General features: G+C 62.0%; 50 protein-coding genes and 6 pseudogenes (1 of these 56 running past the window's edge). 37 read left to right on the plus strand and 19 right to left on the minus strand.

Annotated features, from left to right (window positions below; all coding sequences use genetic code 11):
• Positions 1–30 precede the first annotated feature (30 nt).
• Positions 31–480, minus strand: coding sequence for a hypothetical protein (locus FXB38_RS31855; protein ID WP_148754938.1), 450 nt, complete (start codon positions 478–480; stop codon positions 31–33).
• A gap of 46 nt (positions 481–526) precedes the next feature.
• A pseudogene (locus FXB38_RS31860) lies at positions 527–921 on the minus strand (hypothetical protein).
• Positions 922–1,065: 144 nt separating this feature from the next.
• On the opposite strand from FXB38_RS31860, the gene ku reads away from it, so the two are divergent.
• Positions 1,066–1,995, plus strand: a complete 930-nt coding sequence (ku, locus tag FXB38_RS31865) for a non-homologous end joining protein Ku (RefSeq protein WP_148754939.1) — start codon at positions 1,066–1,068, stop codon at positions 1,993–1,995.
• A 90-nt stretch (positions 1,996–2,085) separates the two neighbouring features.
• Here ku and FXB38_RS31870 read toward each other — a convergent pair whose 3' ends face one another.
• The 6 genes from FXB38_RS31870 to FXB38_RS31895 form a co-directional block, all read right to left on the minus strand.
• Entirely contained in the window at positions 2,086–3,270 is a 1,185-nt protein-coding gene (locus tag FXB38_RS31870; protein WP_148754940.1) for a serine hydrolase domain-containing protein, read from the minus strand.
• 24 nt (positions 3,271–3,294) lie between these two features.
• The gene (gene glnQ, locus FXB38_RS31875; RefSeq protein WP_148754941.1) at positions 3,295–4,023 is read right to left on the minus strand and encodes a glutamine ABC transporter ATP-binding protein GlnQ; all 729 of its coding nucleotides are present in this window, start codon (positions 4,021–4,023) and stop codon (positions 3,295–3,297) included.
• Positions 4,020–4,676 carry a glutamine ABC transporter permease GlnP gene (gene glnP, locus FXB38_RS31880; RefSeq protein ID WP_148754942.1) on the minus strand — a complete coding sequence of 219 codons (657 nt, stop codon included), beginning with the start codon at positions 4,674–4,676 and terminating at the stop codon, positions 4,020–4,022. The genes glnQ and glnP overlap by 4 nt, the downstream gene beginning before the upstream one ends.
• A 13-nt stretch (positions 4,677–4,689) precedes the next feature.
• Positions 4,690–5,442, minus strand: a complete 753-nt coding sequence (locus FXB38_RS31885; protein WP_148754943.1) for a transporter substrate-binding domain-containing protein — start codon at positions 5,440–5,442, stop codon at positions 4,690–4,692.
• A 40-nt stretch (positions 5,443–5,482) separates the two neighbouring features.
• The gene (locus FXB38_RS31890) at positions 5,483–6,385 is read right to left on the minus strand and encodes a PhzF family phenazine biosynthesis protein (RefSeq protein ID WP_148754944.1); all 903 of its coding nucleotides are present in this window, start codon (positions 6,383–6,385) and stop codon (positions 5,483–5,485) included.
• Positions 6,386–6,483: 98 nt separating this feature from the next.
• Complete coding sequence (locus tag FXB38_RS31895) at positions 6,484–7,359, minus strand: AraC family transcriptional regulator (RefSeq protein ID WP_148754945.1); 876 nt, start codon at positions 7,357–7,359, stop codon at positions 6,484–6,486.
• Between the two features lie 494 nt (positions 7,360–7,853).
• Between FXB38_RS31895 and FXB38_RS31900 the strand changes: the two genes are divergently transcribed.
• Positions 7,854–8,039 (plus strand): DUF3606 domain-containing protein, encoded by a 186-nt coding sequence (locus FXB38_RS31900; protein WP_148754946.1) that lies wholly within the window; start codon positions 7,854–7,856, stop codon positions 8,037–8,039.
• Between the two features lie 33 nt (positions 8,040–8,072).
• On the opposite strand, the gene FXB38_RS31905 is transcribed toward FXB38_RS31900, so the two are convergent.
• Complete coding sequence (locus tag FXB38_RS31905; RefSeq protein ID WP_148754984.1) at positions 8,073–8,339, minus strand: hypothetical protein; 267 nt, start codon at positions 8,337–8,339, stop codon at positions 8,073–8,075.
• A gap of 350 nt (positions 8,340–8,689) precedes the next feature.
• Here FXB38_RS31905 and FXB38_RS31910 point away from each other — a divergent pair, with 350 nt between their 5' ends.
• The 6 genes and pseudogenes from FXB38_RS31910 to FXB38_RS31940 all read left to right on the plus strand — a co-directional run bounded on the left by FXB38_RS31910 (position 8,690) and on the right by FXB38_RS31940 (position 12,846).
• On the plus strand, positions 8,690–9,211 hold the full coding sequence (locus tag FXB38_RS31910) for a thermonuclease family protein (RefSeq protein WP_148754985.1): 522 nt from the start codon (positions 8,690–8,692) through the stop codon (positions 9,209–9,211).
• A gap of 133 nt (positions 9,212–9,344) precedes the next feature.
• Complete coding sequence (locus FXB38_RS31915; protein ID WP_148754947.1) at positions 9,345–9,527, plus strand: hypothetical protein; 183 nt, start codon at positions 9,345–9,347, stop codon at positions 9,525–9,527.
• 369 nt (positions 9,528–9,896) lie between these two features.
• On the plus strand, positions 9,897–10,796 hold the full coding sequence (gene trbF / locus FXB38_RS44115) for a conjugal transfer protein TrbF (RefSeq protein ID WP_246230276.1): 900 nt from the start codon (positions 9,897–9,899) through the stop codon (positions 10,794–10,796).
• Positions 10,793–11,827, plus strand: a complete 1,035-nt coding sequence (gene trbG, locus FXB38_RS31930; protein ID WP_187435287.1) for a P-type conjugative transfer protein TrbG — start codon at positions 10,793–10,795, stop codon at positions 11,825–11,827. Before trbF ends, trbG begins: the two co-directional genes overlap by 4 nt.
• Positions 11,824–12,647, plus strand: a pseudogene (locus tag FXB38_RS31935) (TraB/TrbI/VirB10 family type IV secretion system protein); the annotation flags it as partial. The gene trbG and the pseudogene FXB38_RS31935, both read left to right, overlap by 4 nt.
• Positions 12,622–12,846 (plus strand): DUF2274 domain-containing protein, encoded by a 225-nt coding sequence (locus tag FXB38_RS31940; protein ID WP_148754948.1) that lies wholly within the window; start codon positions 12,622–12,624, stop codon positions 12,844–12,846. The pseudogene FXB38_RS31935 and the gene FXB38_RS31940, both read left to right, overlap by 26 nt.
• On the opposite strand, the gene FXB38_RS31945 is transcribed toward FXB38_RS31940, so the two are convergent.
• Entirely contained in the window at positions 12,813–13,754 is a 942-nt protein-coding gene (locus tag FXB38_RS31945; protein WP_148754949.1) for a LysR family transcriptional regulator, read from the minus strand. The genes FXB38_RS31940 and FXB38_RS31945 overlap by 34 nt on opposite strands.
• Complete coding sequence (locus tag FXB38_RS31950) at positions 13,720–14,151, minus strand: autoinducer binding domain-containing protein (protein WP_347340248.1); 432 nt, start codon at positions 14,149–14,151, stop codon at positions 13,720–13,722. Before FXB38_RS31950 ends, FXB38_RS31945 begins: the two co-directional genes overlap by 35 nt.
• A gap of 311 nt (positions 14,152–14,462) precedes the next feature.
• Between FXB38_RS31950 and FXB38_RS31955 the strand changes: the two are divergent.
• Positions 14,463–14,683 (plus strand): annotated as a pseudogene (locus FXB38_RS31955) (dihydrolipoyl dehydrogenase); the annotation flags it as partial.
• A 1,072-nt stretch (positions 14,684–15,755) separates the two neighbouring features.
• Here FXB38_RS31955 and FXB38_RS31965 read toward each other — a convergent pair.
• Genes FXB38_RS31965 through FXB38_RS31975 form a run of 3 tightly spaced genes read right to left on the minus strand, consistent with a single transcriptional unit; the run spans position 15,756 to position 19,263 of the window.
• On the minus strand, positions 15,756–16,658 hold the full coding sequence (locus tag FXB38_RS31965; RefSeq protein ID WP_148754950.1) for an efflux RND transporter periplasmic adaptor subunit: 903 nt from the start codon (positions 16,656–16,658) through the stop codon (positions 15,756–15,758).
• A complete protein-coding gene (locus FXB38_RS31970) occupies positions 16,655–16,873 on the minus strand; it encodes a DUF1656 domain-containing protein (RefSeq protein ID WP_148754951.1) in 219 nt (72 codons plus the stop codon). The genes FXB38_RS31965 and FXB38_RS31970 overlap by 4 nt, the downstream gene beginning before the upstream one ends.
• Entirely contained in the window at positions 16,870–19,263 is a 2,394-nt protein-coding gene (locus FXB38_RS31975) for an FUSC family protein (protein WP_148754952.1), read from the minus strand. The genes FXB38_RS31970 and FXB38_RS31975 overlap by 4 nt, the downstream gene beginning before the upstream one ends.
• Here FXB38_RS31975 and FXB38_RS31980 point away from each other — a divergent pair.
• Positions 19,255–19,968 (plus strand): AraC family transcriptional regulator, encoded by a 714-nt coding sequence (locus FXB38_RS31980; RefSeq protein ID WP_347340247.1) that lies wholly within the window; start codon positions 19,255–19,257, stop codon positions 19,966–19,968. The genes FXB38_RS31975 and FXB38_RS31980 overlap by 9 nt on opposite strands.
• On the opposite strand, the gene ribB is transcribed toward FXB38_RS31980, so the two are convergent.
• On the minus strand, positions 19,927–21,003 hold the full coding sequence (gene ribB, locus FXB38_RS31985; RefSeq protein WP_148754954.1) for a 3,4-dihydroxy-2-butanone-4-phosphate synthase: 1,077 nt from the start codon (positions 21,001–21,003) through the stop codon (positions 19,927–19,929). The genes FXB38_RS31980 and ribB overlap by 42 nt on opposite strands.
• A gap of 142 nt (positions 21,004–21,145) precedes the next feature.
• Entirely contained in the window at positions 21,146–21,703 is a 558-nt protein-coding gene (locus FXB38_RS31990) for an Lrp/AsnC family transcriptional regulator (protein ID WP_245285907.1), read from the minus strand.
• 676 nt (positions 21,704–22,379) lie between these two features.
• Here FXB38_RS31990 and FXB38_RS31995 point away from each other — a divergent pair.
• From FXB38_RS31995 to FXB38_RS32050, 12 genes are all read left to right on the plus strand, one after another.
• Positions 22,380–22,733 (plus strand): VOC family protein, encoded by a 354-nt coding sequence (locus FXB38_RS31995; protein ID WP_007594462.1) that lies wholly within the window; start codon positions 22,380–22,382, stop codon positions 22,731–22,733.
• A 27-nt stretch (positions 22,734–22,760) separates the two neighbouring features.
• Positions 22,761–23,345 (plus strand): flavin reductase family protein, encoded by a 585-nt coding sequence (locus FXB38_RS32000; protein ID WP_246230278.1) that lies wholly within the window; start codon positions 22,761–22,763, stop codon positions 23,343–23,345.
• Positions 23,318–24,328, plus strand: a complete 1,011-nt coding sequence (locus FXB38_RS32005; protein ID WP_246230280.1) for a branched-chain amino acid ABC transporter permease — start codon at positions 23,318–23,320, stop codon at positions 24,326–24,328. Before FXB38_RS32000 ends, FXB38_RS32005 begins: the two co-directional genes overlap by 28 nt.
• Positions 24,312–25,343: a branched-chain amino acid ABC transporter permease gene (locus FXB38_RS32010; protein ID WP_007594458.1), complete on the plus strand. Its 1,032-nt coding sequence runs from the start codon at positions 24,312–24,314 to the stop codon at positions 25,341–25,343. Before FXB38_RS32005 ends, FXB38_RS32010 begins: the two co-directional genes overlap by 17 nt.
• The gene (locus FXB38_RS32015) at positions 25,340–26,065 is read left to right on the plus strand and encodes an ABC transporter ATP-binding protein (RefSeq protein ID WP_148754955.1); all 726 of its coding nucleotides are present in this window, start codon (positions 25,340–25,342) and stop codon (positions 26,063–26,065) included. The genes FXB38_RS32010 and FXB38_RS32015 overlap by 4 nt, the downstream gene beginning before the upstream one ends.
• Positions 26,058–26,777 (plus strand): ABC transporter ATP-binding protein, encoded by a 720-nt coding sequence (locus FXB38_RS32020; protein ID WP_148754956.1) that lies wholly within the window; start codon positions 26,058–26,060, stop codon positions 26,775–26,777. The genes FXB38_RS32015 and FXB38_RS32020 overlap by 8 nt, the downstream gene beginning before the upstream one ends.
• Before the next feature lie 105 nt (positions 26,778–26,882).
• Positions 26,883–27,647, plus strand: coding sequence for an enoyl-CoA hydratase/isomerase family protein (locus FXB38_RS32025; protein WP_148754957.1), 765 nt, complete (start codon positions 26,883–26,885; stop codon positions 27,645–27,647).
• A 4-nt stretch (positions 27,648–27,651) separates the two neighbouring features.
• Positions 27,652–28,443 (plus strand): creatininase family protein, encoded by a 792-nt coding sequence (locus FXB38_RS32030; protein ID WP_148754958.1) that lies wholly within the window; start codon positions 27,652–27,654, stop codon positions 28,441–28,443.
• A 167-nt stretch (positions 28,444–28,610) separates the two neighbouring features.
• Positions 28,611–29,744, plus strand: a complete 1,134-nt coding sequence (locus FXB38_RS32035; RefSeq protein ID WP_148754959.1) for an LLM class flavin-dependent oxidoreductase — start codon at positions 28,611–28,613, stop codon at positions 29,742–29,744.
• A gap of 16 nt (positions 29,745–29,760) precedes the next feature.
• Positions 29,761–30,540, plus strand: a complete 780-nt coding sequence (locus FXB38_RS32040; protein ID WP_007594449.1) for an enoyl-CoA hydratase/isomerase family protein — start codon at positions 29,761–29,763, stop codon at positions 30,538–30,540.
• A gap of 1 nt (position 30,541) precedes the next feature.
• Positions 30,542–32,407, plus strand: a complete 1,866-nt coding sequence (locus FXB38_RS32045; RefSeq protein ID WP_148754960.1) for an AMP-dependent synthetase/ligase — start codon at positions 30,542–30,544, stop codon at positions 32,405–32,407.
• 75 nt (positions 32,408–32,482) lie between these two features.
• Entirely contained in the window at positions 32,483–33,706 is a 1,224-nt protein-coding gene (locus tag FXB38_RS32050) for an ABC transporter substrate-binding protein (RefSeq protein ID WP_148754961.1), read from the plus strand.
• 72 nt (positions 33,707–33,778) lie between these two features.
• Here FXB38_RS32050 and FXB38_RS32055 read toward each other — a convergent pair whose 3' ends face one another.
• Positions 33,779–34,639 (minus strand): AraC family transcriptional regulator, encoded by an 861-nt coding sequence (locus FXB38_RS32055; protein WP_187435289.1) that lies wholly within the window; start codon positions 34,637–34,639, stop codon positions 33,779–33,781.
• Between the two features lie 371 nt (positions 34,640–35,010).
• Between FXB38_RS32055 and mdeB the strand changes: the two are divergent.
• From mdeB to FXB38_RS32125, 15 genes and pseudogenes are all read left to right on the plus strand, one after another.
• Positions 35,011–37,690: pseudogene (gene mdeB, locus FXB38_RS32060) on the plus strand (alpha-ketoglutarate dehydrogenase).
• A 17-nt stretch (positions 37,691–37,707) separates the two neighbouring features.
• Positions 37,708–38,988: a 2-oxo acid dehydrogenase subunit E2 gene (locus FXB38_RS32065; RefSeq protein ID WP_148754962.1), complete on the plus strand. Its 1,281-nt coding sequence runs from the start codon at positions 37,708–37,710 to the stop codon at positions 38,986–38,988.
• Between the two features lie 8 nt (positions 38,989–38,996).
• The gene (lpdA, locus tag FXB38_RS32070) at positions 38,997–40,709 is read left to right on the plus strand and encodes a dihydrolipoyl dehydrogenase (RefSeq protein ID WP_148754963.1); all 1,713 of its coding nucleotides are present in this window, start codon (positions 38,997–38,999) and stop codon (positions 40,707–40,709) included.
• A gap of 17 nt (positions 40,710–40,726) precedes the next feature.
• Positions 40,727–42,256 carry an acyl-CoA carboxylase subunit beta gene (locus FXB38_RS32075; RefSeq protein ID WP_148754964.1) on the plus strand — a complete coding sequence of 510 codons (1,530 nt, stop codon included), beginning with the start codon at positions 40,727–40,729 and terminating at the stop codon, positions 42,254–42,256.
• A gap of 8 nt (positions 42,257–42,264) precedes the next feature.
• Entirely contained in the window at positions 42,265–44,280 is a 2,016-nt protein-coding gene (locus FXB38_RS32080; RefSeq protein WP_148754965.1) for an acetyl-CoA carboxylase biotin carboxylase subunit, read from the plus strand.
• Between the two features lie 110 nt (positions 44,281–44,390).
• The gene (locus FXB38_RS32085) at positions 44,391–46,268 is read left to right on the plus strand and encodes a methylmalonyl-CoA mutase family protein (RefSeq protein WP_148754966.1); all 1,878 of its coding nucleotides are present in this window, start codon (positions 44,391–44,393) and stop codon (positions 46,266–46,268) included.
• A gap of 34 nt (positions 46,269–46,302) precedes the next feature.
• Positions 46,303–46,984, plus strand: a pseudogene (locus tag FXB38_RS45115) (methylmalonyl-CoA mutase family protein).
• Positions 46,985–47,156: 172 nt separating this feature from the next.
• Positions 47,157–47,867, plus strand: coding sequence for an SDR family NAD(P)-dependent oxidoreductase (locus tag FXB38_RS32095; protein ID WP_148754967.1), 711 nt, complete (start codon positions 47,157–47,159; stop codon positions 47,865–47,867).
• Between the two features lie 70 nt (positions 47,868–47,937).
• Entirely contained in the window at positions 47,938–49,575 is a 1,638-nt protein-coding gene (locus FXB38_RS32100) for a GMC family oxidoreductase (RefSeq protein WP_246230284.1), read from the plus strand.
• 231 nt (positions 49,576–49,806) lie between these two features.
• Positions 49,807–50,100 carry a ketopantoate reductase family protein gene (locus FXB38_RS45120; RefSeq protein ID WP_210250965.1) on the plus strand — a complete coding sequence of 98 codons (294 nt, stop codon included), beginning with the start codon at positions 49,807–49,809 and terminating at the stop codon, positions 50,098–50,100.
• Positions 49,998–50,753, plus strand: a pseudogene (locus FXB38_RS32105) (ketopantoate reductase family protein); the annotation flags it as partial. The gene FXB38_RS45120 and the pseudogene FXB38_RS32105, both read left to right, overlap by 103 nt.
• Positions 50,743–51,165 carry a VOC family protein gene (locus FXB38_RS32110; protein WP_148754969.1) on the plus strand — a complete coding sequence of 141 codons (423 nt, stop codon included), beginning with the start codon at positions 50,743–50,745 and terminating at the stop codon, positions 51,163–51,165. The pseudogene FXB38_RS32105 and the gene FXB38_RS32110, both read left to right, overlap by 11 nt.
• 45 nt (positions 51,166–51,210) lie before the next feature.
• Positions 51,211–52,047, plus strand: coding sequence for an oxidoreductase (locus FXB38_RS32115; RefSeq protein WP_148754970.1), 837 nt, complete (start codon positions 51,211–51,213; stop codon positions 52,045–52,047).
• A 73-nt stretch (positions 52,048–52,120) separates the two neighbouring features.
• On the plus strand, positions 52,121–52,537 hold the full coding sequence (locus FXB38_RS32120; protein WP_148754971.1) for an organic hydroperoxide resistance protein: 417 nt from the start codon (positions 52,121–52,123) through the stop codon (positions 52,535–52,537).
• 199 nt (positions 52,538–52,736) lie between these two features.
• Positions 52,737–53,936 carry an adenylate/guanylate cyclase domain-containing protein gene (locus FXB38_RS32125; RefSeq protein WP_187435293.1) on the plus strand — a complete coding sequence of 400 codons (1,200 nt, stop codon included), beginning with the start codon at positions 52,737–52,739 and terminating at the stop codon, positions 53,934–53,936.
• 1,137 nt (positions 53,937–55,073) lie between these two features.
• Here FXB38_RS32125 and FXB38_RS32130 read toward each other — a convergent pair.
• Both FXB38_RS32130 and FXB38_RS32135 read right to left on the minus strand, forming a co-directional pair.
• Positions 55,074–56,039 carry an HlyD family secretion protein gene (locus FXB38_RS32130; RefSeq protein ID WP_148754972.1) on the minus strand — a complete coding sequence of 322 codons (966 nt, stop codon included), beginning with the start codon at positions 56,037–56,039 and terminating at the stop codon, positions 55,074–55,076.
• Positions 56,026–57,503, minus strand: the 3' portion of a protein-coding gene (locus FXB38_RS32135) for an ABC transporter permease (protein WP_148754973.1). It continues 853 nt past the right edge of the window; 1,478 of the gene's 2,331 nt are visible here — the last part of the coding sequence; the start codon falls outside the window, past its right edge; the stop codon is at positions 56,026–56,028. The genes FXB38_RS32130 and FXB38_RS32135 overlap by 14 nt, the downstream gene beginning before the upstream one ends.

Genomic DNA, 57,503 nt, shown 5'->3' on the forward strand with positions numbered 1-57,503 from the left:
GAGGTCGGCATAGTAGAGATTGCACATCGGTCAGGCTTCGGTCCGAGGGTGGCGCGGCCGCCAAGCCAGTTGTAGCAGAGTCGCGGAAGGACGCCGGCCCGCCTTGGCGCATTTGCGGCAGCGCAGCCGGTTGGCGAGATCGTGCACGAAGGTGGTCGGCGGATGCTTCATCGCCGCGAGGTCAACGTCGCTCGGCGTCTTGCAGCGCGCGCACTGGATCTCCAGCCAAGGGAAGCCGCCATTCACCGTTTGGTCGATCGTCGGGGACGGATCAATCGGTTCTCCGTCTGACCACATGCGTTCGTTCCAACTCTCGCATAGCAGCTTGTCGGCCTGCTGGATGAGCGCTTTCCCCTTCGCTCGCGTCTCCGCCGATCGGGTCGCCAGGATGCTAGCCATTGCCCGCGCCTTGCCGAGCTCTTTCGCCAGAGCCTTGCGGTCGCCGCCCGACAGGGGCGTAGGGTGATACTTCGGGGCCATCCGGACATCCAGCCGCAAAGAGATCGTATCGGCAATCCAGAGCGGGCTACGGCATCTCGAACGCCAGCCAGCACCCGTCTTCGTCATGCCTGCCGGTGCGCTGCTGGCAGGTGTTGTCGAGCAGCCGCTGCGCGACGTCCTTCCAGACCGCGTTGCCGCCATATAATCGGACTGCATCGGCGGTCTGGATTTCCACGGTTCGCTCGCAGCGGCGGCACGAGATGCGCAGGACGTGACGTTGAATTTCCGAAAGACGTCGCTGCCGCATCTGGGCCCCGGTCGCGCCGGCGCGAGGGTCTTTGAGAACCGAGTCCCAGTATTCTGCCGGGAGGGGCGCATCTGGAGCTGCAGCGGAGGGGGGCCGCCTTCGGCCGCGTCGGCGACCAGTTTTTCCATCTGCTTCGGGGTCGGCATGCGCCAGCTCGCGGGTCGATCGGTCATGCCGAATTAGAACATAACAAGAACAAATGTCGAGTCCGGCCGGGCAGCGGTTGAAGAAAATCCTCCTGTGGGACGGGCCGCGATGTCGGAACCAAGCCAGGTCGTTCGTCTTGAATCCGGCATCAGTATGGAGTTCCACCCGCCATGGCCCCCCGCGCTAACTGGAAAGGCTTCCTGCGTCTTTCACTCGTCACCTGTCCGGTTGCGCTCTATCCGGCCACATCGGAATCCGAAAAGGTCTCGTTCAACCAGCTCAATCGAAAGACCGGGCACCGGATCAAGTACGCCAAGGTGGATGCAGATACCGGCGAGGAGGTCGACAACGAGGACATCGTCAAGGGTTACAAAGTCGACACCGATACCTTCATCGAGGTGACCAAGGAGGAGCTCGAGAACGTCGCGCTGGAATCGACGCGAACCATCGAGATCGACGAGTTCGTTGACCGCAGCGAGATCGATCCGCGATATCTGATCCGCCCCTACTATCTGCGTCCAGACGGTAAGGTCGGTCACGATGCCTTCGCCGTCATCCGCGAAACCATCCGAGAGATGAACAAGGTCGCCATCGGACGGGTGGTACTGACCAACCGTGAGCACATCATCGCCCTCGAGCCTATGGACAAGGGCTTGATGGGGACGCTGCTGCGCTATCCCTATGAGGTGCGCGATCCGCAGGAGTATTTCGACGACATCCAGGACGTCAAAGTCACCAAGGACATGCTCGATCTCGCCAGGCATATCGTCAACCAGAAGGCGGGCCACTTCGAGCCAGAAAAGTTCGAAGACCAGTACGAAACCGCTCTCATCGAGCTCATCAACCAGAAGCGCGCCGGCAAACCCATCACCGCGAAAGCGCGACCCCGCGGCGAGAACGTGGTCGATCTGATAGACGCACTGCGCAAGAGCATCGGAAGAGACACGTTGGCAGCGACAGAGGCGCCGAAGAAGCCGGCCAAGAAGGCGCGCAAGGCGGCGGCCGGGCAGAAGGAAATGCTGATGCCGATCGCCGGCAAGAAACCGGCCAAGGAGGCTACGAAGAAGGCAGCGGCCAGACCGCAGCGGAAGTCGGGATAGGTTCGGGAGCTTGGACGTGTGCTGCGGCCTGGTTCACGGCGGTAGCGGCCTCAGACACTTAGAACATCCGCATCCCGGAGATCGCAGCCCTCACACCATCTTTGCAAGCGCGTCGAAGAGCGCAAGGTTGAGGCGCTTGGTGTCGTTGCAGACGGGCACTGGTTGCGACGAGAATTTGGCAACGACCATCTCCGCGCGGGGATCGACGTAGAGCCATTGGCCGTGACTGCCGAGAGCAAAGAAGGCGTCGCCGTCGCCGCGCCTTTGATACCATTTGTTTCGATAGGCTCCGCCTGGCAGCCATTCGGCGAGCTTACCCGCGCCCCAATTCCCCAGAGGCGTACCCTCGGCGGTGTCGCGCACCCACTCCGGCGAGACGATCCGTCGCCCGTTTGCGGCGCCGCCCAATCGCATCATCTCGCCAACGCGCGCAAGATCGCGCGGGCTCATGCAGATGCCGCCGCCGGACCGGGCCGCGCCGGCTGCATCGACCGTGACATAGGCATCCTGCCTTGCTCCGAGTGGCTGCCAGAGGCGCGTGGTGACGAGATCCGCAAATCGCTCGCCGGATGCGCGCTCGACGACCTGGCCGAGAACGTCGGAGTTCGGGGACGCGTAGTGGAAGGAGCAATTGTGATCACCCGCGCCCTTCTTCAATGACGACAAGAATTCCACGAGGGTTTCAGCAGCATGTCCGGGCTCGACGGGCTCCAGCAAGCCGGCGCGGCGATAGCGCGCGAAGTCGCCGCGCGCGTCCTGATAGGTCTCCTGGAAATCGAGGCTGACCCGCATGTCGAGGACATCTCGGATGCGCGCATCCGCATAGGCGGACGATTTCAGCTCCGGCACATAATGCGGCACGAGTTCATCAAGATCGAGCAGGCCGTCGCCGTGCAGGATGCCGGCGATGATCGCGGTCACCGACTTGCTTGCGGAGAACAGGATATGGCGCGATTTTAGCGTGAAGTTCGCCGCATGGACATCAGCCACGACGCGGCCCGACTTCATCACGACAAGCGCATCGGTCGAGGTTCCCCGGAGAATATCTGCAACAGTCGTTCTCTCGCCGCCGACCGAGAATTCCTCGCGGACCAGACCTTCGGAACTGACGGGCGGCTCCTCGGTCACCCCGGGCATTGCCGGAATCCGAGCGGTCGGAATGAGTTCAGTGACATGACGAAACGACCAGACGTTCCAGGGCGCCTGACGCCAGTTGGATAGTCGGACATCGCTGCGGGGAAAGCCGTAGCTGGTCTCGAAGGCAGATAATGACATGGTGTGTGAAAGCTCCGTCGCGGGTCAGTCAATATGCTGGAGGAAGTCGCGAAATCGCTCGCTCGGAGGCGCCGACAGCAGATCAACGGGGTTACCGTCGTGAACGACATGCCCTGCATCCAGGAAAAGCAGCCGCGAGCCGACCTTTTTGGCGAAGCTCATCTCGTGGGTCACGACCACCATGGTCATGCCCTCTGTCGCCAGCGTCTGCATGACCTTGAGCACTTCCTGCCGCAATTCGGGGTCGAGCGCCGAGGTCGGCTCGTCGAACAGCATCACCTTCGGCTCGACGGCGAGCGCGCGGGCGATCGCCACGCGCTGCTGCTGGCCTCCCGAAAGCTGCGACGGATAATGGTTCATACGCTCGGCGAGCCCGACCTTTTGCAGCAAGGCCGCGGCGATCTCGCGGGCCTCGGCTTTCGACCGGCCGCGCGCACGGATTGGCCCGAACATGACGTTCTGTATCGCCGTCAGATTGGGAAACAGGTTGAACTGCTGGAACACCATGCCGGCTTCGAGCCGGATGCGCCGGACATCGCGAGACGCCCCCAGCACGCTGATATCATCGACGCGGAGATCGCCGTCGCTGATCGTCTCCAGCACGTTGATGCACCGGAGCATGGTCGATTTGCCGGAGCCGGAAGGTCCGATGATGACCGCGACCTCGCCGCTTTCGATACCGAGATCGAGCGGATGCAGAACGGTGTGGGCGCCAAATCGCTTCGTCGTCTGCCTGAATTCGATCATACTCATGGCAGCCGCGATCTCCGTTCGATGACGCGGAGGCTGAAGGCCAGCAGGCTGATCACGACGAGGTAGATCAGCGCCACCGCGGTCCAGATCTCCACGGCCCGAAAATTCTCAGACATGATCTCTTGGCCGCGGCGGGTCAGTTCGCCGACGCCGATGACCAGGAAGATCGAGGTATCCTTGACCACGGCCACGACCTGATTGCCCATCGCTGGCAGAGCACGTCGAAACGCAATCGGCGCGATCACGTACGCGAGGACCTTTCGGAAACTCAGGCCCATGGCGAGACCGGCCTCGCGGAGGCCGACGGGCACGCTGTCGAGTGCGCCGCGGACGATCTCCGCGGTGTAGGCGCCCGAATTCACGATGAGCGTGATAATCGCCGCGCTTGTCGAACTGAGGCGGATGCCCAGCATGATCGGCAGGGCGAAATAGACAAACATCACCTGCACGACAATGGGTGTGCCTCGAATGAAGGCGACGTAGGCTTGCGCCGGCGCCGCCACCAGCCAATTCCCGTAGTTGAGACCGATCGCGGTCAGAACGCCGACGATCGTCCCGCCGATCAGGCCCGCGATCGCGATCAGGATGGTGAGCTCCAGGCCCTCCAGCAATTCCGGCAGGGCGGCGGTGATCGCGGTCCAATCGAACGACATGGCGGGGTCAGTCCTAGGTCGCCTCCGGCCCGAACCATTTCTCGCGCAGCGCTTTTAGGCGTCCGTCCACCTTCATGGCGGCGAGGGTCGCATTCGCCGTCGCAACGAGCGGGCTGCCCTTCTGGAAACCAATGCCGACGTCGCGGCCCTCCAGCTTCGGCTGGAGCACCCTGACTTTACCCTTGCCCGCGTTGTTGGCGTAGTACATCAGCGCCGGCGCGTCGTAGACGACGGCGTCCGTTCGGCCTGCTTCGAGCGCAAGCAGTGCGTTGTTGATAGTCGGCATCTGCTCGACACTCGCGCCCTTGATGTGCTCGCGGATGAAATCGACCGCGATCGTTCCTGTTTCGGTGCCGATCGCCTTCCCGGCGAGATCGTCGGGCGTCTTGATCGTCGTGTTACTCGCGCCGGTGATGGCAACGAGCCCGCTCTGGTAGTAGGGATCCGAGAAATCGATCACCTTCTGGCGTTCCGGCTTGATGAACAGCTGAGAGACGATCGCGTCGATGTTCTTCGTCTGCAACGCCGGGATCAACGCGCCGAACTGCATCGGCTGCACATGCCATTTGCGGTTCAGGCCTTTCGCCACCTGGGCCCAGACCTCGATGTCGAAGCCCGAATAGCCGTCGCCATCCTTGAACGCAAAGGGCGGGCTGCCGACATTGGAGCCGACGATGAGCTCGGCATCCTCGGCACTGGCCGACCAGGACATCGAGATTGCGGGAGCGGCAATCAAACCAAGCTTGATAAAGTCGCGACGTTTCACCTTGATCTCCATGGCACGGGTGGGCTTTGGGGTCGGCGTGTCAGATCGAAATTTTCTCGCAATCGGTCGGTTGCACGACCCCGGAGAGCCAGCAGCCATCGATGCGGCCGTCCTCGAGATTGAAGCGGACCCGGATCTCGGACGGACGCTTCATCGCGCGGCCCTGACGGACAGTGATCAAGCGCTCGGAGGCTTCCACTAAACCGTTCGACAGCAGGCCGAACGACAAGGCGGATGCCGCGATGCCGGTGGCGGCGTCTTCTGGATAACCTGAGGAGCGCGGAAACTGGCGGGCGTCGACGACCTGCCTCTGCCGATCGGAGATGGCGTAGGGATAGAGTCCGGTCGACCCGATGCGGACGCACAATTGCTCGAGATTGCTGAAGTCGGGGCTGAGGCCGTCAAGCGCGGAAACCGATCTCATTGGAATGAGCGTCTTGACCCGGCTCGTCCGCGCATTCTGGATCGGCAGCGGCGCGAGATCGTCGGAGCGGATGCCGAGGACTTCGACAATGTCGGCTCTGGCCTGATCAGCGTCGGGAAGCGGCTCGACATGGCCCGCGGGCTGCGAGACTTCGACCAGGACGTCCTGTCCTGCCGGCCGTCGGATCCGCGCCTCCACTCGGCCGCTCTTGGTCCAGATCTTCAGGCGATCGTCCGACAACCGGCCGAGCTGCTCCAGCAACCAGACGGCGCCAACGGTGGCATGTCCGCACATCGACATTTCATGATTGGGGACCCAGAAGCGAAATTCGAAATCGCAATCCGATCCGGACGGCGGCGGCAACACGAATCCGCTTTCGTGGCCATAGGAGCTGGCCAACTCCTGCATCTGCGCATCCAACATGCCGGCCGCATCGACGACGATAGGCGCCGGATTGCCGCCGTCAGGACCCGCAGCGAACACGCGGACAAATCGAACCTGCTGCTTGAGACTGTTCATCACCCATCCCGGAACGCGTGGCTCTTTCGAGCCGTCGCGCGGAAGTCACGCCGGTCAAACTATGACCGTCGCTGCCGGGATGCGTGTCCGAACGGGACTTAAAGCTTGATTGATCGGGCCATGCGCTTGCGGATTTCGCTCGGCGAGCGGCCGTCGGCTCGGCGCATCGCATGGGCGAGCGCGGCACCGCTGTCGAAGCCGACCCGAAACGCGATCTCGCCGATTGGTAGGTCCGTCGCGCCGAGAAGCTCGCACGCCTTGTCGAGGCGCGCCCTCTGCTGGAATTCGCCGATCGACAGACCGGTAAACTCCCGGAACAGCCGGCTCATATGCCGCCGCGACACACCAAAACGTTCCTCGAGCGCATCGAGCGGAACGGTCTGATCGATATGCCGGATCAGATATTGCTTCACGTCCTCGATCAGCATCATGCCGTGCTCGCGATGCGAGGTGCCGGACACGGTCTCGCCGGCCATGACTTCAGCGATGCATTGCACCAGCAGCGCGGAAGACAGGCCGTGGCGAATACGCGACTGGCCGTATGCCTCGCCCTCGCCCCTGGCCGACAATTCGTGCAAGGCGCGCAGCTTTGAGGTGCAACGAAAGAAGCTGGTCGTGCGGGTCCGTCGCCGGAATTCACTCAGTGAGCCGATTTCGCTCTCGAACTTGTCAAGGATCGGTCCGGTGACATAGAGGGCAATGTGGCTATGCGCGCCGATGCCGGCCTTCGTTTCGTGAGCCCGGTCGGGTGGCACGACCGCAAACCGATCCTGGGACAACCACGTTCCCGCCCGCTGGCCCTCGTGCTTGAGCTCCATCGTGCCGCGGCTTGGCAGGATGAACATCAGACAATCATGCCAGTGCCAGGGCATGGCGTATTCGCCGCTGCCAGCCAGGGCCGCGTACTCGCTGTCAGCGGCTATCAGGCGATCCGGATTTGCGGTGTCGCGCAGCCGTTCAAATGACCTCAGCATCTCGATGCCCGATGTGACGAACGGAGGATGCCTGCAAAATACCCTTTCCCGGAGGCCTGGCAACCGCAAATGGCGTTCAACGCCTGCCCCAGATGGAAGCAAGCGGACCTGTGGCAATCCGCGGCATGCGGTTTAGGCGCGGCCTTTTGATTCCAGGAGGCCGGAAATCCCGAATTAGAGTGCCCTGCCGGTGACGACTTTCCTTCCGAGGCCGAGGTCATCTGATGGCGGAAAAACGACATCCGAAACTTCATCGCGGAGGTGAAGCAAGGTACGCTCTCGCGGCCCTCGTTCATCCGGACCATGGCTTCGGTCGGGATCGCATCGCCGGTCGCAAGCCAGATCCTGCTCTGGAACGACGTGGCGATGGCGGGCGCCACGCTTGACTACAAGCCAACCAAGGCCGGTGGTCAAACTGACACAGTTCGATCGGTCCGGAACCCGTGAATCCCTTGCTGCGTTGGGTTTGTCATCAAGTCCGATAGGAGGAGCCGATGGCGGCAGCGAAGAAGAAGACGGCCCGCGGGCGCAAGCAGGACCGGGCCCGTGTGGCCGGCGGGCAAAAGTACGAAGTGGGGGACGAGTCAAAAAAGACAGGGCGGTCGGCGTCAGCCGTCAAGAAAGCTGTCAAGAAGGTCGGCAACAGCCGGAAGCGAGTCGAGAAGCGTCTCGCGCGCTAGGTCTTTGCTCGCGCCGATTGTCCGGCGCGTTGCCTAGACCTCGGGCGGGCATTCGGGGCAGGTATCGCCGATCGAGTCCAGGACCTCGGTCATCGCGCCGGCGGCCGCTCCGCGCGAAAGGCCCAGTGGCGGATCCTGGCGGGCGATTTCGAACGCCCGCTCACGGGCGTGCGGATCTGCTCGGTCCTGCATCCAGCCGTGGTACTCACACTCGCGGATGGCGCCTGCCTCCTCCAGCACGGCTATCGCCCACCCCCGTACCGTGCGGATCGCCGGCCGCCGCTCCTTGGTCACTAGCATCAAGATCGCTCCTCCGCGAGGGACGAATCCTTGCGGCCCTCGATTCGTTCCGGCTGCTAACACAGAGCAGGGATTCCAAATCGTCGGAGGCAGGTGCTTTTCCCCGTGTTCCGCCGCCCTGTGCAAAACCAGCCACGCAGCAATCTCGTCTTCCTTGTCCGCATCGCGCATGACGACTTTCAGCGCCTCGTCTGGCAGAGGGCGCTGCAGCCTCCCTTTGCCTCAACCCAAGGGTCCGTGCATGAAGACTTCGCTCTTCCTCGGTGGTCAGGATCATTGGCACGGTCTTCCGCTGGATTAACTCAACGATTGCGGTCGGCGAGATTTGCAGTAACTTCAAGGTCATTCGAATGCGTCGAACCGCTGTCGCCTTGATTCTCGCAATTCTGCCGAGCGCAACGCTGGCCGATCAGTTTGTCGGACAGGCAAGCGTGATCGACGGCGACACGGTGGAAATGCATGGAGTTCGCATCCGGCTTTGGGGCATCGATGCGCCGGAAAGCAGCCAGCTGTGCCGCGGCGAAGACAGCTTGCAATATCCTTGCGGTGCACAGGCCGCGAACGACCTTGACGCTGTCATTGCCCGCCGGCCCGTCAATTGTGTTCCAGTCAGCTTCGACCCGTATGGCCGCACGGTTGCGACCTGCTCGGTTGCAGGAAGGGATCTCGGGGAATGGCTTGTGCGCAACGGCCTTGCGTTGGATTGGCCTCAATACTCGAAGGGCAGATATCGCGAAGCTCAGCGCGAGGCTGAGCGCACGGGCCAGGGACTCTGGAACGGCAGCTACGTCGAGCCGTGGCTCTATCGCGCATGCATCCGCGCACGTGGAAGGTCGTCCGCCTGTTCGGATGATGCAAATGCCCATCCTTGATGCGATTCCTGCGAGGCACCAGTCCACAACGTGCGTTGGCCGATCACCGCACTTGGGCAGGTGGCCCTGGCGCGGTTTGGGCGACTCACGCTACCCATCATTTCCAATAATCTCACTGTACAATGGAAATGAAATGGTTACTGCCACCCGTGAATTGCCGGCCTCTGGTTACGCGCTTGAAGTGGACGGCCGGCTCAAAGCTGAATTTGCAACCAGGGATGGCGCCAGGGCAGGTGGCGAAGAACTAAAGAAGCGTTTTCCCATGCTTCAGATCAGGATCTATGACGCGCAGACGAATGCGCGCGAGGAAATCTAGATCCGCTGATTCAAGTCATGGCGGAGTTGCTTGGCCTGCGCGCGTGCGGCTTTCACCGCACCGGGCTCTCGTGAACCGAGCCGCGTTGCGTCTCGGCCGTGCGGCGTCGATCCCTCGCGCAAAGGGATGCGGAGCTCCTCGCCGGGGGCACTCGGAAAAGGGGCTCGCCTCCGGCGATCGCTATCACTGCCCCGTTCCCGGGTGCCGCTATTGAACCGGTCTCGTCGCTGCACTCGGACCCGCGTGCCCCTTCGGGTCGCTATGCTCACGATCTCCGGGTGCCATTTCCCTTGAGGCGATGCGCCCCTGGCGCACACCTGATCGGGCCTGCGGCCCTCGATAGCTCAACGCAATTCCCATGAAGATCCGATGGAAGGCGGGCTGCGTCGCAGATCTCGCATTCTCTCAGGTAGAGGCGAGAGTCAGAGTGTCGCGCGGTTTTGCCGTGACGGGTTACAGGCTGCGAGAGAGGCTCGCGGCGCCCGTCGCGGAGAACCTGCGCTGCTTCTGCTTTCGCAACGCCTTTTCGCGTTTGTCCCGGCAGCGCTCGCGGCGCAATTCCGTCTGATATTTCTCGAGCTTAAGCGCAGTCTCGTCGCCGGCGAGCCGCTTCAGCCAGCGCCGAAACGTGTTCTCGGTGAGGCGTTGCTGAAGGCAATATTTACGGATTGCGAGATCGCTTCGGCGCCATGCCTCGATGTGCAGCGACCACCATTCACGTCGCGCTTTGTTCTGGAAGTGTTTCGGTCCCACCGGAGAATCTCCACAGCAGCAGAGAACCCGAAATGGAACGACATCGCACGAGGAGGAAGATGTGCAGAAACCGGACGCTTAGCGCCGGCCAACTTCGACTATCAGCCGACTGACGCACAGATCGCTTATCATCTTGCGCGCTTTATCGAGGATGTCAGAGGCCTGCCCGCTGACGGCATCGTGCTGCGCCAAAACTGGCTTCGGGCCTACGACTTCACGACCGACCGCGGCGCGGCCGCGCTCAACGACTATGCACGTAACAGTGACCCCTTTGCCAAGCTGGGCAAGGCGCAAATCTCCGTCGATGTCTCGAGCGTCATCCGGGCCTCTTCAGAAAGTTTTCGGGTCGCGTGGACCCAGCGCACCTACGACAACGGTTCGCTGAGTTCGACCGAGCGTTGGACCGCGATTCTCACAGTGGTGATCGAGGCGCCGCGCGATGCCGAGCGTCTGCGCAAGAATCCCCTTGGCGTCTACGTCCGCGCCATCAACTGGTCAAAGGAGTTGGGTCAGTGACCAAGACGACGCCACACGCTTATTCGAAGCGTCCTATCCTGTTCAGCAAGCTCAATTCGACTTGGTCCGAGTTCTTGACCTCGAAGCGAGCATTTCTGTCCCTTCTTCTGTTTTGTTCGTCGGCGCTCGGCGGGTGCGCGACCTATATCCCGCCGGAGATCAGCTATGACGCGGAGGTCCCTCCGCTGCCGGCACTTCCAGCCCCTCTGGACGACAGGTCGCGGCCGCTTCACGTGCCGCCGCTCTGGAAGCCGACTCTTGGCGGCAAGTCGGCCACGAAGGAAGAGCCTGAACCCGTGAGCCGGGTTGAGACGGCAAACAGCGCAGCCCGCGTCGAACCGCGTAAACGGGGGTATTTCAACGCTGCGCAGATCTACACGTACAGTCCCGGAGCACTCTATCAGATCTACGCTGCGCCTGGACAGGTCACGGATATTGCACTCGAGGAAGGAGAACAGCTAACGGGGTCAGGACCAATCGCGGCCGGAGATACCGTACGCTGGGTCGTGGGCGATACCGAAAGTGGGAGCGGCGACGCGCGGCGCGTCCATATCCTGGTCAAGCCAACGCGGGCCTCAATCGAGACGAATCTCGTCGTCAACACCGACCGCCGTACCTATCTGATCGAGCTCCGCTCCCGCGAGCGGCCATACATGCCATCCGTTGCTTGGTACTATCCGGAGACCGTACGCCAGCGATCGCGTTCAGCTGCTCTGAAGCCCGTTCTTCCGGATCCGGAGCAGCGTATCGCTCGTTACGCGATTGAGGGGGACAGTCCACCTTGGCGGCCGCTTGTCGCCTATGACGATGGCCGCAAGGTCTATGTCGAATTCCCAGCCGGCATCGTGCAAGGTGAAATGCCCCCGCTGTTCGTGATCGGCTCTGAAGGTAAGACCGAACTGGTTAACTATCGCGCCTATGGCAACGTGCTGATCGTCGATCGGCTCTTCGCGGCCGCCGAGCTTCGCCTTGGCGGAGAGCACCAGCAGAAGGTCAGGATTGTCAGGACCGACGGGAGGCCCTCGTCATGAACACCCTGAACGCAAATGATGAGGGACATGCGGCTCCGGCCCCACCCTTGGGCGGGCCAACCGAGCGATTTCGGCTGAGGACTGAGCCTCCGAGCGTGACGCGCCTGTCGCGGAAGGTCCTAGCTGGCGGAACGACCTTCGCATTGCTTGTCATCAGCGGAGTCGTGTTTTGGTCGCTGCAGACCAACCATCCCCGATCCCAGACGGCGGACGAACTCTACAGCACCGACCATCACAACGTTGCCGATGGCATCACGACGCTGCCGAAGGACTACGCCGGCGCTGCACGGCAATTCGTCCCGCAGCTTGGTCCGCCGCTCCCTGGCGACCTTGGCCGGCCGATCCTTGCAGCTCAAGGCCAGCTGGCACCAAGCGGCGCCGATCCGGACCAACACGACGAGACCAAGAAAATGAAGCTGCCCGTGTCAGCCATCTGTTTGCTTCGGCCAACGGGCGAGATGCGCGCCCCCCTGCCACCACGGCTGTAGGGAGCGACCGCATCATGCCAGCGGGCCCAAGCAACAGCGACGATGGACTCACCCAGAACGGCCAGGACAGGAAGCTTGCCTTTGTGAACGCATCTGTGGACCGTCGCACGGTCAGCCCTGACCGCATCACCAGGCCGACTTCACCGTATATCGTGCAGGCCGGAACCGTAATTTCATGTGCGTTGCTGACGGGGATCAGATCAGATCTGCCCGGACAGATCACGGCGCAGGTGACGGAGAACATATACGATACTCCAACCGGCCGCTTCCTGCTTGTGCCCCAAGGAGCGAAGCTGATCGGCAGTTATGACAGCCAGGTTTCGTTCGGCCAAGGTCACCACTGAACTTCCGGCATCAGTGCATCGGGATCTTGTCGCCTATGCGGAGGCCATGGCGCGCGAAAGCGGGCAGCGGATCGATCCGGCAAAGCTTGTCGCGCCGATGCTGGCGCGCTTCATGGCCACGGACCGCGGATTTGCAAAAGCGAGACGGGCCGGTCACGCCCCGGGTGGTGGCGGAGGCGAGGGATAGCGTTCTGCCAACAGACTGAGGAAACGCTTCAGAGCCGGATTCTGATTGTCTTCGCGCCAATGCGCATGGAAGTCCACCCGGCTTGGTCCCGTTCCGTCCTGCAACTCTCGGTACACAACGCCAGCGAAGCTTGCGCCAATATCCGATTCCATAGCCAGACTGAGCCCCATGCCCATACTCGTAAGACTCTTGATAATGCCGCGGCTTACGTCATGGCGCTCTACCTTGGGCCGATCGTCGGGTAGTACGAGCTTCGAAATCAAAAGATCCTCGAGCTCTCGTCCTGGATCATACTCACTCAGAAGGATCTTTTCGTTACGCAAATCTGTCCAATAGACGATCTCGCGTGCCGCCAAGACATGATCCTGCGGCAGCAAGATCAGGATGCGTTCGCTCCAGAGCAATAGTGATCTTGTGTCCTTTGAAGCTGGACGTCCAGGGCTAACGACAACGTCGACGGTTCCGTTACCGAGGGCAGTCATCAAACGAAAGCGTGAGCGTTCCATCGTTGCCAGTTCAAGCCCTGGTAGCAGCTTCTTGAGCTCACCTATCGTCGCTCGCAAATTGCCGGTGGACATGGATGTGAAGAAACCGACGGAAAGATGGCCAGTATCGCCGCGGCCACCGGACCTCCCGGCGTCAACGAGCATGTCGACCTGCTCCAGGATTAGCCGTGCAATGCGCAAAATTGCGCATCCGGTCAACGTGGGTTTGATACCCCCGCTTGAGCGCTCAAACAGTGAAGTACCCACGAGGTGCTCGAGCTGACCGATAGCACGGCTGAACGCGGTGTGCTTGATTGAAAGCGCTTCCGCGGCTCGTCGAAAGCTACCGTAGTCACAAGCGGCGACCGCGAGTCGAAGCTGTTGTAGGTCAATAGCTCTCGCTGCGTTTCTGGTCAACGGCAAAGGTCAATGCAGCGATGGGGCCGTGGCCATCGTGAATGGGCACCGTAAAGCCAAACCGAATTCCGAATTCCGCGGCCTCTTCGAAGAGCCGATGCTGTGCTTTCGATGTGAACTTCGAGTTGAAATTACCCCCCCATCGAAAGGGCTCGGGGTTTCGAAGAGCTTCTCCGATGACGGGATCAAGCACTTGATAATTGTTTCGTAGATAGTGTGCTACCCACCGCGATGGATATGTAGAGATTAGGCGCGGTTTGCCTTTGCTTGAGTGCTGGAGGGCTAGATAGGCAAAACACGATAGGTCCAAAGCGGTCGCTGTGTCCGCCATGGCTTTGGCGAAGTCTTGGAGATCTTCTGCGGTCGCTAGGAGATCAATGAAATTTTGAAAGATGCGGTGCATCGCTGCCAAGCAAGCCGTGCATGGTGCGAGAGCAGAGATCTCGCCCAATTCGTTGATTGTGCCCACAACAAGTGACCAAAGAGCCGCGCTTCGCGGCCGGTGAAGTCAAGGCAAAACCCTCTTGTACCAAACACCACAACGTCGTGCCTCGTACAGTTTGTCTTTGCCTATTCTCATAACGCCCCCGGCATTTTGTGCCGAAATCGCAGCCGTCACCCCCAAAACGCCGAATGTGATGCGGCTATGCAACTGGCCAGTGGCCTGCATGTGCCGGGACACTGCGTTGACCGGCCAGAAAGGCCAGTTTGCCGACCAAGCTGATCATCGACCAAGAGACTAATCGGATCATCGGCGGTGTGATCGTTGGCCCGCAGGCTGGCGACATGATCGGAGAACCTGTCCGGCGATCGAGATGGGCGCCGATGCCTTGATATCAGCAAAACCATTCATCCGCATCCGACGTTCGGAGAAACAATAGGCTTGGCTGCCGAAGTACGAAGGTGTTTGCACGGACGTGTGCCAGGTGCGAAGAGGTCGACCAAGCGCGCGAGCCACTAGAAATTCAAAACATGAGCCTGCATCAGGTGTCTCGCTGCCGATCGTTCATATGGGACCCGAATATGGCGGGAACTTCTCGGAGGGAGGTTAAGGTACCTTTGAGCGTTCAGGAGAAGGAATTTGCCGCGGCATGTCGATACGGCGTTCTGGAGAGAAGACCTGATCTAGCAGCATTCATCGTCATTGTAGACAGCCAGCTCAGGATTGGAAATGATCCGCATGTTCGGTCGCATTTGTAGAACTCGGTCTTGCCAGATTGGTGCGAGTTCTACATCTCGCAATCGAAGGCAAGGCGATGGCGCTGGAAAAAGTGCCTAGGCTCCTGTTCGACCTGTCGAGCTTCAGAAGAAAGACGCTCCGCGCGCTAGGTAGAGACGATCGAGGACAGCACCTCGGGAAATAGGCGCGATTTCGTCAGCGCGCGATTTAAAGGAATGGACACTCGTCATCGCAACGCGAACCTAGGCAGTCATCCTCGGCAGAACCCTCGGCGATTGGGAGCTCTGAATTGCAAAAGCAGGTATGGCGGCGCGGGCATTGCGAGATCTGCGCCGGGCGATGAAATGACCTGTTCTGGACGTGCGGAGCCTGGTGATCGGGACCCTTTAAGTTTCGCGCGCGCTTTTTGGTGCAGTCGAAATCGTACCTCGCGTCAAATGCCGAAAATGGCGCTGAGAGCTGCGGACTTCAGCACAAAATGCGGTCTGATGTGCACGACAGTATTGCTGCTGGATGTCGTTCGTTAGATTTCCGCGATCGAATTCCGCGTTCGGCGTTTGCGAAAGATATCCGATCTTTCGTTTCCTCCCTCTACTTGGCCCAGCGCGATCGGCGGGCCCTTTCTCAAGGTCTGGCTACATCTGGTGCCGCGGCGAAACGGCGCTATTTCGCGATTCTTGCTTGCGCTTACGGTAACAAACGCTAGTTGTTTCAATGCTCCGGACCAGACTACGAATTGAGGGTCGGACTTTCGAATCGTTCCGGGCGCGCCATTCGGCTTTGTTTTCATTAGATTTTCTTGGCGCCGGCTGAGCGCGTTACGAGCGTTACCGTAAAACGCCCATGGTGTTTGGCGGTGCGTTGCGGTTTCCAACATTGACTTGCACCGTCGCAGTCGTTCCGACGATCAGGCGATCGACATCTTTGCGCGGGATGCGGACCCGAACCGGAATGCGCTGGGCGAGCCTGACCCAGGAGAACGATGGATTGACGCTGGCGAGCAGGCTGGACCCCAAACTTCGATCGCGGTCCTCGATTCCGCCAGCGATACTCTCGACCTGACCGCTCAGCGTCGCTCCGCTCATCAGCTTCACGTCAACGGCGTCACCGAGGTGGATCCGCGGGATCTTGGTCTCCTCGAAATAGCCTTCGACACGCACGGTGTCGATGTCGATCAGCGCCATGATGCCACGCCCCGCGGCGAGATAGGTGCCGGGCCGTAAATCGAAATTGGTCACGCGGCCGTTCGCGGGTGCCCGGATTTCGGATCGATCGAGATCGAGCCGCGCGATCTGAAGGTCGGCCACGGCCTGACCATAAAGCGCCTTGGCTTGCAAATCCGTAGCGCGGATCGTCTCGCGCTGTTGCTGCGACACGACACCTTCGCTCAGCTTCTCGTATCGTGCGCGGTCGCTCGCTGCCTTCTCCGCGGCGGCTTCGCGGTTGGCCAGAGACGCCTCTGCTTGTTGGACGGCGAGGCGGAAACGGTCGGGATTCAGCCGCAGCAAAATATCGCCCTTGCGGACGACCTGATTGTCCCGGACCAGCACCTCGTCGACCAGCCCGGAGACATCGGCGGCAACGGCGATGATGTCGGCGCGGACGCGGCCGTCCCGTGTCCATGGCGCCGCCTCATAATGCTCCCACATGCCGATGCCGACCGGTGCCGCGACGCTCACCATCAGGACAGTGAGCATCATGCGGGGAAACATCGAACTCATCGTTGTCATAGCGGCAGCTTTCCCAGAACAGCGTAGAAGATCTTGGTCAGAATGACGAAGACGGCGAAGTCGAACAGCGCGGGGTGCCACGCATACCTTCGAATATCGACGCCGATGAATTTGCGGTTGGCCGCGGAGGCGATAAAGCAGGCCGCGAGCGCACAAGCACAGGCCAGCGCAAACGTCGGAACGTAGACGCCGGCAATGGCGATTTCCTCGTTCATGGCATGGCCTTGCTGGACAAAGCATGAGCATCCGGAAACATCGTCCGACGCAGGCCGATCAGCGCGAGCGTTCGCTGCTGGCAGGCGGTCGTGTCTTTGCGCGTGTCGCACAGCGCGTTGTCGATCGCGGCCAGAAGAGCGCGCGCATCGTCAGGCTTCAGTTTCGCGTTGCCGCGGGCCAGCCAGCGGAATGCCTGCGACAGCATCGGCAGAAGCTGCTGGAGGTCAGGGTCGCTGCGCGCGTCCTCGTGCACCGCGGCTTGCCTGAGCGCGAGTAGATCGAGGCCGATTTGCAGCGCGGCCAAAGGACGGGCTTCCACCGCGATGTCCGTCGTCGCGTCAGCCAGCCGAGGGATCACCAGGCCGAATCGATCAAGCATGATGCTGGTCCATCCGGCGCGGCTCATCAGCCGCCGTGCAGCAGCCAGCCTCGCCAGATCGGACCAGCCGTGGCGCAGCAGACGCTGCGCCGCTCCCGATGCTGACAGTGAACGCAGCAATCGAATTGCGATGAACGCTGTGAGAAGTCCGATCATCGCAGCCGCATTGCTATTGATGAATAGAGCGAAGTCGGCGCTGAATTTGTTCTGGAGGTCGAGCGCGCTGATCAGTCCGAGACCGAGCGCCAGCGCCTTGATGAAATGCCGGGGATTGGCCTGCAGATAGCCGATCACCAGAAAGGTCGGCGCCAGCGAGAAGACCAGCATCGGAAAGCCGGTGATGGCCGGGAAGATCACGAACAGGTAGATCGCGGCGATCGGCAGGCAGGCCAGCGTCCAGAGCGCGTAGGAAATCAGCGTTGGCGCGGGATCGTCGAGGCTGCTGTAGAGCGCCGCGGCGATGGCGGCGATTTGCGTGGCGACGCCGCCTTCCGGCCAGGCCGTCGTGATCCAGACCGTGCAGCAGCCGAGCACGGCGACGCCAAGAGCCACGACCGACAGAACGGAAAGGCCGGGATCGCTGTGCAGGCGTCGCCTCACGGGTCTATCCCGCAGGCCAGCTTGGCTCCAAATGGCAGGGTGAGCACCGCTGTGCAATTCGCGCGACAGGTTTCGCGCGGCAGCCAGCGCTTCGATCAGCGTGGCCAATCTGGCCGCGGTTCCGGCCTCGATCAGCCGATCCCATTCGCTGCGATCGTCGCAACAGGTCGCTTCGAACGATGTGCACTTTCTGATCAGTTCGTCGGAAGTGGCCGGTGATCGCTCCGGCGCACGTGTCCAGTCGGCGAGTTCAGACAGCAGGTGGTTCAACTCGGCCGAGCGCCGCTCTCCCAGGGCGGCGAGTCCGTCCTCCACCGACAGCAGCATCGGCAAGACCAATGCGAGCTGGTCCTGCACGGCACCGATGGCGCGCAGGTCCGGCTTGCTCGCGGCGGTGTCGTAGCGCAGGTGCGTCGACAGGATCTCGATTTGCGTGATGTCCGCAGCGAGCTTCCAGCGCCCCGTATTCGGTGCCTTGTCGACGCGCGCGCAGAGCACATCGGTGGTCCGGGCGAAGGCGTCCGACAATGCGGCGCAGAGGGATTTCAGCACAGGAGTAGTGACGTCGCGCGGGAACAGCAGGGTGTGCACCAGGGTCGCACAGCCGATGCCGAGCAGGATCTCCTCGACACGCGACAGCGCGGTCACAAATACCATCGCCGGAACGTTGACGCTCGAGAACGCGATTGTCGTCGCGGTGTAGCCTGCCAGCAGGAAAGCATAGCTGCGCGGCGTGCGGTCCTGCAAGGAGATATAGAGGCAGAGTCCGGCCCATGCGGTAACGGCAACCGACAATAACGCGGGTTGATCGACCAGGATCGGGACCAGCGCCAGCGCCGCGCAGGCGCCCAGCAATGTCCCGACAAAGCGGTAGACGGCGCGTGACCGAACCGCGCCGGCGAACGGCTGTGCGGTCAGATAGACCGTGAGCATCGCCCAATACGGCCGCTCCAATCCGAGCCGGAAGGCAAAATAGATCGCGAGCATTGCCGCGATGAAGGAGTTCGCCGAGAACAGCGCCCATTTCGGATCGAGCCGGCCGGGCGCTGCTGCTGCGAGAAGCCGAGACAGAAATGGTGAAGGCATGATGTGATCGTCCGTGAAGCACGGAGACCATAGGCGTTGCTGCGTCGAGAGAATTTCGTTATTCTGCCAATTAATTGCTAAAGGATGACAATGCGCGGCACGCTCTATCAGCACTATCGGCGGTTCGATCCTGACATTTTGGACCGTCCGATCGTGGCCGGCATGGTGGATACCCGGGAGCAGGAGGACGAACTGCCGGTTCATATCCATCGCAAGGGACAGCTCGTCCTCGCCCAGCGCGGCGGTGTGACGTGCGAAGTGCCGAGCGGCCTGTGGATGGTCCCGCCGCGCTGCGGCGTCTGGATTCCCGGCGGTATGCCCCACAGCAATCGCGTCAGCGGCAACGCCAGCCTGCTGTTTCTCTATGTGGACATGGATGCGGCGAGCGTGCCGCAGGAATGCTGCACGCTGTCGATCTCACCGCTGTTGCACGAGCTGATCCATCGGATGGCGACGCTGCCCCCGCTCTACGATCCCGACGGCCCGCCCGCGCAGATCGCCGCGGTGCTCCTCAACGAGTTGATCGCCATGCCGACCGAACGGCTGCATCTTCCGATCACGCGGAGTTCGAAACTGCGTATGATCGCCGATGCCTTGATGGACAATCCGGCCGACCGTAGGACCGTGGCGGAGTGGGCGCAAGCCGTCGCGCTCGGCGAGCGGACGCTGATGCGCATTGTGCTCGCCGAGACCGGCATGACCTTCAGTCGCTGGCGTCAGCAGCTTCAGATCATCGTCGCCATCCAGAAATTGTCTGCTGGCAACACGGTTCAGTCCGTGTCCGAGGCGCTCGGCTACGAGTCGGTGAGTGCGTTCATCACCATGTTCAAGAAGGCGCTTGGCAAATCGCCGGCGCGCTACTTCTCCGAGCGCGAGGCCGGCCAGGCTGGCCCGGGGGAGACCTGCCGCGAGACGAACTGCAAGCTTCGCCGGATGCCTGAGGTGCGGGACGCGCTCAATGGACTTTCGCAACGCGGATGGCTGGAGTTAGAGCGCTTCGTTTCGGACGATCTCGATGCCGAAGCCTGACAGTCCCTTGAAGTGATGCGTCGACGACGTGAGGTGACGGATGGAGCTGATCTTGAGATCCCGCAGGATCTGGGCGCCGACGCCGATCTCGCGCCATTGCCGATTACGGTCGTCTTCGCGCGAACTGATCGGGCCTAGCGGCGCAGGCGGAACGCCCGCCGCGCCGTCGCGCAGATAGACGAGCACGCCGCTGCCATTATCCTTGAAGCGTTGCAGAATGACGTTCATCTTGGCCTGTTCCTGACCAGAGAACAAATCGCGCAGGATGTTGGGTTTGTAGAAGCGCGTAAGGACGTTGGTGCCGTCGCCCAGTTCTCCGTAGATATAGGCGACGTGATGAATGGGGTCGAACGGCGAGCGATACGAATAGCCCTGGAGCGGGCCGATCGGGCTCTCCGCCGTGACGCTCGAGACGCGCTCGATCAGCGTCTCGCGGGCCTGCCGGAAGCTGATGAGGTCTGCGATGGTGACCTGTTTCAGCTTGTGCTTGTCGGCGAACGCCGCGACTTGCGGCCCCTTCATCACCGAGCCATCGTCGTTCATCAGTTCGCTGATGACGCCGACCGGCTCGAGACCTGCCAGTCTGCACAGGTCGACGGCGGCCTCGGTGTGACCCGAGCGCATGAGTACGCCCCCTTCTTTTGCGATCAGCGGGAAGACGTGTCCCGGCCGGCAAAAATCGCCGGCGCCAGCGTTGGGGTTGGCGAGTGCACGGCAGCACGAGGCCCGCTCTTCGGCCGAGATGCCCGTACCGTTATCCGGCCGGTAGTCCACTGACGCGGTAAACGCCGTGGTGTGAGCCGAGTCGTTGTTGACAACCATCGGGTCAAGCCGCAGGCGTCTCGCGTCTTCGAGGGTAATCGGAGCGCAGACGATTCCCGATGTATGGCGAATGATGAAGGCCATCTTCTCAGCGGTACACCGCGAGGCGGCAACGATGAGGTCCCCTTCGCCCTCGCGATCGTCGTCGTCGGTGACCACGACGATTTCGCCGTCGGCGAGCGCCTGCAGGGCCGCTTCGATCACACCCGTCATCTCGGTCGCTCTGCTCGCTGGAACCGACGGGTGGTCGCGTTGGGTCTTGTGCGGATTGTCAGGCTCGCAGCGCCGCTCGAGCACTCTGCCGATCTTAACTTCACCATTATTGTGAACTGGCCCGAGCGCATGGCGGGGCGCCTCATAGTCTTTCCACGCTGTAGCTGGGACGATTGGTGTCCAGCCCGATCGGCGCATCGGACAGCAAAGGACCAGTTGGGTCGTATCGGGGTCTTGGTGAGCGCTCCAGAGGGCGCGAGGGGTTGGCGCAAGCCTTGACGGTGACCGGCCGATTGGTGTCGATCGGCAGCACGGTCTTGTACGAAATGCGCTTGAGGGCCAGATTTGATCGAATGCTGCTGACGCCGGGGATGCGGGATAGTTTGTTGACAATCAGGTCTTCGAGATCTTCGATGTCGGCCGCCATGACGCGGAGCATGTAGTCGCTCTCACCGGTCATGAGATAGCATTCCATTACCTGGGCCAGCCGGTCGATGGATCGTGTGAAATTCTCGAGGGACGTCTGGACCTGCTTTTCCAGCTTGATCTGGATGAAAGCCGTTACACCAATGCCGAGCACGGCGGGATCGAGAAGGGCGATCCGTCGATCGATCACACCGAGCTTTTCGAGTGTTCTGACGCGTGCCAGACACGGCGACGGCGAGAGATTCACGCGTGATGCGAGCTCGACATTGGTCAAGCTCGCATTCTGCTGGAGCTCGTTGAGGATCTTGATATCTATTCTGTCGAGAGAGGTCGTTGACATCGCGTATCTCCCAATTATGGCAGTCTTCTGCGGCGCGTATCACCGTCGTTTGCGGGGTGATGACAATCGCGTGGTAAAAGCTAACCGCAATTGCGCTTGTGGGATTTCGACAAATCATCGACTTATATTGAAAAACCGTCAACCTTCGCATTGTGCATTGCGATCAGGAGGTTAGTTGCCTACTTCTGATACATTTTTTGCCTATGCGATATGCAGGCCGACGTTGATCCGCGGATTCGGTCAAGATGTAATGCCCGCCGCTCCATCGATTGGCTCCCCATGTCACTTGACGGGATGTGCAGCAGAGCTCGATGTCGAGAGCTGCCCTGTTTCGTACAACCGTCTGTCGTCGCGTGTGGCCTTGGTCCCACTTCGCTGACCACGCCGCGGGCGTTGCGTGAGACAAAAGGTTCGGCAGCAACGACGCCCACCCTCGTCAACCAGAAAATGGCAAAGATCGGCCGGATGCAGAGTTGGATCTAGCGACTCGACAAGTTGTTACAGCATAAAATGCTGATGAAGCTTCTGTGACAGGCGTTGTTCAAGCAGTAATGCTGAGAGGCTCGGGCGACTATCCACCCACGATCGCACTTGGGTAGCGACGGTTTGGATGTCGAGCGTGAAACTGAAGCAAGTCTATTTGACAGCGAACGATCCTGGACGCCTGGCCGAGTTCTACGAAGGCCTGGGTCTGAAGGTGCGCTTCGCTGACCCCGGCAAGTGGATCCAGTTCGTGAGCGATGCGGCTGCGTTCTGCGTCGCCGGACCGACGGAGTCGGTCTCGGACCAGCTGCAAGATGCCGTTCTTGTCTTCGATGTCGATGACCTCGAGGCCGCCATGGAGCGTGCCGCAGCCATGGGGGCGCAAGTCGGCGCAGTTCGGGACATGGCCAGTCACGGCCGTGCGGTGAAGGTGCGGGATCCGGGCGGCAACGTCATCCAGTTCTATCAAGCAGCCGGATAGCTCAGACGTTCACCGGGGCAGCGCTGCATGCCCGGACTCACAACCAGACAAAGAGGGCGCATCCATCCCATGAATCCAAGGGTCGTAGCCATGCCGTCCGCAACACCGCTGTCCGAAACGAGCCCACTCGATGCCGCAGCATTCCGCGCTGCAATGCGCAGCGTGCCGGGCACCGTGTCGATCGTCACGACAGGCCGGGCGCCGAACCGCCATGGTCTGACACTGACGGCGGGCTGCTCACTGTCGGCGGCTCCGCCCAGCGTGCTGGTTTGCGTCAATCGATCTGCCGGTGCGCACGACACCATTCTCAGCAGTCGGTCGTTCTGCTGGAATATTCTGGGGGTCGAGCATCGCGATCTGGCGCTCAAGTTTTCCGGGCAGGACGGCAGCAAGGGCGATATCCGCTTCGGCGACGGTTTGTGGTGCGATCTCAAAACCGGAGCACCGAGTCTGGTCGGCGCGGTCTGCAGCTTCGATTGCCGCGTGGTGAATGCTTACAGCGACAGTAGTCACACCATTTTCACCGGAGAGGTGGTGGCTCAGACCACGAGAGCCGGATGTGAGTCGCTCGTCTACATCGACGGATGTTTCGCCGCGCCAAAGGCGGTCTGAAGCACAGACGACGTCAGGCGCCGCTACGTTTCCGCTACAGCCAAGATGGAACCGATCAGCATGCAAGGAAGACGAAGACTTTCCATCGCGCATCCATCAGCGGTCGGTCGCTGATGCTGTCGCTCTGGCTCAATGTCATCGCCGGCGGGGTGCTCATCGGACTGGTTTACGGGCTCGTCGCGCTCGGTCTCACGATCATCTTCGGCGTCATGCGCGTGGTCAATTTCGCTCATGGCGAGATGGTCGTGTTCGGGATCTACATCGGATACTGGACCGTTCGAATTTGGGACGTCCCGATCTTTCTAGCCGCTGCGGTCGCCGCGGTCGTCATGTTCGTGTTCGGCTATCTGCTGGAGACGCTCGTCGTGAAGCGGTTCGTCAATCGGCCGCATCATTATCAGTTTATCGTCTTCATCGGCCTCTCACTGCTTTTCAGCGGCGTATTGCTGATGTCGTTCGGTCCGGATCCGCGGCCGACGGCGTCTCAGCTGTCCTTCCAGACCGTGAGCGTGGGACCGCTCACCTTGGATTGGGCCCGCATCCAGGCGGCCGCTACGGCCGGCCTGCTAATCGCCGCACTGGGAGCCTATCTGAAGTACTCCGCATTCGGCCGATCGCTGCGGGGCGCCGCCAATAATCGACTCGGCGGACTGGTGGTCGGGCTTAATATCCCTCGGGTCTATGCGGTGACCTTCGGCATCGGAGCCGCCTGCGCTGGCGTCGCCGGCGCATTGATCTCGCCGCTGTTCGATGCGCAACCCTATCTCGCCGTCGACTTCACGCTGCTGGCCTTCGTGACGGTGATCGTCGGCGGTCTCGGCAGCTTCGGCGGCGCTCTTCTGGGCGGCCTGACGATCGGAGTCGCCGAAGCGATCGCGGCCTTGATGTTCACGCCGTCGATGAAAACTGCACTCCCTTACGCGCTCCTGATAATCATCCTGATTTTACGTCCGAGGGGGTTTTTCGGTGCAAAGGACATCTGATCAAGCCAGCGACACCAAGCGTTGGGGCGCCGGCGCTCTGGTCTTCGCCGCCCTGGCCATGGTGGGTGGCATGTCCAACGCCTACGTCATCTCGCTTCTGACGATCGTCCTGTTGTTCACCTTCCTGGGACAATCGTGGAACCTGATGCTCGGGATCGGCGGGCAGCTATCCATCGGTCACGCGCTGTTCGTTGGAATCGGTGCGTATGCGGTGGCGATCCTGAACATCAAATACGGCGTCACCCCGTGGATCGGTCTGCTGCTGGGCGCGGTGATTGCGGGCTTCGTCGGCGCTGTGCTGGCGTGGCTGAGCTTCCGCTTCGAGGTCCGTGGCATCTATTTCGCGCTGCTCACGATCGCGGCCGCCGAATTCGCCCGGATCATGTTCGGCGGGTGGGACTATGTCGGCGGCATGCAGGGCCTGTTCTATCAGGCACCGAGCGGCACGATGGACCTCGGGATGCTGCGCGGTGACGCGCGGTTTTACTACTTCGTCGCGCTCGCGCTTGCGGCCATCGGCGTCGCGGGAACGGAGCTGATCTCGCGGTCCTATTGGGGCTATGTCTGGCGGGCGATGCGGGACGACGACGAGGCCGCCCGCGCGCTGGGGGTGCGGACGTTTCGCCACAAGGTGCTGGTGGTCTCGATATCGGCCGCGACGGCCGCGATCGGCGGCGGCGTCCTGGGCCTGGTGCAGGGCGCGATCTTTCCGGATTCGATCATGGGCATGGCGATCTCGGTCGATGTCCTGATCGGCCCCGTGGTTGGCGGATTGGGCACTGCATTCGGCCCGCTGGTCGGCTCGATGGCCGCGATCCCGCTGCATCACGCCATGGGGGCGCTCGGCGACAGCCTGGGGCTCCCCGGACTGAACAGCGTCGCCTACGGGGCGGTGCTGATCCTGGTCGTGTGGTTTCTGCCCGACGGCATCTGGCCGGCGATCGTCCGGCTCTACGGGGCGATCCAGCTGCCGGCGCGCGGCCGGATCTCACAACTGCGGAAGGCCGAGGAATGACCGCGCTGCTCGAAGTGAAGAACTTGACCAAAGCGTTCGTTGGATTGGTCGCGGTCAATGACGTCAGCTTCTCACTGCAGGCAGGCCGCATCACCGCCCTGATCGGGCCGAACGGCGCCGGCAAGACCACCTGCTTCAATCTCGTCGCCGGGGCGCTGAGACCGACCGCCGGGCAGGTGTTGTTCGAGGGGTGTTTGCTCGAGCGCGAGCCGCCCGAAGCGGTGTGCCGCATGGGCATTGCGCGCACCTTCCAGATCGTCCGGCCGATGAAAGATATGTCGGTGCTCGAGAATGCCATGGTGGGCGCCTTCAGTTGGACGACGAACGTCAAGGAGGCGCGGGACAAGGCGTATGAGTCGCTCGAAAATGTCGGGCTCGCCGGCAAGGCGAATGCCCGGACGGATCAGTTGACGTTGCCCGATCGCAAGATGCTCGAGATGGCGAAGGCGCTCTCGACTCGCCCTAAGTTGCTGCTGCTCGACGAAGTGATGGCGGGGCTGCGTCCGACCGAAGCGGCCGGCGTCGTCGGCGTGCTGCACCGGCTCGCCGAGAGTGGACTGACGATCCTACTGGTCGAGCACGTGATGCGGATCGTGATGGAAGTGGCGTCGACCGTGGTGGTGCTTCACCACGGCGCCAAGATCGCCGAGGGCAAGCCGTCAGAGGTGGTAGCGGATCCTGCGGTGCTGGAAAGTTATCTGGGAGCCGGTTTCCATGCCTGACGACGCGCTTCTCGAAATCGACGACCTGTGCGTGGCCTATGACGGCTCCAATGCGCTGAACGGCGTGTCGCTCCGCATCGGCAAGGGTGAACTGATCTGCGTGGTCGGCGCCAACGGCGCCGGCAAGACCTCTCTGATCCGATCAATCGCGGGGATCGTGCCGTCGTCGCGCGGTTCCGTCAGGATCAACGGAGTCGAAATCTCGCGGCGACCGCCGTGGGACATCTGCGAAATGGGCATCGCTCAGGTCGCCGAGGGCCGCCAGATCTTCAGTGCGCTTTCCGTCGAGGACAATCTGCTGATCGGCGGCTCGCTGAAGCGGGCCAGGCACGACCTGGCAAATACGCTTGATTCCGTCTATCAGCTGTTCGGGCGACTTCGCGAGCGCCGCGACCAGCTCGCCGGCACGCTGTCCGGCGGCGAGCAACAGATGCTGGCGATCGGTCGGGCGATCATGTCGAAGCCAGAAATCATGATGTTCGACGAGCCGTCGATCGGACTGTCGCCGGCGCTGACCGATGTGATGTTCGGCGTCGTCAAATCCCTTAACGAGCAGGGCATCACGGTCCTTCTCGTCGAGCAGAATGTCGCCAAGTCGCTCGCGATGAGCAGCCGCGGCTATGTGCTCGAGAACGGCTCCGTGGTGTTGCATGGATCTAGCCGCGATCTGCTCGAGAACCCCGATGTCCAGCGCGCCTATCTGGGATTGTGAGGCGCGCCGTCTCGGCGAGGCGTCGGGCGTTGCGGCTCTCGTCGCGCCGCCGTTCGGTCCACCGCTCCCCGGCTGTTGCAGCCGCCTCTCGCTTGGGTCTCATTGATGAACACTGCCACTTCTCTCCTGATCGAGCGTGATCAAGACCTGGTCACGATCACGATGAACCGGCCGCCGGCCAATGCGCTGAATGCGCAACTCATCGTCGAGTTGCTGGAGGCGATCCGGCGCCTTGCCGACGACGAGAATCCGCCCGGCATCGTGCTCACCGGAAGCGGCGACCGCTTCTTCAGCGCAGGCGGCGACATCAAGGAAGTCGTCGGGATCGACGTCGCGAGGCCGCGCATCCGGTTCTTCCACGAACTCCTCGTGGCGATGGAGAACTATCCGGGCCCGATCGTCTGCGCCGTCCGCGGCTATGCGGTCGGAGGCGCCCTGGAGTTTCTGCTGCATGCGGACTATGTTGTGGCCGATGCGGTGTGCAAGATTGGATTTCCGGAAATCAACCATGGCCTGCTGCCGGTGACCAAAGGCATGCGCCGGGCCGTCGAGAAGCTCGGCGTGCGGGCGGCGCAAGAGCTGCTCTACTGGGGCGAGCTCGTCGGCGCGGAGCGCGCCGTGGCGATCGGCGCCGTGAATGAGATCGTCCCGACCGAGGAGGTCGCGTCCCGTGCGCGAGACGTGTGCGGCGTGTTGCGGCAGAAAGACCGCAAGCTGTTCCATGCCATCAAGCGATCGCTCAACCTCACCGCGCAAATGAGCGATCAGGCGCTCGAAAAAATGACCGTGGCCGACCTCGATGCCTATGTCACAGCCGAGAGCTCAACCAACGCGCGTGCGAGATTTTTGTCGAAGAACAGTAAGGGCTGAGCCGATGACGCGCGGATATCCCGATCAGATCTATCTGGAGCAGATGAGCTACGAGGAAGTCGCCGCGGCGCTGGCCGATGGGTGCACGACGGTAGTGATCCCGCTGGGGGCCGTCGAGCAGCATGGGCCGCATTTGTCTTTGGGCATGGATGCGGATCATGCCGATGCTCTGGCCGAGCGGATCGCGCGCAGCCGCGGCAACACGCTGGTGGCGCCGACCATCACGGTCGGCTGCTCGTCTCACCATCTGCCATTCGCGGGTACGATCTCGCTACGGCCGGAGACGCTGGAAGCGATTTGTGTCGATTATTGCACAAGCCTGGCGCGGCACGGCTTCAAGCGTATCCTGATTCACTCGGGTCACATCGGCAATTTTCCGGTCCTGAAGGACATGCTCGGTCGCTTGCGCGAGGCCGTCCCCTCGGATGTCGAGATCCTGGCGTTCTTCGACTCGACGAAATGGATCGACACGTGGCGCGATGCGGTGCGCGAAGCCGGAGGAGACGTGTCGGCCGTCGGCGGGCACGCCGACATCGCCGAGACGTCGCTGATGATGGTCATTAGGCCCGACAGCGTCAGACCGGACCGCTTCGAGGTGGGCCATCTTGGCGGCTTGTCGGAGGCTGATCTCGAGCTGATGTGGAAGAACGGCATCCGATCGGTTTCGCAGAACGGCGTGATCGGAAGTCCGATCGGCTCGAGCTACGCCATCGGCGAAGCGTGCCTCGCGGCGGTCGCCGAGTTGCTGATCAAGACCTTCGATAGCGAGGCCGGAGCCGCTAGCGCCCGCCGTTGACGGTCAGCCCGTCCGCTGCGTGGCGAAGCTTCCCGGGGCGTCTGCCATGTTGCGAATGCTGACAGCATAAAATTCGGAAAGCGTTACTACGCAACGCGGCTTTCGGGCGAAAATATCGCCACGCCTATGAAACCCTGTGCCATCTCGCAAGCTAAAAGGATTGAGACATGGCACTTACGTTTGGGTTCTGGTCTGAACAGGAAACCCAGGTCGGCCACAGTTACTCGCGCAGGCTTCACGAACTGGTCGACGAGGTCCGTCTGGCCGAGAAGGTCGGCTTCGACTGCGTCGCGCTCTCCGAGCAGCACGTGGCACTGGGCGGGATCTCGAGCTCGGCGCCCGAAGTGGTGTTCGGCTATCTGGCCGCGGTGACGTCGCGCGTCAAGCTGCGCGCGGCGGTGACGCTGATGCCGCAGCGCATCAATCACGCTTTGCGTTCGGCCGAGCGGCTTGCCGTGACCGACATCCTGTCCAACGGCCGCATGGAATTCTACGGCGGCCGCGCCAACACCACCATCGCGATGCGGGCGTTCAACGTCGACCCGAACGAAACGCTGGCGCAGATGGAAGAAGGACTGGCGCTGCTGAAAACGGCGATGCGCCAGGACATTTTCACGTTTGACGGCAAGTACTACCAGATCCCTCCGCGCCAGCTGGTTCCGAAGCCGCTGCAGAAGCCGCATCCGGTGATCGGGATAGCGGCGACCAGCGAGCGCAGTCATCTCTGGGCGGCCTCGCAGGGCTTCGCCGTGATGAGCAGCAACATCTATCAGGGCTGGGAAGCTCAGCAGAAGCTGATCGACGCCTATCAAAAGAACTGGAAGTGCGACGCGGAGGGACCGCTGCAGCGTCCGCGTATCGGCATTCCGCTGTTCATCGGCATCGGGAAAACGGACGAGCAGGCCAAGGCAGATTATGCCGGCCCGCTAATGCACTATGCCAAGATCTCGACCGATGCCTATCCGCGTCTCGCGGCGATTGCCGACGACTACAAATACATGGGGGAGAGCGTGCCGTCGATGGAGCGCGCCGCCAACGACTGGGACTATCTGGTCAACGAGTCGGCCACGACGGTGTGCGGCAGCCCCGATACGGTCATTCGTCAGATCGAGAAGTTCGAGGCTATGGGTATCGACGAGGTGCTGCTGCACATGGACTCCGTCCCGCACGAACAGATCATGGAGGCGATCGACATGGTCGGTCGCTACGTCATCCCGCATTTCAACGACGGGAACAATGTCGTGCGGCCGACCGAGGAGATCCTCGGGCAGATCCGGCTGATGCGGACCCAGAAGCAGTAATCGAACGGTGAAATCAATGTCGCAATACGGCTACAAGTACCTGATCGTCGAGCAGCGCGCCACTGGCGTCGCGATCGTCACGATGAACCGCCCGGAGATCCTCAACGCGATCAACTGGGAGATGCACGAGGAGCTCGAAGACGTCTTCGTCAAGCTGGATCACGACAGTTCTGTCAACGCGATCGTTCTCACCGGTGCGGGCCGCGGATTTTGCTCTGGTGGCGATCAGAAGTCGCTGGATAAGGGAACGCTGCCGTCCCCGACGCGCAGCGGTCGCCACCTCATCCGCAACATGCTGGAAGTCGAAGTGCCGATCGTCGCGGCCGTCAACGGTGTCGCGGTCGGCCTGGGTGCCACGCTCGCGCTGTTCTGCGACGTGATCTATGCGAGCTCGACAGCCCGTTTCGCCGACACGCACGTCAATGCCGGCGTCGTCGCGGGCGATGGCGGCGCGGTGATCTGGCCGCTGCTGATGGGGCCGGTACGCGCGAAGCACTATCTGATGACCGGCGAATTCATCTCCGCCGAGAAAGCGGCTGCTATCGGCATGATCAACGAGGTGGTCGCAGACGGCAACGTTCTCGATGCCGCGATCGAATACGCCGAACTGCTGGCAAGCGGGCCGAAGGAATCGATCGTGTGGACCAAGTACAGCGTCAACAAGATCATCAAGCAGTACGCCCACCTGCTGCTCGACACCTCTGCGGCGCTGGAGATGTTGACGTTCAAGTCGCCCGAGCGGGCCGAGGCGGTTGCCGCATTCGCAGCCAAGCGCAAGCGTTTCGCGGAGCGCTGAGATGAACGTCGCTGAGATGACATCCGGCGCCCAGTTGGCGGATACGACCGTCGTGCAGCTTTTGGCCGCGCGACTCGCGGAGCGGCCCGACAAGATCGCCTTGCAACAAAAGCGTCACGGCGCCTGGACCGCCATGACGTGGGGCGCCTATGCGCAGCGTGTCGTGAACCTGGCCAGCGCGCTGCGGCGTGCTGGTCTCGAGCGCGGCGATCGGGTCGCGATCATGGGCGATTCGTCCGAGGAATGGCTGATCGCGGACATGGCCACGATGTGCGCCGGCGGCGTCATGGTGGGCGTGTACTTCACCTCGTCACCCGAAGAAGTGGCTTACTGCTTCACGGATTCAGGCGCGAAGTTCGCGTTCGTCGGCGGGGAGCCGCAGCTTCGCATCGTGCTCGCCTCCGGTCGGGCCGAGCAGCTCCGCGGCATCATCGTGCTCGACCTGGATTGGACCGGCGAGGCCTCGGCGTCGATCAAGCCGCTGGCCGACTTTGTTGGAGCACTCGATGTTGATGCGCATGACTATCTGCAGAAGGAGAGCGCGACAGCAAAGGCGTCCGATGTCGTCAGCATCGGCTATACGTCCGGGACGACCGGAAACCCCAAAGGCGCCATGCTGACGCACCTTTCCATTCTCGCCGGCGTTCATTGCATCACGCTGTTCGGCCCCAGCATGCGCGAAGAGGAGCACCGGGTGGTCGTGCATTTGCCGATGTCGCACACCGTGGCGCGCGGGCAGGCGACCACGTTGCCGCTGATCGCCGACGCAGTTCCATATTTCGGCGAGACGACCGCGGATTTCGCCCAGACGATCAAAGAGGTGAAGCCGACCTACTATATGGCGCCGCCGCGGTTCTACCAGCGCTTTGCGACACAGATCCTCAGCAAGGTGCATCCCGCCGGGGAAGCGGGAGATCAGAACTACACGCTCGCCATGACGATCGCGCGCAGGGCGCTCGAAGACCGTCAGCGCGGCCACGAGGATGCCTTCGTCTCGAAACTGTTCGCGGCCTGCCGCGAGCAAGTGTTCCTGCCGCTGCTCGCGGAGGTCGGCTTCGACGAGCTGAAGGTCGCGTTCACCTCGTCGGCGGCGATGCCGTCCGAGCTGATGTCGCTGTGGCAGTTGTGGGGCTTGCAGCTCAAGGAGTGCTACGGCCAGACCGAACTGGTCGGTGCCAATCTGGTGCAGATGGCGCAGTGGCCGAAGGCCGGCAACGTCGGGGTCCCTCTGCCGGATCCGGCCTGGGAAACCGCCGTGCTCCAGGACGGCGAGATGATCGTCCGTGGACCGGGATTGTTCGCGGGCTATTGGAACAAGCCGGACGAGACGAAAGCGGCGCTTCGCGACGGCTGGCTCTACACCGGCGACATCGTCGAAGTGTCGCCGGAAGGAACCTTCAAGCTTGTCGACCGGAAGAAGGAGATCATCAACACGTCGAACGGCAAATCGATCAGCCCGACTCAGATCGAAAACGAGCTGAGGCACAGCCCGTTCATCTCCGAGGCGGCTGTGATCGGCGAGGGGCGAAAATATCTCACCGCCCTGATCGAAGTGGATGCCACCGCCACAATGGACTGGGCGAAGTCGCGCGACGACAAGATCGCGAGTTACGCGGACCTGGCAGGCTCCGAGATCGTCAACCGGCTGATCGAGGCGGAGATCGGCAAGGCCAACGGAAGGCTGGCGCGAGCCGAGCAGATCAAGGCGTTCCGCATTCTGCCGGAGGAGCTGTCGCTCGAGAACGGCGTGATGACGCCGACGCGGAAGAAGCGTCGCAAGCAGATCAACGAGCGCTATCAGTCGCTGATCGCGTCGCTCTACGACGAATCCGAGGAGACATTGATCAAGGCCGAGATGGGCCTTTGACGTCGGCGGTCGCTCCTCAAACGTACGAAACCACTAGTCGAGAAAGATTTCACCCCTTAGCAACAGGACATTGAGATGACCAAGCGAAGCGGAATCACGCGGCGGACGATTGTAGGAAGCGGATTGGGAATTGCGGCAGGCCTGGTATCTAGGCCATCGTTTGCGGCGAACACGAAGGTGAAGGTGGGAGCGATCATGCCCAGCAGCGGCGTGCTGGCGTTTCCCGGTCAAGCCTGCGTGCGCGGCATCGATCTCGGCGTCAAATTCGCGCGTGAGAAGTTCGGCCTCGACATCGAGATCGTTCACGCCGATACGCAAAGCCGTCCGGAGAACGGTCGGATTGCCGCCGAGAGCCTGATCCGGCAGGGCTGCACCGTGCTGATCGGCGCGTGGGATTCCGGCGCCACCATTTCGGCGTTGCAGGCCTGCGAGGCCGCCAAGGTGCCCATGGTGGTCCACATCGCGAGCGCTACCCAGGTGACTTCGCAGGGCTTCACCCAGGTGTTCCGCTATTATCCCACGTCGCTGACCATCGTGCGGCAATCGCTGACCGAGCTGAAGTCCGTGCTCGGCACGCTGAAGGATCCGCCGAGCAGCGCGGTCGTTCTCCATCTCAACAACACGATGGGGCAGTCGACGGCGGCCAGCATCGATCAGGCGTGGAAGGAAGTGGATGTTCCGCTCAAGATCGCGCAGTACATTGCCTATGACGAGAAAGCGAAGGATCTGTCGGTAGAGGTCGCCAAGGCGAAAGCGTCGGGTGCCGATGCTTTGATCTCGGTCACGCGCGTCAACGACGCGATCATGATCGCGCGCGAATGCATCAAGCAGGGCTGGGACCCAAAGATGGTGTTTTCGCCCAACTCCAACGGCGTGTCGGACAAGGCGTATCACGACGCGCTCGGAAAGTATGGTGACGGTCCGATTCTGTCGGCGTTGTGGCTCAATCCCAAGGGCGCCGAGACCGACAAGATCGTGAAGATGTTCGCGGCCGACTACCCGAATGACTGGTTCGATGCCAATGCGGGCTGCGCGTTCGAGGCGGTGCAGATCGTCGCAGACGCCGTGACGCGGGCGGCGTCGCCGGAGTCGGCGGCGATTCACGGCGCGCTCAAGAAGACCGACATGAAGCCGATCCTGATGTACGGCGACAACACCAAGTTCGACGAGACCGGCCAGAACATCCACTGTTCGATGGTGATGCTGCAGGGTTTGAAAGGCAGGCCGCGGGTGGTGGCTCCAAAGGCCATTGCGGAAGCGTCGCTCGAGTATCCGCTTGCGCCTTACAGCAAACGCTGACGTCGTTACGGGCGGCCCCACGAAAGCGTCGTGGGGTCGCGGTCGTCAAAGGCTCAGGCAGGGACGTGCGAACTAGGGCAAACCGTCCGAATTGATCAGGCGCGACCGCTCGGCAAGGAAGCGGCGGGGGCTCTTTCCCATCGTCTTCTTGAACATCGTGATGAACGCGCTGGGCGTTTCGTAGCCCAGTTCGAGCGACACAGCCTGGACCGAAGTGCCCGCCGTGAGGCGTTGCATGGCGATCAGAATGTGGAGACGCTGGCGCCAGCGCCCGAAGGTCATCCCGGTTTCCTTGGCGATGAAGCGTGCGAACGTACTCTCGCTCATCGCGTAGCGCGAGGCGACTTCGTCCATCGTGCTGCGGTCGCCCGGATTATTCAACAAGGAGGTCGCGAGGTGTTGAAGACGGGCGTCGGGGGAGATCGGCAGATACATTTCATCCGTTGTCGACATCTGCACGAGTTCGTCGAGCAAAACGCGGCCGAGACGGCTGGTTGGTCCTTCCAGCGGATAGAGCGGTGGGAACACCGAGAGACGGTGGATCAATTCGCGCACCAGCGACGTGATCATCAGCGTGCAGCAGGTCCGCGGCAGCATGCTGACCTGCGGATCGATGAACACGGTGTAGAGTTTGCCGAAATCGGCCACGCAATTGCTGTGCTGCACGCCGGCCGGGATCCATACCGCGCCTTGCGGAGGCACGATCCACAAGCCGCCAGGCGCCCGGCACATCACCGAGCCATGAGATGCGACGACCAATTGGCCTTTGCGGTGTGAGTGCAGCGGCAGATCGTCGTTGTCTTTGCTGGTTTCGAGACAGAATGAAGTGACGGGACGATCGAACTGATCCGGATCGACAGGATCATAGTTGATCCGAAGATCGGGCAGATCCATTCGCGCAAATTCGCGATCGAACTCGGTCTCGGGCGGCATTTCAATCCTGCCAATTCGTCAAGTCGGTCAAGCTTTGATGCAGATCCTGCTGCTAGCCGAGGTTAGCTGTTTTGAAAGGTCAGGTCACTAGTCGCGGCGAGCCGTCGAGTTCGCTGATTTGCGACAAGATGCCCGCTACTGCGGCGTGAGCGCTGAGCGATGCGGCATGCTGCGCCGTGACCAAGCGGGAGCACCTGTCAGGCGACCGACGGCTCGATCACTCGCCCGATTGAACCAACAGCAGAGAATGCTGCAATGCGAGCCTCGGCGTCCCGCCGGAGCCGGGCAATCCGTCGGAACGCGGCCGTATTCAGCAGCACGTGCCATAGCACCCGATGCTACCAAGTGCGGGCTTTCTCGGAGCCCGACGCATGACTGCACACATCGATCCGCCACGCAAGGCCGTCAACGCCGATCAGGATGCGGTCGAAACCGCCGATTGGCTCGCCTCGCTTGGATCGCTCCACCACAGCGCCGGTGCCGAGCGCGTGCGATACATCCTGGCTGCACTCGATCGGCGTGCGAAGGAGCTCGGCGTTCTGCTGGACTCTCCGCCGTTCTCGCCCTATCGAAATTCGATTCCGCTTGAGCAGCAGAAGCCCTACCCCGGCGACATCGCGATCGAGACCCGCCTGACGGCAATCATTCGCTGGAACGCGCTCGCGATGGTGGTCCGTGCCAACAAGGCCTATGGGGAACTCGGCGGGCACGTCGCCAGCTACGCCTCGGCGGCAGAGATCTTCGAAGTCGGTTTCAATCATTTCTTTCGCGCGTCAAGCTCCGAGTCGGAGGGGGACTTGGTGTATTTCCAGCCGCATTCGTCTCCTGGAGTCTATGCACGAGCGTATCTCGAAGGCCGATTGTCGGACGAAAATTTGAAGCTGTATCGCCAGGAACTGAGTGGCCCTGGTCTGTCGTCCTATCCGCATCCCTGGCTGATGCCAGAGTTCTGGCAGGTGCCGTCGGCGTCGATGGGCCTCGGCCCGATCAGCGCGATCTACCAGGCGCGGTTCATGAAGTATCTGCAGCATCGCGGCCTGGTGCAGACGGCTGGTCGTCACGTCTGGGGTGTGTTCGGCGACGGCGAGATGGACGAGCCGGAATCGATCGCCGGGCTCGCCCTGGCGGCACGGGAAAATCTCGACAACCTCACCTTCGTCGTCAATTGCAACCTGCAGCGCCTGGATGGGCCGGTCCGCGGCAACGGGCAGGTGATTCAGGAACTCGAATCACTTTTCCAGGGCGCCGGCTGGAACGTCATCAAGGTGCTGTGGGGATCGCACTGGGACGATATCTTCGCGCGCGATATCAAGCATGCGCTGCTGCGCAAATTCGCCGACACCGTCGATGGCAAATATCAGACGCTCGGCGCCAAGGATGGGGCCTACAACCTCGCCAACTTCTTCAGCGAGGATCCCGAGGTCCGGGCGCTAGTTGCGCACATGTCGGACGCGGATATCGACGGCCTGAAGCGCGGTGGCCACGACTTCAAGAAGCTGTTCGCGGCCTTTGCCGCCGCGAAGGACATTAAGGGTCGGCCGACCGTCATTCTGGCGAAGACCAAGAAGGGCTACGGCATGGGCGGCGCCGGCGAGTCGCGTATGACGTCGCACCAGGCCAAGAAGCTCGACGTCGACGCGCTGTATGCGTTCCGCGACCGATTCGCCCTGCCGCTCAGCAACAAGCAAGTCGAGGATCTGGAATTCTTCAGGCCTGCGGAAGACAGCGCGGAAATTCAGTACCTACGCGCCCGTCGCGCGGCACTCGGTGGGTACATGCCGGCGCGGCGACGCGATTCGGCGGCGCTGCCGGTGCCGCCGCTGCAAACCTACGCGGAGTTCGCGCTGCGCGGCGACGGCAAGGAGACGTCGACCACGATGGCGATCGTGCGGCTGTTCACCAATTTGCTCAAGGACAAAACGCTCGGCCCGCGCATCGTTCCGATCGTCGCCGACGAAGCCCGCACCTTCGGAATGGCGAACCTGTTCAGACAGGTCGGCATCTACTCGCCGGCGGGACAGCTCTACGAGCCGGAAGATGCCGGTTCGATGCTGTACTACAAGGAAGCGATCGACGGTCAATTGCTGGAGGAGGGGATCACCGAGGCGGGGGCGATTTCGTCATGGACCGCGGCGGCGACCTCCTACAGCATCCATAACTTCCCGTTGCTGCCGTTCTATATCTACTATTCGATGTTCGGCTTTCAGCGGGTCGGCGATCTGATCTGGGCGGCGGCGGACCAGCGCGCGCGTGGCTTTTTGATCGGGGCGACGGCCGGCCGGACGACGCTCGGCGGCGAAGGCTTGCAGCATCAGGACGGGTCCAGCCATCTGATGGCGGCGACCGTTCCGAACTGCCGGGCCTACGATCCGGCATTCTCCTACGAGGTGGCTGTCATCGTCGATCACGGCATGCGGTCGATGCTCGAGCAGGGCAACGACGAGTTCTATTACCTCACGGCGATGAACGAGAACTATGCGCAGCCCTCGATGCCCGACGATGCACGCGACGGCATCATCAAGGGTCTCTATCGGGTTCTGCCGAGCGCTGACGGGCCGGCGAAGATCAGGCTGGTCGGCTCGGGCGCCATTCTCCCGGAGGCGCTCGCCGCCGCAGCGATGCTGCAAAGCGAATGGAAAGTGGCCTGTGAAGTCTGGTCGGCAACGAGCTTTTCCGAGCTGGCGCGGGGAGGCGCGCGAGGTGGAGCGAACTAATCGGCTCTCGCCGCTGTCGACCCCGGTCGAGAGCCACGTCGTACAATGCCTCGGCGGCAAGGTGCCGATCGTCGCGGCATCGGATTATGTCCGGGCTTATCCGCAACTGATCGGTTCTTACATCGAGGCGCCCTATACGGTGCTGGGCACCGACGGCTTCGGGCGCAGCGATACGCGCGCCGCGCTGAGATCGTTCTTCGAGGTCGATCGCAAGCAGATCGTCGTTGCGGCGCTGTCGGCGCTGGCAAAATTGGGTCAAGTGGCGCGTGAGCAGGTCGCCGAAGCCATCGCCAGCTACGAATTGCCGACCGGCGTTGCATCGCCTTGGTCGCGCTGAGATAGGGCGGAGCGCGCATGTCTCGTTCAATTGAAGTCGTTCTGCCAGATATTGGGGACTACAAGGATGTTCCGGTAGTCGAAATCAATGTGTCGGTCGGCGACGAGGTCACGATCGACATGCCGTTGCTGTCGATCGAGTCCGACAAGGCGACGATGGAGGTGCCATCCCCGGCCGCAGGTACGGTGGCCAAACTGATGATCGACGTCGGGGCGCGGGTTTCTCAAGGTTCGGTTCTGATGATCCTCGAAGGTCGCGGCGAATCCACCGCGCCTCCGCCGGCGACTGCGTCGGCACCGCAGGTGGAGCAACGGATCTCGAAGCAGGAGGCGCTGTCACGGCCGGCGCCCGCGGCTCCAGTCGATGACTCGCGAGCACGTGCACAGCAGCCGCAGCCTAGCGGGGCGGCGCATGCATCGCCGTCGGTCCGCGCTTTGGCGCGTGAGCTCGGCGTGACGCTGGACTCGGTCGTGCCCACTGGCCTCAAGGGCCGGATTTTGCGCGAGGATGTGGCGGCCTTCGTCAACGGACTGGTGCGATCGGGACCGGCGATGGCGCCTGAGCCCGACGCCCCGGTCGATTGGCCCAAGGTGGATTTCGAGAGGTACGGCGCGGTCGAGCGCCTGGCGCTGACACGGATCCAGAAGCTGACCGGTATGAACCTCTCGCGCAACTGGAGCGTCATTCCCCATGTAACGAATTTCGACAGAGCGGATGTGACCGACGCCGAAGCCTTTCGACAGCTCGCCAATGCCGAGGCCGCGAAGGACACGGCGAAGCTCACCATGGTGTCGCTGCTGATCAAGGCCGCGGCCTTGGCGCTGCAGAAATACCCGCGCTTCAATTCGTCGCTCGATGGCGATGAGTTGATCCTCAAGCACTACGTCCACATCGGCGTCGCTGTCGACACGCCGAGAGGTCTGGTCGTGCCGGTGATCCGGGACTGCGATAAGAAGGGCCTTCGGCAGATTGCCGCGGAGATGCGCTCGCTCGCCGACAAGGCGCACGCGGGGCAGCTCGCGTCGGGCGACATGCAGGGCGGCTGTTTCTCGGTGTCGTCTCTCGGCGGCATCGGCGGTCAGGGATTTACGCCCATCATCAACGCGCCCGAGGTGGCGATCCTCGGCGCCGGGCGGGCCGCCACCGAGGCGGTCTGGAACGGCCGCGAGTTTGAACCGCGCCTCATCCTTCCGATGAGTCTGTCGTGGGATCACCGGGTCGTCGACGGCGTGGCTGGGGCCCGGTTCCTGGGCTTCGTCGCGTCGGTGCTCTCCGATCTGCGGCGCTTCGCATTGTGAGGACGCAGATGCGGACAGAGGAAATCCGGGTCCCCGACATTGGGGATTTCCGAGACGTCGAAGTCGTCGAGGTCCACGTCAGGGCGGGCGACGTCGTCGTGCGAGAGCAGGCGTTGATCACAGTGGAATCCGACAAGGCCACGCTGGAGATTCCGTCGCCGATCGCAGGGGTGATCACGAGCATGTCGCTGTGTGTTGGAGACAAGGTGTCTCAAGGCTCCATGATTGGCAAGGCGTCAGCGTCGGACGAAGCGGGCGCGCAGGGCGAGACGATCTCAGCGGATCAGGATGTTGGCCAGCGCGCAACAGATTATACGCGCTACGATCTTGTCGTGATTGGAGGCGGGCCGGGCGGCTATTCAGCAGCGTTTCGGGCCGCAGACCTTGGACTGAACACCGCGATCGTCGAGCGCTACGGCACCTTGGGCGGAGTTTGCCTGAACGTTGGATGTATCCCGTCGAAGGCGCTGCTTCATGTTGCGGCCGTCAAGGAGGAGGTCGAACGGATCGCGGACAAGGGCATTCGCTTCGCCGCGCCGCAGATCGATCTGCAGGAGCTGCGCGCCTTCAAGCACGGCACTGTCAAGAAGCTGACGGATGGGCTGAGCCAGATGGCGGCAGCGCGCCGCGTCACGGTGATCCGCGGCATCGCGAAATTCGCCTCCGCCACGCGGCTCGAGATTGTCGGTGAGGGGGCAGGCTCGCAGCAAATTGAATTTGGTCAATGCATCATTGCCACGGGCTCGCGCGCGGTGCAGCTGGCGGTGCTTCCCAAGGACGAGCGGGTCGTGACCTCGACCGGCGCGCTCGCGCTGCGAAGCATTCCGGGCCGCATGCTCGTGATCGGAGCGGGGATCATCGGGCTGGAGATGGCGACCGTCTACAGCTCGCTCGGCTCCAAGATCGATCTTGTCGAAAGGCTTCCCGATATCCTGGCGGGCGTGGATGCCGACGCGGTGAAGATCTGGCGTTCGCGCAACGCGCATCGCTTCGAGCATATCGACGTCGCAAGCAGCGTATCAACCGCCGAAATCACGCCGGACGGCGTGAGGGTCGGTACCACAGGCGCATCGGTACGGACACGATCGTACGATTTGGTGTTGCAATCGGCCGGCCGTGTTCCCAACAGTAGCGAGCTCGGCCTCGAACGGATCGACGTTGCCATCGATTCGAACGGCTTCATTCAGGTCGACGAGCAGATGAGAACGACGGCGCGCAACGTCTTCGCCATCGGCGACGTCGTCGGCGGTTCGATGCTGGCGCACAAGGCCGTTCACGAGGGGCACGTCGCCGCGGAAGTAGCTGCCGGGAAGCCGGCGGCCTTTACCGCGAAGATCGTCCCCAATGTCGCCTACACCGATCCTGAGATCGCCTGGGTCGGCAAGTCCGAGCGTGATGTCGCCGAATCCGGACGGAAGATCCGTTCGGCAAAATTCCCATGGGCCGCGTCCGGCCGGGCCATCGCGTCGGGCGCGTCCTATGGCATGACGAAGCTGCTGTTCGACGCCGAAACCGGTCGCATCGTCGGGGGCGTGATCGTCGGACCGCATGCCGGCGATATGATCGGGGAAATCTGTCTCGCTATCGAAATGGGGGCTGACGCGATCGATATCGGAAAGACCATTCACCCGCATCCGACCCTCGGCGAGACGATCGGCATGGCTGCCGAAGTCCATGAGGGCATTTGCACCGACCTGCCTCCAATCGCCAGAAAGCGGTAGATCAGTTGGCCCAATCGATGTCCGTTATCGAGGCCCTTGAACAACGTCGCGCCGGCGCCAAGCTCGGCGGCGGTGAGAAGCGCATCGACGCGCAGCATGCGCGCGGCCGCCTCACCGCGCGGGAGCGGATCGATCTGCTGCTCGACAAGCATTCGTTCGAGGAGATGGACATGTTCGTCCAGCACCGCTCGACCGAATTCGGGATGGAGAAGACCAAGGTTCCGGGAGACGGCGTGGTCACCGGCTGGGGTACCGTCAACGGCCGCAAAACGTTTGTCTTCGCCAAGGATTTTACGGTGTTCGGCGGCTCGCTGTCCGAGACCCACGCGCTGAAGATCACAAAGCTCCAGGACATGGCGATGAAGGCGCGGGCGCCCATCATCGGCCTCTATGATGCCGGCGGAGCGCGCATCCAGGAGGGCGTCGCGGCGCTGGCCGGCTATTCCTACGTGTTCCGCCGCAACGTGCTCGCCTCGGGCGTGATCCCGCAGATCTCGGTCATCATGGGCCCCTGCGCCGGCGGCGACGTCTATTCGCCGGCCATGACCGACTTCATCTTCATGGTGAAGAACACCAGCTACATGTTCGTCACCGGCCCCGACGTCGTGAAGACCGTCACCAACGAGGTCGTCACCGCCGAAGAGCTCGGCGGCGCCTCTGTGCACGCCACGCGCTCCTCGATTGCGGACGGCGCCTTCGAGAACGATGTCGAGACGCTGCTGCAGATGCGCCGCCTGATCGACTTCCTGCCGTCCAACAACGGCGACGGCGTGCCGGAATGGCCGAGCTTCGACGACATCGAGCGCGTCGACATGTCGCTCGACACGCTGATCCCCGAGAATCCGAACAAGCCCTATGACATGAAGGAGCTGATCCTGAAGGTCGTGGACGAGGGCGATTTCTTCGAGATCGCCGAGAGCTTCGCCAAGAACATCGTCATCGGCTTCGGCCGCATCGCGGGCCGCACGGTGGGCTTCGTCGCCAACCAGCCGATGGTGCTGGCCGGCGTGCTCGACAGCGATGCCTCGCGCAAGGCGGCGCGTTTCGTGCGTTTCTGCGACGCCTTCAACATTCCGATCGTCACCTTTGTGGACGTTCCCGGCTTCCTGCCCGGCACCGCGCAGGAATATGGCGGCCTGATCAAGCACGGCGCGAAACTCCTGTTCGCGTACTCGCAGTGCACCGTGCCGCTGGTGACCATCATCACGCGAAAAGCTTATGGCGGCGCCTTCGACGTCATGGCGTCCAAGGAGATCGGCGCCGACATGAACTATGCGTGGCCGACCGCGCAGATCGCGGTCATGGGCGCTAAGGGGGCGGTCGAGATCATCTTCCGCAGCGACATCGGCGACCCCGACAAGATCGCCGCCCGCACCAAGGAATACGAAGACCGGTTCCTGTCGCCCTTCATCGCCGCCGAGCGCGGCTATATCGACGACGTCATCATGCCGCATGCAACGAGGCGCCGCATCGCACGGGCGCTGGCCATGCTGGGTGACAAGAAGATGGAAATTCCGGCCAAGAAGCACGACAACATTCCGTTGTAGGAAGAGCTGTGTTCAAGAAGATTCTGATCGCCAATCGCGGCGAAATCGCCTGCCGGGTCATCAAGACCGCCCGCAAGATGGGAATTCAGACGGTTGCGGTCTATTCCGAGGCCGACCGCGATGCCCTCCATGTCGAGATGGCCGACGAGGCCGTGCTGATCGGCCCGCCCGCCGCAGCCGAGAGCTATCTGGTGATCGAGAAGATCGTCGAGGCCTGCCGCAACACGGGGGCCGAGGCCGTGCATCCCGGCTACGGTTTCCTGTCCGAGCGCGAGGCATTTCCGCGCGCCCTGGAAGCGGCCGGCATCGTCTTCATCGGTCCGAACCCGGGCGCGATCGCCGCGATGGGCGACAAGATCGAATCCAAGAAGGCCGCCGCGAAAGCAAAAGTATCGACCGTGCCGGGCTATCTCGGCGTCATCGAGGACGACAAGCACGCGGTCAAGATCGCCGACGAGATCGGCTACCCCGTGATGATCAAGGCCTCCGCCGGCGGCGGCGGCAAGGGCATGCGCATCGCGCATTCGAGGAGCGAGGTCGCCGAGGGATTCAATCTCGCCAAGGCCGAGGCCAAGGCCTCGTTCGGTGATGACCGCGTCTTCGTCGAAAAATTCATCGTCGATCCCCGCCACATCGAGATCCAGGTGCTGGGCGATAAGCACGGCAACGTCATCTATCTCGGCGAGCGCGAATGCTCGATCCAGCGCCGCAACCAGAAGGTCATCGAGGAGGCGCCGTCGCCGCTGCTCGATGAAGCCACCCGCCGCAAGATGGGCGAGCAGGCGGTCGCGCTGGCCAAGGCCGTGAACTACGATTCCGCCGGCACCGTCGAGTTCGTCGCGGGGCAGGACAAGAGTTTCTTCTTCCTCGAAATGAACACGCGCCTCCAGGTCGAGCATCCCGTCACCGAGCTCGTCACCGGCATCGATCTGGTCGAGCAGATGATCCGCGTCGCCGCCGGCGAGAAGCTGGCGATTGCGCAGAAGGACGTCTCGCTCACCGGCTGGGCCGTGGAATCGCGGCTCTATGCCGAGGACCCGTTCCGCAACTTCCTGCCCTCGATCGGGCGTCTGGTGAAATACCGCCCGCCGGCCGAGGTCAGCAAGGACGGCATCACCGTGCGCAACGACACCGGCGTGCAGGAAGGCGGCGAAATCTCGATCCATTACGATCCGATGATCGCAAAACTCGTCACGCACGCGCCGTCACGTGCCGCTGCGATCGAGGCACAGGCGACGGCGCTCGACTCGTTCTATGTCGACGGCATCCGCCACAACATCCCGTTCCTGTCGGCCTTGATGCATCATCCGCGCTGGCGCGAGGGCAATCTCTCGACCGGGTTCATCGCGGAAGAATTCCCCAAGGGCTTTGCGGTGCGCGTGCCCGAAGGCGAAGTCGCGCGCCGCATCACCGCAGTCGGCGCCGCCATCGATCACGTGTTAGGGGAACGCAAGCGGCAGATTTCCGGCCAGATGGGCGGCCGCATCGTGCAGCGCGAGCGCCGCCGCGCGGTCTGGCTCGACCGCCAGGAGATCTTGCTCGATGTCGCCCGCGAGGGCGATGCGATCGCGATCCGTTTCGTTGACGCCGACGGCAAGGCCGGCAACGCGCATCTGCTGCAGTCGCCCTGGATGCCGGGCGATCCGGTCTGGCAGGGTACCATCGACGGCCATGTCGTCGCGGTGCAGACGCGGCCGATTGCCAACGGCATCCGTCTCGCGCATCAGGGCGTCGAGGTGCCGGTCTATGTCTGGACCGAAGCGGAGGCCGCATCAGCGCGGCTGATGCCGGTGACGACGGCCTCCGACACCGGCAAGAAGCTGCTTTGTCCGATGCCCGGGCTCATCGTCTCGATCGCGGTGACCGAAGGGCAGGAGGTCAAGGCCGGCGAGACGCTCGCGGTGGTCGAAGCCATGAAGATGCAGAACGTGCTGCGCGCCGAGCAGGACGGCACCGTGAAGAAGATCCACGCGAGTGCAGGCGCGACGCTCGCGGTGGACGCGTTGATCTTGGAGTTTTCCTGAATACCGCAAGAGGCGACCTGAGATGGGCAGCCTGTCTGCGGGAACTTCGGAAACTTCCAGGCAGTAGTCATGCTGGGCAGCTCAGCGTCACTTGGGATTAGGTGGACTTGATGAAAACCGAACGGTTGGCATTGGCATCGGGCTTTGCGCCTGCTTCACGCCAGGACTGGCACAAGCTGGTTGATGGCGTGCTAAAGGGAGCGCCGTTCGAAAAGCTGATTGGTAGGACGTACGACGACTTGAGAATCGAGCCGATTTATCTCCGCGCGAAAGACATTGCACTAGTCGACGGGCGGGCACCCGCGGCGCCTTGGCAGATCATGCAGCGCATCGATCATCCAGACGCGGTGACGGCCAATAGGCAGGCCCTTCACGATCTGGAGAATGGGGCGACGGGCCTGACGCTCGTCTTTGCCGGCGCCAACTGCAGCCGCGGGTTCGGTCTCGATCAAACGGCAGGTGCCGTCGCCAAAGCTTTAAAGGACGTCCACCTTGATGCCGGCATTGGGATTGAACTTCAAATTGGTACCGACGGGCGTAAGACCGCGATCCATGTTGCGGAATATGTGAAGTCGGTCGGTTTCGATCCCGCCGTCTGCGACATTCGATTTGGGCTCGATCCGCTGGGCGCGTGCGCCCTAAGCGGACGCAGTCCATACACTTGGGAAGAAATCGCGCGGGCCGTTGCCAGCACGATCAAAGGGCTTGTAACGCTGGGGTTCAAGGGGCCGTTTGCCGCGAGCGACGGGCGTATCGTTCATGACGCCGGCGGCTCAGAAGTGCAGGAGCTTGCCTTTGTGCTCGCCTGCGGCGTGGCATATCTGCACGCTATGGAGGCGGCGCGCATTCCGCTGGATCAAGCGCGAAGTATGATCTATGCGCGACTTACTGCTGACGCCGACCAGTTTTTGACTATGGCTAAATTCCGCGCGTTGCGACTCCTCTGGGCGCGCATCGAATCGGCGTGCGGTGTGGCGCCGAGGCCGCTGTTCATTGCGGCTGACACGTCCTGGCGCATGTTGACCCGGCGCGATCCCTACGTAAACATGTTGCGCGCTACCTTGGCGACATTCTCTGCGGGAATCGCCGGTGCCAATGCGATCACAGTCCTGCCGCACACGTTGGCGCTGGGCCTTCCAGACTCGTTTGCCCGGCGCGTGGCCCGCAACACGCAGCTTCTGCTGCTGGAGGAAAGCAATCTTGCCAAGGTTAGCGATCCTGCCGCAGGTGCTGGCGGCATTGAGGCGCTAACAACGGAGCTTTGCGACGCGGCCTGGAGAAGTTTCCAAGAGACTGAAAATGCGGGCGGCATTTTTGCCGCTCTACAGCAAGGAACGCTTCAGGCGAAGATCACAGCTACACGCACAGCGCGCGGTGCCAATCTCGCGAAGCGCAGCGACCCGCTGACCGGAGTGAGCGAGTTCGCAAACCTTGGCGAAGGCGCAGCGGCGGTACTAAGCGTAAGACCGATGGCTCTTCCGCTTAGCTTTGATCAGAAATTCGTATTCGACCCACTGCCGCCGATCCGGCTTGCGGAACCGTTCGAATCGCTCCGCGATAAGTCCGATGCGATATTGAAGCTACTCGGCGCGCGGCCGCGAGTGTTTCTTGCTAATCTCGGCACACCGACCGACTTTACGGCCCGCGCGACATTCGCCAAGAGCTTCTTCGAAGCGGGAGGAATTGAGGCTATCGACGGCGCCGGCTTCGCCGACCCAGCCGAGCTTGCCCTCGCATTCACGGGCTCTGGTGCCGAACTTGCCTGCCTTTGCTCCAGCGATAAGATCTATGCGGAGTGCGCCGAAATCTCCGCCCACGCGCTTCAGCAAGTCGGAGCTAGGCACATCTATTTGGCGGGACTTCCCTCTCTATCCGAGCCCGCGTTTCGGCGGGCTGGCATCTGCAGCTTTATTCACGTCAGTTGCGACGCCTTGGCAACGCTAAATGCCGCTTACAACCGGATCCAAAACCCGAAGGTTTCCGGATAATCGACAATCGAACGCGAACACTCAGATGTCATCCATCAGCGTTATCCCGAATTTTGCAAGTATTGCTTTCGAAAGGTGCTCGGTCGCCGCTTCTTCCGTTTCCGTCGATCCGTGGGTGACTCCGGAGGGCATTCCGGTCAAGTCGGCATACGGAGAAGCAGGTATCGCCGGGCTCGATTTCCTTGAGACCTGGCCAGGCATCGCGCCGTTCCTGCGCGGTGCCGCCGGAGAAGCTGTCGGGCACCATTCAGAACGACATTCTGAAAGAGTTCATGGTGCGCAACACCTATATCTATCCGCCCGCACCCTCGATGCGGATCATCTCCGACATCTTCGCCTATCTGAAACGTTCGGGGCCAATCAGGAAGCAGGCCGATCTCGCCGGCCACCTCTTCGTCACGCATGTCGAGGATTTCGTCTACAGCCGGGCGCTCGATTACGCGTCCGCGCTGGGAAAGTTCATGAACAGGCACTACGAGTGCGGCAGCGTGGTGGCGCAGATGGAGGCGGTGAGGGGCGGCCACGGCGTGGGAATACTGCACGACTACGCCGCACGACGATTTCCGGAGCTGAAGCGCTTGCTGCCGGAGATCCGCTTCGTGCGAAACTACTGGCTGGTTTCGCATCCCGACACCCATCATACGCGCAGAGTATCCGAGGTGCATACGCACATCGCGACAAGCGTACGCGCGGCCCGCCGCGAATTCAGGAGCTGACCGCAATTCACCTCTCATACGCCGCCTGACCGGGCACTGTTCCGATTTCGGAAACAGAAGCTGCCGGCCAACGGCCATTCGCATGCGCGCAAACGGCACTAAGTGTGAGCCATCAGACGTGGGCCGTCTGGCGGATGGCAATCAGGTCGTTCGCTGATCGATGAGAAATACCATGGGAACAGAGCAGAAAGTCGCCGTCATCACCGGTGCATCGCAAGGCTTTGGCGCAGGGCTTGTGAAGGCGTATCGCGACCGCGACTACCGCGTGATCGCCAATTCCCGGTCGATCAAGCCCAGCAAGGAGTCGGACATCCTGACTATCGCCGGAGATGTGGCCGATCCGAAGACAGCCGACCGCATCGTCGAGGAAGGCCTGGCACGTTTCGGACGCATCGACACTTTGATCAACAATGCGGGAATCTTCATAGCGAAGCCGCTGGTTGATTATACCGAGGAGGACTACGCCTCGGTGCTTGCGACCAATCTCGGTGGCTTCTTCCGGATCACGAAGCGCGTCGCGGCCGAAATGCTGAAGCAGGGGTCGGGTCACATCGTCCAGATCACGACCAGCCTCATCGATCACGCCAACAGCAACGTTCCGTCGGTCCTTGCCTCGATGACCAAGGGTGGGCTGAACGCAGCCACGAAGTCCCTGGCGATCGAGTACGCAAAAAAGGGGGTTCGGGTCAACGCCGTTGCTCCCGGCGTTATGAAGACGCCGATGCACGCTCCCGAGACACATGAGTTTCTCGCAAAGATGCATCCGATCGGACGTATGGGAGAAATTCAAGACATCGTGGACGCGATCATGTTTCTGGAGAACGCTCCCTTTGTCACCGGCGAGATTCTGCACGTCGACGGCGGCCAGAGCGCGGGTCACTAAGCAGGGAGGAGCAGCGGCAAGGCCGCTGCTCCCCCGCCACACTTCGGGTCTGCGACAGTTGGAGAAAACGGTGGTTCCCAGCACTGAACTGGATGGCGACTATGACTATATTGTCGTGGGAGCCGGGTCCGCGGGTTGCGTCGTGGCCAATCGATTGTCGACGGACCGCAACAGCCGTGTTCTGGTTCTGGAAGCCGGCGGCAACGATAACTGGATCTGGTTTCACATTCCAGTCGGCTATCTCTTCGCCATCGGCAATCCGCGGTCCGACTGGATGTTCGAGACAGTGAAGGAGGCGGGCCTTAACGGTCGTTCGCTGAAATATCCGCGCGGCAAAGTGGTGGGCGGTTCTTCCGCGATCAACGCCATGATCTCCATGCGGGGCCAGGCGTCTGACTACGATCATTGGCGACAACTCGGTCTTATTGGCTGGGGGTGGGATGACGTGCGTCCGGTCTTCAAGCGCCTGGACGATCATTTTATGGGTGAATCCGAACACCACGGTGTCGGTGGTGAGTGGCGGGTGGAGCCCCCGGGCGTGAGATGGGATGTCCTTGACAGCGTGGCGAAGGCCGCCGTTGAGATGGGTATCCCAATGACGCCGGACTTCAATACCGGGGACAACACTGGTGTCGGTTACTTCCACGTCAATCAGAAGCGAGGCTTCCGCTGGTCTTCGGCGCGTGGCTTCCTGAAACCAGTGTTGCATCGCGCCAACCTGCGCCTTGAAACGGGAGTTTTGGTCGAAAAGGTGTTGTTCGACGGGAAGCGCGCCGTGGGTGTCCGATATCGGCAGCATGGACGCACCATCGAGGCGCGTACGAAGGGCGAGGTTATCCTGTCCGCCGGTGCCATCGGGTCACCCGAGATCCTCCAACGCTCCGGTGTGGGAGCGGCAGAGTGGCTGAGCGAGTTTGGCATCAGCACCGTCGCCAACAGGCCCGGCGTCGGCCGCAATTTGCAAGACCACCTGCAGCAAAGGGTGATCTACCGTGTGCATGGCACCAAAACGCTCAATGAGACCTATCACTCGTTGATTGGACGCGCACTGATGGGTCTCGAATATGCGTTGTTCCGGCGCGGCCCTCTCACCATGGCACCGTCCCAGCTCGGGATATTCACGACCTCATCACCTGCCTTCGACCGCGCGAACATCGAATTTCACGTGCAGCCACTTTCGCTCGATGGGTTTGGGGATCCGTTACATCGCTTCCCCGCAATCACGGTTTCGGCATGCAATCTCCGGCCGACGTCCCGCGGCACCGTCCGTCTTCGCTCCGCTGACCCTTTGGCGAAGCCTGTCATCGCACCGGGCTATCTTTCAACCGAGGAGGACCGACGCGTCGCGGCGGACGCGATCCGCGTTACTCGCCGTTTGATGAAGCAGGAGGCACTCCGCCGCTTTCGACCAGAGGAGCATATCCCGGGGCCGTCGATTGATGACAGCGAGGCTGCTCTTGCCAAGGCTGCCAGCGATATCGGAACGACGATCTTTCATCCGGTCGGTACAGCGAAAATGGGATTGGAGCACGATACGCTCGCGGTCGTGGATCGGCACCTGTGTGTGATCGGGCTGAATGGGCTGCGCGTTATCGATGCATCGGTAATGCCAACTATTACCTCAGGCAACACCAATACGCCGACGATCATGATCGCAGACAAGGGCGCACAGTGCGTTTTGTCGGACGCCCCATACAAACTGGTCTGAGGGAAGGCACATAGACGCCAACTACGTCGAAGCAATAGGTGGCAGAGTGGCAAAGGACGTCGGCCGCGACCTGTGCGCCTCCTTCGTAATCGGAAATCGAGATAGGTGCGATCTAAATTATTCGTTTTTCCAATTGGTATTGTGCCTTTACGAGCATGGTTGGCTTCGCCGTCCCGTCCTGGCGACTCAACGATTTCCCGATCTTGATTCAGCGAATCTTTGGGAGACACTATGCGCATAGCGGTGATCGGTGCAGGAGGTCTGGGAGGCTACTTTGGCGCACGTCTTGCGCAAGGTGGTGCAGATGTCCGCTTCCTTGCCCGGGGCTCTCACCTGGCGGCGATGCGCGCAAGCGGGCTGGTCGTCGAGGGCGGTCTCGACGTGATCCGCGTGGCCCCTGTGCGAGCCTCAGAGATCCCGCCGATCTCGGTGTGGCGGACTTTGTGTTGCTGGCGGTCAAGCTGTGGGACACGGAGACGGTCCTCGAACAGATCAAGCCGGTGGTCGGCCCGGGCACCACTCTGATGTCGTTCCAAAACGGCGTACTCAAGGACGAAGCGCTGCGCACCGCTTATGGCCGGGCGCAGATTATGGGTGGGGTCGGCTACGTCGCGACGACGCTCGAGCGCCCTGGTGTCATCCGGCAGACGGGACCGATGCAACGCCTGATCTTCGGCGAATTCGATGGTCGCCGATCTGCGCGCGCTGAAGCGTTTCTGGATGCCTGCTTGAAAGGAGGCATCAACGCCGAACTCTCTTCGAACATTCTGCGAGAGATCTGGGAGAAATATGTGTTCCTTGTCGGCTTGTCCGGGACCACGACTGCTATGCGGAGTGTGGTCGGAGCGATCCGCGAGAATCCGCAGACACGTGCCTTCTTGCTTGACGTCATGCGCGAGGTCGTCGCGGTCGAAAATGCTCACGGTGTGGATCTTGCTGCGGACTACGCCGAGCGGCGTCTCACGCTCGCGGATGATGTGGCCTACGACATGACGTCATCGATGCATCACGACCTGCGACGGGGCAGGCCCCTGGAGATCCGGTGGCTATCGGGCGGCGTGGTCCATCTCGGCAACGCTGTGGGCGTAGCGACGCCGCTTAACCGTGCCATCGCCGATATTCTCGCACTATACGAAGCCGGTGCCCCTGCGCCACAGGAGATCAACCATGCAGGATGACGCCCCATTGACAATCGGCGTCGACCACGTCGGACTTGCCGTGAAAGATCTCGACAGCGCGCGGCGTTTCTTTTGCGAATGCCTCGGCTGGAAGCTTGTTGGCGAGAACCCGAGCTATCCGGCGTCGTTCGTATCCGACGGAAATGGCATCGTGACGCTCTGGCAGGTCGAAGATTCAGACAAATGCTTGCCGTTCGATCGTCGTCGCAATGTTGGCTTACACCATCTTGCGCTCAAGGTTGTGGACCGCGCCGCGCTTGACACCTTGCACGCGCGTGTCGCGGCATGGCCCGACACGATCATTGAGTTCGCGCCGGAACGGTCGGGCAAAGGTCCCAAGGTGCATTTTATGGTCCGGGAACCTGGCGGCACCCGCATCGAATTCGCCTGCGTCTCTCCTGCGGCGGAATAGCGTGGGTCAAAGTAGGCTTGGATCGCAACTTGTCGGAGAAAGGACATGGCGATGAAGGGGAATTTTCTGATTACGGGTGCCGGTTCCGGATTCGGACGGGCTCTGGCGACGGAAGCACTCTCGTCGGGATGCTCCGTGATCGGCACGGTGCGAAGCGAGGCCGCGCGACAGGAATTTGGCGCGATGGACCCCGCACGCGCGCGAGCTATCGTATTGGATATCACGGATTTTGCAGCCATCGGTCCCGTGGTTGCACAGGCCGAAAGAGATGTTGGTCCGATAGACGTCCTCATCAACAGTGCGGGATACGGCCACGAAGGGACCCTTGAGGAGAGTCCACTCGAAGAGATGCGGCGCCAGTTTGATGTCAACGTTTTCGGAGCCGTCGCGATGATCAAGGCGGTCCTGCCATTCATGCGCAAAAGGCGCCGCGGACATATCATCAACATTACTTCGATGGCGGGATATGTGGGGTTGGCGGGCATCCCCTATTACGCGGGCAGCAAATTCGCTCTTGAAGGCATATCTGAGGTGTTGGCAAATGAAGTGCGCGGCTTCGGCATCAAGGTAACGGCAGTTGCTCCCGGCTCCTTCCGGACCGACTGGGCGGGGCGATCGATGATCCGTTCGCCGCGGAGTATTTCCGACTACGATGCCCTCTTCGACCCCATCCGACGGGCTCGATCAGAAAAGAGTGGCCAGCAAGCAGGTGATCCCGCCAAAGCTGCTCGTGCGATCCTGAAGGCGGTGGCGTCCAACGATCCACCGATGCATCTGCTGCTTGGCAGCGACGCATTGAAATTGACCCGAGACAAGTTGAATTCGCTCGGGAAGGAGATCGACATATGGGAATCGGTCACGACATCGACCGAATACGCATAGAAGTCGTCACAACCTCAAGCGTCCACCGTTCTGGCTTCCACAGCCAGCGCAATCCCTTCAACAGGAGTACATTATGAATCGACCAGAGAAAGTAATCTACACCGCCAAGGTCCACACTACCGGTGGGCGGGTTGGCTCATCGCGCAGCGATGACGGCAAACTCGAGGTCAAGTTGTCGAGGCCGGGCACCTCTGGCGAGGGCACCAATCCGGAGCAACTATTCGCCGCGGGCTGGTCGGCATGCTACCAGTCGGCGATGGAACTCGTGGCCCGCAGGATGAAGCTCGCACTTCCGGCTGGCTTTGCGGTCGACGCAGAGGTCGACCTCGGACCGACCGGCGACGGCTTCGACGTCGCGGTCCGCCTGAACGTCAGCCTGCCCGGCATCGCGCCGGACGTGGCGCAGCGTCTGATCGATGTGACGCACGAAGTGTGTCCGTATTCCCGGGCGACGCACGGCAACATCGCGGTTGAAACGAAGCTCGTGTGAACTACAGTCGCAAGTTGAGAGACCTTCGCTGTGGGTTGAAGGGGAGGGCGGGGCGCTGGCGCTGCGTCCCTCCGCCCTGGATGCGCCAAGGTCAACCCAATGCATGCAATCGCGGCGGTCTCCGCTGACGCCGTCGAGCGGGGACATGACATATCCATATCCTGCATCATCGATCCAGGTCACTGCTCGGGAGCAAGATATGAACGTACCACCCAGCATCGACCACGTCACCGCGCCTTCCGACAGCGAAGTGCTGCACTGGCTGACAAACGACACGCGCGACGAGCGCTTCCTTGACAATATCTTCGCCGAGCTCTGTCTCCGGCTCCAGCGAGCGGGCATTCCTGCCAAGCGGGCGACGCTTCATGTCATGATTCTCCATCCGCAATGGCTCGGCTCCCGGATCATGTGGGCCGACGGGATGCGCGAGGCCGAACTTAGGAGAGTCGACTACGATATCAGGGAGCGCTCCGAATTCGTCGGCAGCCCCGCCAACGAAATTAATGACGGGGCCGCTGAGGTGCGCGAGAATCTGGAACGCGATCCCGCACTAGGCCGCAAGCATGCCGTCTATGACGAGATGCGGGCGAAAGGTCTCACCGACTATGTCGCGTGGCCGCTATACCATACGCTTGGCAAGCGACACCTCGTGACCTTTGCGACTGACAAGCGAGGTGGTTTCGACGACGCGCATATCGACTGCCTGTTGAAGCTGTTGCCGGTTCTGGCGCTGGTCAGCGAAATCCGTCTGAAGAACCGGCTGGCGCGAACGCTGCTCGAAACGTATGTCGGGTCGCACGCCGGCGAGCTCGTTTTGGCCGGCGCCACCAGGCGCGGAAGCGGGACGACGGTGCACGCCGCCATCATGATCTGCGACTTACGCGATTTCACGGCGATCTCCGACAACTGGCCGCGCGATGACGTCATTGATCTCTTGAACGATTATTTCGATGCGATGTCTGAGCCAATTGCACGACATGGCGGAGAAATACTGAAATTCATCGGCGACGGCCTGCTCGCCATTTTTCCGCTCAGCAACCCGTCGGCCTGTGCAAATCTGCTGCATGCCGTGACTAAGGCCCGTCGAGCCATGGTTGCCCTGAACCAAAGGAACGGCGAAACCGGCCGCGCGCCGCTGAATTACGGCATCGGCGTCCACGTCGGAGACGTCATGTACGGTAATATCGGGTCGCGCACCCGGCTCGACTTCACCGTCATCGGTCCGGCGGTCAACATGGCTGCGCGTCTCGAAACCCTCACCAAACAATTGGGCAGAACGGTGCTGCTGTCCCGCGCGTTCGCGGACTTCGTCAAAAGCGATTTCGATCTCGAACGCGTCGGCGAGTATCCGGTGCGCGGCTTCAACGACCCAATCGAGCTGTTTGCATATCACGGCTGAATGCCGGTCCGTCGCCGGGTGTCCGGCGCCCCAGGAGGCGCGAGCTCGGCAAACCGCTGCTACTGGCGAATGTCGGGTTCGGTGGTTGCCAGTCCGCAATTTGAACCTGCGGATCTGATCCGAACGGAATCTGGCGAGAAGCGCCGGAGGCTTCATAAAAAATCACGAGGGGCGGGCTCAAGCTGTTAGCGCAATCCGTGGTTATGGAACGACCGCTCATGGCGCGAAGCGGCCAGTCGGGAAAAGCCGCTAAATCGATGCGAGTTGGAGCCGTTGGAGGATCCCTTGGAGCAAGGCCGCTGCTCACCGTTCTACCGGAGAACGCCGCAACGATATCGCAACGAATTGGGTGAAACGACCGTGAACAAAACGAGATGGAAACACCTGTCGAAGTAAGAAAAATCAACAACTTAGAAAATGTGCACTGCGTTCGGGACGCAAGGAACTGTGCGCTTCAGACGGCAACCACCAACCAAAATTGCGATCGGTGTTGCGGGTCCGGGATTTGAACCTACGACGTTTTGGTCCGCATGATCGCAAATCCCATCGCGCGCAACTTTCCACACGACATGGTGACCGAAACTACGATCGCAGTATTGCGGACCTAGACCGGCAAAGCGCAGCACTACTTTGCTTCTGACTTTGACCGGCTTTCCAGTCGCTTGTTCGACGCTAATGGGATCGCTGCGGTGCCCGACCGCCTGACTGCTGGGCCTCGCCTGCCCATAATCAACTCGCGAATTTTCCATCGTATTCAATGACCGCCTCGAGAGGGACCTGCGCTCCGGCCCTCGCATTCCGCGAAACTCGTGCATAGACGAGATCGCGCAATCGCGGTCAGAACTCTGTCTCCAGTCGGGACAAAAAATTGCGCCGGGGGGGCCAGTCGATCCTTGGGGCAAACTGCGGGCAGTTCCGGACAGTTGAATACTCGCAACCCGTTACAGTGGTTCTCGGAGTAGGCCGGCAATCATCTGGCTGCAAACCTGCGGCAAAGTTGGCTCTTTGCTTCGTGCACGCGCCCCTGTTGCGAGCATACTTCCGATCGGTGGAAGAGGCCCTGCAAAACAGGCGTGAGAGTTCTTCCGCCTCTGTCAAGCCAAGCAGTAAGGCTTGGCAAACGCTTGAGAGTTCTCGCTAATGGTCGATCCAGACGGTCATGCCCGGCTCGAGGCCTGCCAACGCTTCCTTCGGGTCGAGGCGCAGGCGGAGCGTGTTGCGGTCATGATCGCCAATCACCCGCTCGGCCTGCCAAGTGGCGAACACGCCGAGTGGCCGCAGCTCGGTGACGACCGCCTTTGTCGCGGCATCGGCGCCGCGCCGCATCACGTTCGCCGTTTCTCCCATCGCGAGACGATCGAGATGATCCTCGCGCACGTTGAATGAGAGCCATTGCTTGCCCGCCGCTTCGACCACCAGGATCGGCTGGCCCGCGCGAACGTTTTCGCCGATCTCGGCGGCGATGACGCTGACCACGCCGTCGGCCGGCGCGCGCAACACCATCTTGTCGAGTCGGCGCTCGAGCACGGTGACCGCGGCGGCCGCGGCCTGCACCTGCGTGTCGGCGATCGCGCGCTCTTCCCGGGTCGGTCCCGCCACGGCCGCATCGTAATTGGCCTGGGCCTCGGCCACGTCGGCGCGCGCGCTCGCAACGTCGTTCTCGGCCTGGTCGAGCGACTGCTGGGATTCGAAGCTCTGGCGCGCCAGCGTACTGGTCCTGGTGAGCTGGGCCTGCACATAGTCGAGGCGGGCGCTGGCCTTGGCGATCGCAGCTTTCAGCGAGTCGACCTGCTCGCGACGGACGCCGGCATAGACGTTGTTGCGGTTGGCGGTTGCCGAGGCCAGCGCTGCGCGTGCCTGGTCCGCCAGTGCCGTCAACTCCACCGCGGAGAGCCGCGCCAGAATATCGCCCGCGCGCACAGTGGCGCCCTTCTCGACCGCAATCGACCGGAGCTGTCCGGTCACCTCCGGCTCCACCCTCACTTCGGTCGTGCGCACGACACCGACGAGTGCGGGCGGTGATCCGGAGCGATTTGCGGACATGATCACGATGCCCGCGACGAGCAGAATGGCGATGATGGCGGCAAGCCTAGCCCTGCGCATGTCGTTGTCCTCTCTTGACGACGAATGCCGAGATCACCGCGAGCGCGAAATAGACCAGCGCCAGCAACCAGAGGCCGCGCCAGTCATGCGCAACCTCCCAGATGCCGGCGCCGAGCTGGTTGATGCGCACGAGACCGTCGATCGCGGAATCGGCGGGGAAAATCCGACCGAACGCAAGGGCCACATCGGGAATCGCCTCGCGCGGCCATGCAAAGCCGGCCAGGAAAAACTGCGGCAGGCTGGTCGCCAGCAGCAGGATGGTTGCATTCTCCGGCCGCGTGAACCACGCCCCGATGGCCTGTCCCATGAAACTCGTCGCCAGCAGGAAGATGGTCGCGAGCGCGAAGATTTGCGGCAGGTGGCCGAGCGTCGAGAAGCCGTAGATCCGCGGCAGCACGATGAGATAGAGCGCGACCGCCGGCAGGTAGATGGTCAGGTGCGCGACGCCGCGGCCGAGCACGCTGGTGAACGCGCCGCCGGCGCCCGCCAGCGCCGAGCCGGTCAGCATCGCCGCGCCGATCAGCAGGGTCTGCTGGAGGATCAGCACGAACGCGGCCGGAACGACATAGCTCGCATAGCCGCCGACCGGGTTGAAGATCGGTTGCAGCAGAACGTCGGCCGGGCTCGAGCTTGCCAGCTTTGCCTTGACGAGGCTGCCGTCCGAGCGTCCGCCGCGCGACACCAGCTCGGACGTCAGAGCGCCGAGAGCGGTGGCCACACCGCTTGCGGTCGACCTGAAGATGAAGAGGTAGGTAGCGTCCGCATAGACGGGGATGTGCGCGGTGATCCCCTTGAGCACGTCGCGCTCGGTGCCCGCCGGAATGTCGACGGCGGCAAAGGCCTCTCCGCGATTGATTGCGGTGTGTGCCTCGGCAAGCGTGCGGGCGCGAACCGCGACGCTCAACGCGCCGCTGGCATCCAGCGTCTCGACCATCCGGCGGCTGAGATCGCTGAGATCATTGTCGACGACCGCGATGGGGAGCTTGCGCAGGATCTGGTTCAGATAGGGCTGCGGGTAATAGACGCCGTAAACCAGTGGCGCCAGGAACAGCACACTGAAGGCGCTCCGCGTTCCCAGCACGCGTCGCCACTCCGCCGTGAAGGCACCGCCGATGCCGCGTGGCGCGGGCTCGATTGCGGGGGCCTCTTCGGGGCGCGCCGTCTCGAACCAGCCGCTGCGCGTCAAGCTCGCCATGCGCAGCCAGGCCAGGCCGGCAAACAGCAGCGCGAGGCCCGCGAGCGCTGCGAAGGGGACGGCGGATTCCGTCACCGGCAATCCGCGCGCCGCCTGTCCCAGCAAAACGGCCATGTACCAGCGCAGCGGCAGGATCGCGCTCCACATATGCGCAAAGGCGTTCATGCCGACGGTGGGAAAGCCGACGCCGGCATAGCCGAACGCGGGCGAGGCAAACAGGCCCGCAAGTCCGAGCCCGGTCGCGAGGTCGCGGACCAGCAGCTGGAGCA

It is taken from the genome of Bradyrhizobium cytisi (assembly GCF_008123515.1).
GTDB lineage: Bacteria > Pseudomonadota > Alphaproteobacteria > Rhizobiales > Xanthobacteraceae > Bradyrhizobium > Bradyrhizobium cytisi.

Excerpts from the sequence above, each read along its gene's own strand:
- ribB (WP_148754954.1), bottom strand. The coding sequence starts at position 21,003 with ATGACGGGTGTGATCGAAGCGGCCCTGCAGGCGCTCGCCGACGGCGAA.
- FXB38_RS31965 (WP_148754950.1), bottom strand. The coding sequence starts at position 16,658 with ATGACAACGATGAGTTCGATGTTTCCCCGCATGATGCTCACTGTCCTG.
- FXB38_RS45120 (WP_210250965.1), top strand. The coding sequence starts at position 49,807 with ATGCGCATAGCGGTGATCGGTGCAGGAGGTCTGGGAGGCTACTTTGGC.
- FXB38_RS31915 (WP_148754947.1), top strand. The coding sequence starts at position 9,345 with ATGGTTACTGCCACCCGTGAATTGCCGGCCTCTGGTTACGCGCTTGAA.
- FXB38_RS32025 (WP_148754957.1), top strand. The coding sequence starts at position 26,883 with ATGAACACTGCCACTTCTCTCCTGATCGAGCGTGATCAAGACCTGGTC.
- FXB38_RS31900 (WP_148754946.1), top strand. The coding sequence starts at position 7,854 with ATGGCGGCAGCGAAGAAGAAGACGGCCCGCGGGCGCAAGCAGGACCGG.
- FXB38_RS31855 (WP_148754938.1), bottom strand. The coding sequence starts at position 480 with ATGGCCCCGAAGTATCACCCTACGCCCCTGTCGGGCGGCGACCGCAAG.
- trbF (WP_246230276.1), top strand. The coding sequence starts at position 9,897 with ATGGAAGGCGGGCTGCGTCGCAGATCTCGCATTCTCTCAGGTAGAGGC.
- FXB38_RS32000 (WP_246230278.1), top strand. The coding sequence starts at position 22,761 with ATGCCCGGACTCACAACCAGACAAAGAGGGCGCATCCATCCCATGAAT.
- FXB38_RS32035 (WP_148754959.1), top strand. The coding sequence starts at position 28,611 with ATGGCACTTACGTTTGGGTTCTGGTCTGAACAGGAAACCCAGGTCGGC.
- FXB38_RS31895 (WP_148754945.1), bottom strand. The coding sequence starts at position 7,359 with ATGCTGAGGTCATTTGAACGGCTGCGCGACACCGCAAATCCGGATCGC.
- FXB38_RS32095 (WP_148754967.1), top strand. The coding sequence starts at position 47,157 with ATGGGAACAGAGCAGAAAGTCGCCGTCATCACCGGTGCATCGCAAGGC.
- FXB38_RS32020 (WP_148754956.1), top strand. The coding sequence starts at position 26,058 with ATGCCTGACGACGCGCTTCTCGAAATCGACGACCTGTGCGTGGCCTAT.
- FXB38_RS32050 (WP_148754961.1), top strand. The coding sequence starts at position 32,483 with ATGACCAAGCGAAGCGGAATCACGCGGCGGACGATTGTAGGAAGCGGA.
- FXB38_RS31950 (WP_347340248.1), bottom strand. The coding sequence starts at position 14,151 with ATGCACCGCATCTTTCAAAATTTCATTGATCTCCTAGCGACCGCAGAA.
- FXB38_RS32125 (WP_187435293.1), top strand. The coding sequence starts at position 52,737 with ATGAACGTACCACCCAGCATCGACCACGTCACCGCGCCTTCCGACAGC.
- FXB38_RS32130 (WP_148754972.1), bottom strand. The coding sequence starts at position 56,039 with ATGCGCAGGGCTAGGCTTGCCGCCATCATCGCCATTCTGCTCGTCGCG.
- FXB38_RS32120 (WP_148754971.1), top strand. The coding sequence starts at position 52,121 with ATGAATCGACCAGAGAAAGTAATCTACACCGCCAAGGTCCACACTACC.
- FXB38_RS31980 (WP_347340247.1), top strand. The coding sequence starts at position 19,255 with ATGCCCCACAGCAATCGCGTCAGCGGCAACGCCAGCCTGCTGTTTCTC.
- FXB38_RS31910 (WP_148754985.1), top strand. The coding sequence starts at position 8,690 with ATGCGTCGAACCGCTGTCGCCTTGATTCTCGCAATTCTGCCGAGCGCA.
- FXB38_RS31905 (WP_148754984.1), bottom strand. The coding sequence starts at position 8,339 with ATGCTAGTGACCAAGGAGCGGCGGCCGGCGATCCGCACGGTACGGGGG.
- FXB38_RS32110 (WP_148754969.1), top strand. The coding sequence starts at position 50,743 with ATGCAGGATGACGCCCCATTGACAATCGGCGTCGACCACGTCGGACTT.
- FXB38_RS32045 (WP_148754960.1), top strand. The coding sequence starts at position 30,542 with ATGAACGTCGCTGAGATGACATCCGGCGCCCAGTTGGCGGATACGACC.
- FXB38_RS32115 (WP_148754970.1), top strand. The coding sequence starts at position 51,211 with ATGGCGATGAAGGGGAATTTTCTGATTACGGGTGCCGGTTCCGGATTC.
- FXB38_RS32005 (WP_246230280.1), top strand. The coding sequence starts at position 23,318 with ATGTTTCGCCGCGCCAAAGGCGGTCTGAAGCACAGACGACGTCAGGCG.
- FXB38_RS31890 (WP_148754944.1), bottom strand. The coding sequence starts at position 6,385 with ATGAACAGTCTCAAGCAGCAGGTTCGATTTGTCCGCGTGTTCGCTGCG.
- FXB38_RS32085 (WP_148754966.1), top strand. The coding sequence starts at position 44,391 with ATGAAAACCGAACGGTTGGCATTGGCATCGGGCTTTGCGCCTGCTTCA.
- FXB38_RS31870 (WP_148754940.1), bottom strand. The coding sequence starts at position 3,270 with ATGTCATTATCTGCCTTCGAGACCAGCTACGGCTTTCCCCGCAGCGAT.
- glnP (WP_148754942.1), bottom strand. The coding sequence starts at position 4,676 with ATGTCGTTCGATTGGACCGCGATCACCGCCGCCCTGCCGGAATTGCTG.
- FXB38_RS32075 (WP_148754964.1), top strand. The coding sequence starts at position 40,727 with ATGTCCGTTATCGAGGCCCTTGAACAACGTCGCGCCGGCGCCAAGCTC.
- FXB38_RS31970 (WP_148754951.1), bottom strand. The coding sequence starts at position 16,873 with ATGAACGAGGAAATCGCCATTGCCGGCGTCTACGTTCCGACGTTTGCG.
- FXB38_RS32065 (WP_148754962.1), top strand. The coding sequence starts at position 37,708 with ATGTCTCGTTCAATTGAAGTCGTTCTGCCAGATATTGGGGACTACAAG.
- lpdA (WP_148754963.1), top strand. The coding sequence starts at position 38,997 with ATGCGGACAGAGGAAATCCGGGTCCCCGACATTGGGGATTTCCGAGAC.
- FXB38_RS32015 (WP_148754955.1), top strand. The coding sequence starts at position 25,340 with ATGACCGCGCTGCTCGAAGTGAAGAACTTGACCAAAGCGTTCGTTGGA.
- FXB38_RS32040 (WP_007594449.1), top strand. The coding sequence starts at position 29,761 with ATGTCGCAATACGGCTACAAGTACCTGATCGTCGAGCAGCGCGCCACT.
- FXB38_RS32030 (WP_148754958.1), top strand. The coding sequence starts at position 27,652 with ATGACGCGCGGATATCCCGATCAGATCTATCTGGAGCAGATGAGCTAC.
- FXB38_RS31995 (WP_007594462.1), top strand. The coding sequence starts at position 22,380 with ATGTCGAGCGTGAAACTGAAGCAAGTCTATTTGACAGCGAACGATCCT.
- ku (WP_148754939.1), top strand. The coding sequence starts at position 1,066 with ATGGCCCCCCGCGCTAACTGGAAAGGCTTCCTGCGTCTTTCACTCGTC.
- glnQ (WP_148754941.1), bottom strand. The coding sequence starts at position 4,023 with ATGAGTATGATCGAATTCAGGCAGACGACGAAGCGATTTGGCGCCCAC.
- FXB38_RS31940 (WP_148754948.1), top strand. The coding sequence starts at position 12,622 with ATGACAGCCAGGTTTCGTTCGGCCAAGGTCACCACTGAACTTCCGGCA.
- FXB38_RS32055 (WP_187435289.1), bottom strand. The coding sequence starts at position 34,639 with ATGCCGCCCGAGACCGAGTTCGATCGCGAATTTGCGCGAATGGATCTG.